47 protein-coding genes (2 of these 47 only partly in view) are annotated in these 57671 nt (G+C 74.0%); 22 read left to right on the top strand and 25 right to left on the bottom strand.

The window, feature by feature from the left end; translation table 11 throughout:
* Positions 1–2714 carry the 3' portion of a hypothetical protein gene (locus tag J2X68_RS03910; protein ID WP_310431002.1) on the top strand. 2485 nt of this gene lie to the left of the window's left edge, so the window shows 2714 of its 5199 coding nt (coding positions 2486–5199); the start codon falls outside the window, past its left edge; it ends in the stop codon at positions 2712–2714.
* Positions 2715–2919: 205 nt separating this feature from the next.
* On the opposite strand, the gene J2X68_RS03905 is transcribed toward J2X68_RS03910, so the two are convergent.
* A complete protein-coding gene (locus J2X68_RS03905) occupies positions 2920–4572 on the bottom strand; it encodes a sigma-70 family RNA polymerase sigma factor (RefSeq protein WP_310431001.1) in 1653 nt (550 codons plus the stop codon).
* Positions 4573–4888: 316 nt separating this feature from the next.
* On the opposite strand from J2X68_RS03905, the gene J2X68_RS03900 reads away from it, so the two are divergent.
* Both J2X68_RS03900 and J2X68_RS03895 read left to right on the top strand, forming a co-directional pair.
* Positions 4889–5329, top strand: a complete 441-nt coding sequence (locus tag J2X68_RS03900) for a hypothetical protein (protein ID WP_310431000.1) — start codon at positions 4889–4891, stop codon at positions 5327–5329.
* A gap of 248 nt (positions 5330–5577) precedes the next feature.
* Positions 5578–6768 (top strand): MFS transporter, encoded by a 1191-nt coding sequence (locus J2X68_RS03895; protein WP_310430999.1) that lies wholly within the window; start codon positions 5578–5580, stop codon positions 6766–6768.
* Between the two features lie 457 nt (positions 6769–7225).
* On the opposite strand, the gene J2X68_RS03890 is transcribed toward J2X68_RS03895, so the two are convergent.
* Together J2X68_RS03890 and J2X68_RS03885 are read right to left on the bottom strand one after the other, a co-directional pair.
* The gene (locus J2X68_RS03890; protein WP_310431355.1) at positions 7226–8848 is read right to left on the bottom strand and encodes an MFS transporter; all 1623 of its coding nucleotides are present in this window, start codon (positions 8846–8848) and stop codon (positions 7226–7228) included.
* Between the two features lie 161 nt (positions 8849–9009).
* Entirely contained in the window at positions 9010–9429 is a 420-nt protein-coding gene (locus J2X68_RS03885; protein ID WP_310430998.1) for a hypothetical protein, read from the bottom strand.
* 607 nt (positions 9430–10036) lie between these two features.
* Here J2X68_RS03885 and J2X68_RS03880 point away from each other — a divergent pair.
* Both J2X68_RS03880 and J2X68_RS03875 read left to right on the top strand, forming a co-directional pair.
* On the top strand, positions 10037–11515 hold the full coding sequence (locus tag J2X68_RS03880) for a glutamate-cysteine ligase family protein (protein WP_310430997.1): 1479 nt from the start codon (positions 10037–10039) through the stop codon (positions 11513–11515).
* A 95-nt stretch (positions 11516–11610) separates the two neighbouring features.
* Positions 11611–12108, top strand: a complete 498-nt coding sequence (locus tag J2X68_RS03875; RefSeq protein ID WP_310430996.1) for a peptidylprolyl isomerase — start codon at positions 11611–11613, stop codon at positions 12106–12108.
* A gap of 409 nt (positions 12109–12517) precedes the next feature.
* On the opposite strand, the gene J2X68_RS03870 is transcribed toward J2X68_RS03875, so the two are convergent.
* Positions 12518–13249 (bottom strand): flavodoxin family protein, encoded by a 732-nt coding sequence (locus tag J2X68_RS03870; RefSeq protein ID WP_310430995.1) that lies wholly within the window; start codon positions 13247–13249, stop codon positions 12518–12520.
* Positions 13250–13394: 145 nt separating this feature from the next.
* Here J2X68_RS03870 and J2X68_RS03865 point away from each other — a divergent pair, with 145 nt between their 5' ends.
* Positions 13395–14396, top strand: a complete 1002-nt coding sequence (locus J2X68_RS03865; protein WP_310430994.1) for an NAD-dependent epimerase/dehydratase family protein — start codon at positions 13395–13397, stop codon at positions 14394–14396.
* 10 nt (positions 14397–14406) lie between these two features.
* On the opposite strand, the gene J2X68_RS03860 is transcribed toward J2X68_RS03865, so the two are convergent.
* Together J2X68_RS03860 and J2X68_RS03855 are read right to left on the bottom strand one after the other, a co-directional pair.
* Positions 14407–15516, bottom strand: coding sequence for a HAMP domain-containing sensor histidine kinase (locus tag J2X68_RS03860; RefSeq protein ID WP_310430993.1), 1110 nt, complete (start codon positions 15514–15516; stop codon positions 14407–14409).
* Positions 15517–15518: 2 nt separating this feature from the next.
* The gene (locus J2X68_RS03855) at positions 15519–16256 is read right to left on the bottom strand and encodes a response regulator transcription factor (RefSeq protein ID WP_310430992.1); all 738 of its coding nucleotides are present in this window, start codon (positions 16254–16256) and stop codon (positions 15519–15521) included.
* Between the two features lie 144 nt (positions 16257–16400).
* On the opposite strand from J2X68_RS03855, the gene J2X68_RS03850 reads away from it, so the two are divergent.
* From J2X68_RS03850 to J2X68_RS03840, 3 genes are read left to right on the top strand one after another with little or no spacing between them, the layout of a single operon-like run.
* Positions 16401–17123 (top strand): glycosyltransferase family 2 protein, encoded by a 723-nt coding sequence (locus J2X68_RS03850; protein ID WP_310431354.1) that lies wholly within the window; start codon positions 16401–16403, stop codon positions 17121–17123.
* Positions 17120–17737: a DUF2064 domain-containing protein gene (locus J2X68_RS03845; RefSeq protein ID WP_310430991.1), complete on the top strand. Its 618-nt coding sequence runs from the start codon at positions 17120–17122 to the stop codon at positions 17735–17737. The genes J2X68_RS03850 and J2X68_RS03845 overlap by 4 nt, the downstream gene beginning before the upstream one ends.
* Positions 17734–18543: a methyltransferase domain-containing protein gene (locus tag J2X68_RS03840; protein ID WP_310430990.1), complete on the top strand. Its 810-nt coding sequence runs from the start codon at positions 17734–17736 to the stop codon at positions 18541–18543. Before J2X68_RS03845 ends, J2X68_RS03840 begins: the two co-directional genes overlap by 4 nt.
* Positions 18544–18862: 319 nt before the next feature.
* Here the strand turns inward: J2X68_RS03840 and J2X68_RS03835 are convergent, their stop codons facing one another.
* Entirely contained in the window at positions 18863–20176 is a 1314-nt protein-coding gene (locus J2X68_RS03835; RefSeq protein WP_399039221.1) for a molybdopterin-dependent oxidoreductase, read from the bottom strand.
* Positions 20177–20241: 65 nt separating this feature from the next.
* On the opposite strand from J2X68_RS03835, the gene J2X68_RS03830 reads away from it, so the two are divergent.
* From J2X68_RS03830 to J2X68_RS03815, 4 genes are all read left to right on the top strand, one after another.
* Complete coding sequence (locus J2X68_RS03830; RefSeq protein WP_399039220.1) at positions 20242–21669, top strand: hypothetical protein; 1428 nt, start codon at positions 20242–20244, stop codon at positions 21667–21669.
* 314 nt (positions 21670–21983) lie between these two features.
* Positions 21984–22556 carry a hypothetical protein gene (locus tag J2X68_RS03825; RefSeq protein WP_310430988.1) on the top strand — a complete coding sequence of 191 codons (573 nt, stop codon included), beginning with the start codon at positions 21984–21986 and terminating at the stop codon, positions 22554–22556.
* Positions 22557–22729: 173 nt separating this feature from the next.
* Entirely contained in the window at positions 22730–24661 is a 1932-nt protein-coding gene (locus tag J2X68_RS03820; protein ID WP_310430987.1) for a cellulase family glycosylhydrolase, read from the top strand.
* Between the two features lie 191 nt (positions 24662–24852).
* Positions 24853–25632: a polysaccharide deacetylase family protein gene (locus tag J2X68_RS03815; protein WP_310430986.1), complete on the top strand. Its 780-nt coding sequence runs from the start codon at positions 24853–24855 to the stop codon at positions 25630–25632.
* 6 nt (positions 25633–25638) lie between these two features.
* On the opposite strand, the gene J2X68_RS03810 is transcribed toward J2X68_RS03815, so the two are convergent.
* Positions 25639–26679 carry a YihY/virulence factor BrkB family protein gene (locus J2X68_RS03810; RefSeq protein ID WP_310430985.1) on the bottom strand — a complete coding sequence of 347 codons (1041 nt, stop codon included), beginning with the start codon at positions 26677–26679 and terminating at the stop codon, positions 25639–25641.
* A gap of 230 nt (positions 26680–26909) precedes the next feature.
* Between J2X68_RS03810 and J2X68_RS03805 the strand changes: the two genes are divergently transcribed.
* Entirely contained in the window at positions 26910–28022 is a 1113-nt protein-coding gene (locus J2X68_RS03805; RefSeq protein ID WP_310430984.1) for a tetratricopeptide repeat protein, read from the top strand.
* Between the two features lie 28 nt (positions 28023–28050).
* Here J2X68_RS03805 and J2X68_RS03800 read toward each other — a convergent pair whose 3' ends face one another.
* The 3 genes from J2X68_RS03800 to J2X68_RS03790 form a co-directional block, all read right to left on the bottom strand.
* Positions 28051–31716 (bottom strand): CHAT domain-containing protein, encoded by a 3666-nt coding sequence (locus J2X68_RS03800; RefSeq protein ID WP_310430983.1) that lies wholly within the window; start codon positions 31714–31716, stop codon positions 28051–28053.
* Positions 31717–31789: 73 nt separating this feature from the next.
* Positions 31790–32737: a hypothetical protein gene (locus tag J2X68_RS03795; RefSeq protein WP_310430982.1), complete on the bottom strand. Its 948-nt coding sequence runs from the start codon at positions 32735–32737 to the stop codon at positions 31790–31792.
* A 7-nt stretch (positions 32738–32744) separates the two neighbouring features.
* Complete coding sequence (locus J2X68_RS03790) at positions 32745–33137, bottom strand: hypothetical protein (RefSeq protein ID WP_310430981.1); 393 nt, start codon at positions 33135–33137, stop codon at positions 32745–32747.
* 247 nt (positions 33138–33384) lie between these two features.
* Between J2X68_RS03790 and J2X68_RS03785 the strand changes: the two genes are divergently transcribed.
* Both J2X68_RS03785 and J2X68_RS03780 read left to right on the top strand, forming a co-directional pair.
* Complete coding sequence (locus J2X68_RS03785; protein ID WP_310430980.1) at positions 33385–33900, top strand: hypothetical protein; 516 nt, start codon at positions 33385–33387, stop codon at positions 33898–33900.
* Between the two features lies 1 nt (position 33901).
* A complete protein-coding gene (locus tag J2X68_RS03780) occupies positions 33902–37186 on the top strand; it encodes a CHAT domain-containing protein (RefSeq protein ID WP_310430979.1) in 3285 nt (1094 codons plus the stop codon).
* A gap of 9 nt (positions 37187–37195) precedes the next feature.
* Here J2X68_RS03780 and J2X68_RS03775 read toward each other — a convergent pair whose 3' ends face one another.
* Entirely contained in the window at positions 37196–38140 is a 945-nt protein-coding gene (locus J2X68_RS03775) for a hypothetical protein (protein ID WP_310430978.1), read from the bottom strand.
* On the bottom strand, positions 38137–38532 hold the full coding sequence (locus J2X68_RS03770; protein WP_310430977.1) for a hypothetical protein: 396 nt from the start codon (positions 38530–38532) through the stop codon (positions 38137–38139). Before J2X68_RS03770 ends, J2X68_RS03775 begins: the two co-directional genes overlap by 4 nt.
* 151 nt (positions 38533–38683) lie before the next feature.
* Here J2X68_RS03770 and J2X68_RS03765 point away from each other — a divergent pair, with 151 nt between their 5' ends.
* Positions 38684–39259: a hypothetical protein gene (locus tag J2X68_RS03765; protein WP_310430976.1), complete on the top strand. Its 576-nt coding sequence runs from the start codon at positions 38684–38686 to the stop codon at positions 39257–39259.
* A 107-nt stretch (positions 39260–39366) separates the two neighbouring features.
* On the opposite strand, the gene J2X68_RS03760 is transcribed toward J2X68_RS03765, so the two are convergent.
* The 6 genes from J2X68_RS03760 to J2X68_RS03735 all read right to left on the bottom strand — a co-directional run bounded on the left by J2X68_RS03760 (position 39367) and on the right by J2X68_RS03735 (position 47813).
* Positions 39367–42399: a glycosyl hydrolase gene (locus J2X68_RS03760; protein WP_310430975.1), complete on the bottom strand. Its 3033-nt coding sequence runs from the start codon at positions 42397–42399 to the stop codon at positions 39367–39369.
* 353 nt (positions 42400–42752) lie between these two features.
* Entirely contained in the window at positions 42753–43199 is a 447-nt protein-coding gene (locus tag J2X68_RS03755) for a hypothetical protein (protein ID WP_310431352.1), read from the bottom strand.
* 41 nt (positions 43200–43240) lie between these two features.
* Positions 43241–44101: a DUF1932 domain-containing protein gene (locus J2X68_RS03750; RefSeq protein ID WP_310430974.1), complete on the bottom strand. Its 861-nt coding sequence runs from the start codon at positions 44099–44101 to the stop codon at positions 43241–43243.
* 164 nt (positions 44102–44265) lie between these two features.
* Entirely contained in the window at positions 44266–45819 is a 1554-nt protein-coding gene (locus J2X68_RS03745; protein WP_399039214.1) for an MFS transporter, read from the bottom strand.
* A 325-nt stretch (positions 45820–46144) separates the two neighbouring features.
* Complete coding sequence (locus J2X68_RS03740) at positions 46145–47116, bottom strand: helix-turn-helix domain-containing protein (RefSeq protein ID WP_310430973.1); 972 nt, start codon at positions 47114–47116, stop codon at positions 46145–46147.
* Between the two features lie 49 nt (positions 47117–47165).
* A complete protein-coding gene (locus J2X68_RS03735; RefSeq protein WP_310430972.1) occupies positions 47166–47813 on the bottom strand; it encodes a hypothetical protein in 648 nt (215 codons plus the stop codon).
* Between the two features lie 339 nt (positions 47814–48152).
* Here J2X68_RS03735 and J2X68_RS03730 point away from each other — a divergent pair, with 339 nt between their 5' ends.
* On the top strand, positions 48153–49478 hold the full coding sequence (locus J2X68_RS03730; RefSeq protein ID WP_310430971.1) for a lipase family protein: 1326 nt from the start codon (positions 48153–48155) through the stop codon (positions 49476–49478).
* Positions 49479–49603: 125 nt separating this feature from the next.
* Here the strand turns inward: J2X68_RS03730 and J2X68_RS03725 are convergent, their stop codons facing one another.
* Positions 49604–50047, bottom strand: coding sequence for an ATP-binding protein (locus tag J2X68_RS03725; RefSeq protein ID WP_310430970.1), 444 nt, complete (start codon positions 50045–50047; stop codon positions 49604–49606).
* Positions 50048–50409: 362 nt separating this feature from the next.
* On the opposite strand from J2X68_RS03725, the gene J2X68_RS03720 reads away from it, so the two are divergent.
* The 3 genes from J2X68_RS03720 to J2X68_RS03710 all read left to right on the top strand — a co-directional run bounded on the left by J2X68_RS03720 (position 50410) and on the right by J2X68_RS03710 (position 53019).
* On the top strand, positions 50410–51057 hold the full coding sequence (locus tag J2X68_RS03720) for a sigma-70 family RNA polymerase sigma factor (protein ID WP_310430969.1): 648 nt from the start codon (positions 50410–50412) through the stop codon (positions 51055–51057).
* Positions 51054–51674, top strand: coding sequence for a hypothetical protein (locus J2X68_RS03715; RefSeq protein ID WP_310430968.1), 621 nt, complete (start codon positions 51054–51056; stop codon positions 51672–51674). The genes J2X68_RS03720 and J2X68_RS03715 overlap by 4 nt, the downstream gene beginning before the upstream one ends.
* 100 nt (positions 51675–51774) lie before the next feature.
* Positions 51775–53019 carry an acyltransferase gene (locus J2X68_RS03710; RefSeq protein ID WP_310430967.1) on the top strand — a complete coding sequence of 415 codons (1245 nt, stop codon included), beginning with the start codon at positions 51775–51777 and terminating at the stop codon, positions 53017–53019.
* Here J2X68_RS03710 and J2X68_RS03705 read toward each other — a convergent pair.
* From J2X68_RS03705 to J2X68_RS03695, 3 genes are all read right to left on the bottom strand, one after another.
* Positions 53004–53858: a chitosanase gene (locus J2X68_RS03705; RefSeq protein ID WP_310430966.1), complete on the bottom strand. Its 855-nt coding sequence runs from the start codon at positions 53856–53858 to the stop codon at positions 53004–53006. The genes J2X68_RS03710 and J2X68_RS03705 overlap by 16 nt on opposite strands.
* A gap of 190 nt (positions 53859–54048) precedes the next feature.
* Positions 54049–54399, bottom strand: a complete 351-nt coding sequence (locus J2X68_RS03700) for a hypothetical protein (RefSeq protein ID WP_310430965.1) — start codon at positions 54397–54399, stop codon at positions 54049–54051.
* A gap of 60 nt (positions 54400–54459) precedes the next feature.
* Positions 54460–54732: a hypothetical protein gene (locus J2X68_RS03695; RefSeq protein WP_310430964.1), complete on the bottom strand. Its 273-nt coding sequence runs from the start codon at positions 54730–54732 to the stop codon at positions 54460–54462.
* A gap of 154 nt (positions 54733–54886) precedes the next feature.
* Here J2X68_RS03695 and J2X68_RS03690 point away from each other — a divergent pair, with 154 nt between their 5' ends.
* Positions 54887–55585, top strand: coding sequence for a hypothetical protein (locus tag J2X68_RS03690; RefSeq protein WP_310430963.1), 699 nt, complete (start codon positions 54887–54889; stop codon positions 55583–55585).
* Between the two features lie 42 nt (positions 55586–55627).
* Here J2X68_RS03690 and J2X68_RS03685 read toward each other — a convergent pair whose 3' ends face one another.
* Both J2X68_RS03685 and J2X68_RS03680 read right to left on the bottom strand, forming a co-directional pair.
* Positions 55628–56911, bottom strand: coding sequence for a cation:proton antiporter (locus J2X68_RS03685; protein ID WP_310430962.1), 1284 nt, complete (start codon positions 56909–56911; stop codon positions 55628–55630).
* A gap of 326 nt (positions 56912–57237) precedes the next feature.
* Positions 57238–57671, bottom strand: the 3' end of a protein-coding gene (locus tag J2X68_RS03680; RefSeq protein ID WP_310430961.1) for a M4 family metallopeptidase. Its footprint extends 1837 nt past the window's final position; 434 of the gene's 2271 nt are visible here — the last part of the coding sequence; the start codon falls outside the window, past its right edge; it ends in the stop codon at positions 57238–57240.

Raw genomic sequence — 57671 nt, 5'->3', positions numbered from 1 at the left:
CGGGCCGGGACGCGCCCGCGGCCGAGCGGGTGGGGACGCTGCCCCTGGACGCTCAGGACGTGCGGCTGCTCACCCCGACCGCGTTCACCGTCGACGGCGACGCCAAGAGGCAGCTGGACGAGGCGTCCGCCGCCCGCGGGGCCGCCCGCCCTGACGCGCGGACCGAGTTCGCGGCGTCGGGCATCGGTGATCTGGCCGGTCTGGCCTCGCGCCAGCTGGGCGGCAGGCGGGGAGTGCGGGACTGGACGCTCGTGGAGACCGTGGGCGACGGGCAGCCGGTGCGGGACCTGGCCTTCGAGCTGCTGGCCCGGGCCGCCGCCCGCAACAAGGAGGCGCGGGAGGACCGGGCGCTGGAGACGGAGGGCCTCGCGCCCCGGATCGCGATCGAGGACCGGTTCAGTCCGCAGGCGGTGACGGCGGCGCTGCGGCAGGCCGTCTCGTCCGGCTGGGTGGTGCAGAACCTGCGGCACGCGCGGCGGCTGGCCGGGCTGACCGGCGCGGTCGGCACCCGGTTCGCGCTGACCGGCGGGCGGGTCGTCCACCAGGCCACGGGGGCGGGCACCGAGACGTTCGTCCTGGGCGGGCATCAGGTCACGGGGCAGGAGGGCACGAGTCAGCACGTCTCGGTGCAGGGCGGTCTGACGGGCGCGGAGAACGGCGCCGAATGGCGGCTCGCCGAAGGGGTCGCGGCCGGACGCAACCTGGGCAGCGGGGACACGACGGCGTCCACGCTGGTCGGCACCGTCGAGCGCAACGCGCACACCTCCCGCAAGAGCCCGCTCTACCTGGTGCAGTGCGATCTGGTGGTGCGCATGGTCGCCGAGGTCGCGGTGACGGGCGGGGGCCCGTACGTCGCGCGCGGGGGCCGTACGGTTCCGGGGGCGGTCGCGGTGTGGCTGACCGAGCGCCAGTTGCGGGCGGCGGGGCTGAAGGTGCCGGGCGAACAGGGGCGTGAGGACGCGGCCTCGGGTTCGGGCCCGGCGCGGACCGGGACGTCCGGGAAGGCAGAGGCCCCCGCCGGGAAGTCCGGGAGGTCCGGGACCTCGGACACGTCCTCGCGGCCCGCCGGGACGGCACGGGACGGCACGGAGGCGGAGAGCGCGGCGGCGACGGCAGCGGTCTCCGGCGGTGCTCCGAAGAGCGCGCCCCTGGTGCCCCCGGCCCCGGTCCCCGACCTGGCCGAGTCGCTTCCGCTCGGCTTCGGCATGATCGAGGACCTGCCCGACTTCGTGCCGCTGCTGGAGGCGGTCCGGGGGCGTCTCGGCGCCTCCCTCGCGGACGAGCTGCTGCCGCGTACCCGTCTGACGGACCGCAACGACAACGTGCAGCGGCTGCTGCGGGTGCTCGACCGGGACGGTTCGGCGGGCCTGCTGTCGAGCGCGATGGACGGCGGCGTGGGGGTCGAGCTGCTCGACGGGCGCAAACGGCCCTACCGGGCGCTGTTCCGCATCCGCAGGACCGGGCGCGGCAGCTATGTCGAGACCGCGTCCGACGGTCGCGACATGGAGTTCATCACCTCCGCCGCGGCCCAGCGGGCCACCGCGCACGACGAGAGCGACAGCCGGGGCGTCGAGGCGGTCGTGGCCGGATCGGGGAAGCCCGACGGGGGCGCGGGCCAGTTGAAGAGCCTCGGCGCGGCCGCGGGACTCGGCGTCGGCGCGAGCGACTCGCGCCGTTCGGTCGGTGTCGGACGGGCCCAGCTGGGCGTGAAGACCGTCGCCGAGGCGGCGTCCGCCCCGTCGGCGCGGATGAACGTGCCGATCGAGGCGACCCTGGAGATCTTCTCCGGCAACCGCCGGGTGGCCCTCGCGCCGTTGAAGGGACTGAGCCTGACCCACCGGGTGCTCGCCGCGGATCTGCGGGCGCTGTCGCGACTGGCCCCGGTACCGCCCCAGCAGGCCGGCGTACACGCGGTGGCCGCCGAGGACGCGGGCGCCGACCGGCTCGGCCCCTGGCGTGACTCCGGGGTCCGGCTGCCGATGGAGGCGCAGGTCAACGGGTTCCGGGGGACGCCGAGAGTGCGGCAGGCGGTCGACGACGCGGTCCGGCGGGCGGGCGGTGGCGCGCGGTTCCGCACCGGCGGCGAGGCCGCGTTTCACCTGCTGCGCGAGGCCGTCTCGACGGAGTGGCTGATCGCGGCGCTGCCGCTGCTGACCGCCGCGGGCGTCGACCTTCCGCCGGTGCACGCGACCGGCGCGTCGGGCCAGGACCTGCGCGCCTCGCTGCACGCCCGGCTGCGCGGCGGCCGGGTGCTGGGCGTGGGTGACAAGATGACCTTCGAGACGGTCGCGCAGAGCGGCCTGGACGCACCGCGCCCGGCGGGTGCGGACGGCCAGCAGGCCGCCGAGCACGGCCGGTCGGCGCGCGGGCTGCTCGGCGCGGGGGTGCTGAACGCGGACGAGTTCCGGATGAACCAGCTCCTCGGCACCGTGGACGGCTCCGGCAGCGCGACCGCGACCGCAGCCAACGCCGCCGGGTCGATACCGCTGCACAAGCCCAAGTCCGAGTCGGTGCTGGTGCAGTTCACCCTCGACGTGCGGGCGGTGGCGGAGGTGAGCGACCGGGTGCGTGCGGGCCGCCGCGGGACGGCCGTGCAGGAGGTCACCCTGCCGGAGCCGGTGGTCGTGCGGATGCCCGCGACCGCGGTGCGGCGCATGCTGGCCGACGCGACGAACGCCGGGCGGCTGCGGGACCCGGAGGGCCACCTGGCCTGATCCGCCGTTCGCGGCGGCGCGACCTGCCCCGGGCGGGGGCGCCGGCCTGCCGGGGCGGGGGCGCCGGCGGCGCGCACGGCGAGCCGGGCGGCGCCTTTCGCGGCGGGCCCGGACATCGCTGTCCGGGTCTCCGCGCCGGCCGCTCACCGGCCCGCTCGCTCCGGCACCCCCATGAAAGCCGGGTCGCTCCGGGCCGGTGCGCGGGTCAGAGCTTGGCGCCGAAGTTCTGCGTCCACCACGGGCCGCCGGAGCCGTCGTGGATCCCGATGCCGATGTTCTTGAAGGAGCAGTTCAGGATGTTGGCGCGATGGCCTTCGCTGTTCATCCAGGACGTCATCACGGACGAGGCCGTCTGCTGCCCCTTGGCTATGTTCTCGCCGTACGTGGACCAGCGGTACCCGGCGGCCGTGATGCGCCGGCCCGGGTCGGCTCCGTCGGGGTTGGTGTGGTCGAAGAAATCGCGGGCCGCCATGTCGTCGGAGTGACCCTGTGCCGCGTCGCGCAGCAGGCTGTCCTCCGTGAGGGGGCCGCAGCCGGCCGTCGCCCGCTCCTTGTTGACCAGAGCGATCACCTGGGTCGCGAGATCGGACGAACCCTCGTCCACGGACGGCGTCGCCGAGGCGGTGCGCTTCGGCGCGGACGACTTGGCAGGGGCGGCCGCGACCGCGGTCCGGCCGGCGCGGGGAGTCGGCGAGGCGCTCGCGCGCGGCGACTTCGACGCGGACGCCTTCGGCGACGCGGACGGGGACGCGGACGGGGAGCCGCTGCGGGCGCCGTCCGGCGTGGGGCGGTCCGAGGCGAATGCGTCGTTCGCGGCCTGGACGGCGGTGCTCTCCCCCGTTCCGCCGTCCGGCTGGGTGCCGAAGTAGTAGAGGCCTCCGCCGGCCACGCAGGCGGCCACGACCGCGCCGCCGACCGCCCGTCGGCGGGTACGCCGCTTGCGGCGGGCGTCGACGCGGGAGGTGGTGCGGTCCTTCGCGGCACGGCGGGTCACCGCCGGGACCGCCCCGCCCAGGTCCGCGCTCCCGGCGAGCGGGGCCGCCGAGCCGACGACGGCGAGGGTGTCGGTGGCGGAGTTCGTCCTCGCCAGGAGCGCGGACGACGCGGCGACCAGGGCGAGGCCGGCCAGCAGACCCTCGGCGGGCATCAGACCGCTCCACAGGCCCGAGCAGCGTGCGCAGCCGCGGGCGTGCCGGGCGACGCGCTTGCGCCACAGCGCCGAGGGCCGGCCGTCCCAGCCCCCGAGCGCGCCGCGCAGTTCCGGGCACTGCGGCCGCGAGTCCAGCGCGCGCACCACGACCCGGGCCGCCTCCAGCTGCGCCTTCATCCGCTGTACGCGGACCGCTGTGTGCTCCGGCGTCAGATCCATGGCCGCGGCGATCTCGGCCCGGGTCAGTTCACCGGCGCACTCCAGCCACCACAGGGAGAGCAGTCCGCGGTCGTCCGGCTCCAGCCAGCGCGTGGCCCGCGCGGTCTCCTGCCGCTGGCCGGACAGCTGGAGCTGCACAATGGTCAGATCGACGAAGTCGGCCCCCGGGTCGGCGACCTCGTCGGCCTCCTCCATGGCGCCCTGCACGGGCTGCTGCCGGTTCCAGTGCGCCCGGACCTGGTTCATCGCGATGGCCACCAGCCAGGACCGGAAGCTCGCGGGGTCCCGCAGCGAGCCCAGCGAGTCGAGGGCGCGCAACATGGTGTCCTGCACGACGTCGTCGACGTCCACCGAACCGTTCAACGCCCGGCCCACGATGTTGTAGACGAGCGGCAGGTACGCGCCGACGAGCGCGTCCTGGGCCGCCTGGTCGCCCGATCGGGCGGCGGTGACGAGCGCCACCGCCTCCACCGTGTGCCGTGTACTCATGGAGACTTCCCTGTCCTAGACGCCGAACGATGCTGTCCGTCCTATGGGTGATCTCTGCGGAAGCAACGGATAACAGTTCCTCGGAAATTCGTGCGAGGAGAGATTCACCGGTTCGGGGCCACTGGTGCAAGGGGACCCGTCACATCCCGCGCCGGGCGCCTGCCCCGGTGTCGCGTTCCGGGGCTGCCCGACGGGTCGTCGCCCTCTGCCGTCGCAGGGGTGTCGCCCTCATGGCCAGGGGGAATACGGTGACCCGGCCGGCCCGCCGTGTCCCACGCCCCCGGCGACCGACGTCCGCACGGCACAAGGAATCCCTATGACGCGTATGCCCGTTACGGCCAGATACGCCCGCGTGTCGCTCGTCGGCCTGGGCCTGTCCGGCGTCGCGTGTTCGGCACGACTGGCCGTGGCCGCGGCCGACTTCGAGTCCGGCGCGCTCGGCGGGCCGGTCGTCGGCCTGCTGCTGCTCGCGGCGACCGCGTGCGCGGTGCTCGCCGTGGCGTCGCTGGTCGTCGCGGCCCGGTTCACCGGGGGTGGCGGAGCGGTGCGCGCGAGCGCTGTCGGCCTCGGCTGGGTGTTCGTCGTGAGCGGCTCGATCGCGGCCCTGGCCCATCATCCGGCCTGGAGTGCGGATGCCGCCCTGGGGGCGCTGCTGGTGGCCCTCGCCGACGGCACGACGACCAGGGAGTGGTTCGACCGGGCGCGGCTCCCGGCGCGTGAACCCGCCGAGGCCGCGAAGCCCGGGCCGTCGCGTTGAGTCACCGCGCGACCAACGGCGTCGAGGTCGCGGCCGGATCCGTGGACCGTGGCGCCGAGGGGGTGACCGCCTCGGCGTCCGGCGCTGCCGCGGCACCGGGCTCGCGATGGGCCGGATCCGCGGCGGACCGGAGCCACGCACGGGCTCGGGAGGGACGCGGGGAGGGCGGTCCTGACGGCGTGGCTCCTCGCCCGAGGTCGGACACGTCGGGTCTCGGCGGGGCCCCGGACGGGGTTACTGTCGCCGACATGGACCGTGATCACCGAGGATGGCTCCCCTGTCTGCTCGGCGGAGCCGTCTTCGCCGTGTGCATGGCCGGCACCACGCTGCCGACCCCCCTCTACGGCCTCTACCAGGACAAGTTCGGCTTCTCCGAGCTGACGGTCACCGTCGTGTACGCGGTGTACGCCTTCGGAGTCATCGGCGTGCTCCTGCTGGCGGGCAACGCCTCGGACACCGTGGGCAGACGTCCGGTGCTGATGGCGGGTCTGGGATGCGCGGCGGCGAGCGCCGGGTGTTTCCTGGCCGCCACCGGCCTGGGCTGGCTGTACGCGGGACGGCTGCTGTCGGGTCTGTCCGCCGGTCTGTTCACCGGGGCCGCCACGGCGTACGTGATGGACCTCGCGCCGCCCGGCGGCGCCTCCAGGGCCACGTTCGTCGCGACGGCCGCCAACATGGGCGGGCTGGGCTGCGGTCCGCTGCTCGCCGGGGTGCTCGCGCAGTACGCCGACGGGCCGCTGTATCTGCCGTTCGCCGTCCATCTCGCCCTGGTGGCCTGTTCGGTCGCCGTCGTGGCCTGGCTCCCGGAGACCGTGCGGCACCGGTCGGCGCTGAGCACCGTACGGCCGCAGCGGCCCGGTCTGCCCCCTGAGGTGCGGTCGGTGTTCGGGCCCGCGGCGATCGCCTCGTTCGTCGGGTTCGCACTGTTCGGCGTGTTCACCTCGGTCAGCCCGGCGTTCCTCGCCGAGTCGCTCGACGTGAGCAACCACGCCGTCAGCGGTCTCGTCGTCGCGCTGGCCTTCTTCGCCTCGACCGCCGGGCAGCTGCTCGTCGGCAGGGTCGGGGTCGGGCGGTCGCTGCCGTGGGGCTGCGCGGCGCTCCTGGCCGGGCTGGCACTGCTCGCCGGCGCGTTGCGGTGGGATCTGCTGCCGCTGGTGGTGCTGAGCGCCCTCGTCGGCGGGACCGGGCAGGGGCTGGCGTTCCGCGGGGCGCTCTCGGCGGTGGCCGGGGCGTCTCCCGAGGACCGGCGCGCGGCCGTCATCTCGACGCTCTTCGTGGTGGCCTACACGGGCATCTCGCTGCCGGTGATCGGCGTGGGCGTGCTGGTGGGCCCCCTCGGCCTGGAGGGGGCCGGGCTGGTGTTCATCGCGTGCATGGCCGTCCTCGTCTCGGCGGCGGGCGCCTATCTGCTGCGCCGCCCGGTACCGGTGAGGACGTGACGCACCGCACCGCGACGGCGGGGACGCGGACGCCCGGTTCCTCGGACGCGGAGTGTCGCGCCCCGGGCACGTCATCGGCGGCGCGGGGCCGCGGCGGCACGCCACACGCCCGGCCGACGCCACACGCTTGGCCGCAGCCGTACGGGTGGGCTCGGCCCCGGGGCGAAGCGACAGGGGGCCGGTGCGCGTTGTGCAGAACCCATCCGTCATCACCGGAAAGGCCCCTCGATGCGACGTACCGCCCTCCTCGCCGTCTGCGCCCTGCTCAGCGCCGCGGCCACGGGATTCTTCACCACCAGCGCCGTCCGCAGCCGCTGAGCCCCGGAAGCCGGGGAAGCCTTCCGGCTTCCCCGGCTTCCGGCCGTAGACCGTCCCCCCGTCGTTCGCCCCCGTCCCGGGGGCCCTTCGCCCGGCGCCATTCGCCCTGCGCTTCTCGCCCTGCGCCTTTCGTCGTTCGTCAGGCAGGCCGGCCAGGGGCGGGCGCGCGGTCGTCCGAGGGTGCGTCGGGTCGTTCCGTGCCGCTCGTGCCGCCCGGATGGCGGAGGGCGCACAGGTATCCGACGCCCAGGGCGATCGCCATCCCGTAGAACACCCACTGGTTGGCCTCGGCGAAGTCCATCCGGATCGCGGACATCGAGTCCTGCACCGTCCGCGCGACCGGGCCGCTCCCGCTGAGCTGCCGGTCGTCGGCATTGCCGGTGATCGCCTCGGCGACGTCCCTCGCCGCGCCCTCCGCGGTCCCTGACGGCACGCCACGCGATTCGAGCGTGTCGGTGACGTTCTCGGTCATGCGGTGGGTCAGCAGGGTGCCGAAGAGCGCCAGGCCGACGCTCGCCGCGTAGTTGCGGATCGTCTGCGTGATGCCGGTGACCTCACCGTAGGAGGCGTCGATCGACCGGTTCACGGCGTCGGTCGAGGCAGGCGCGAGGATGAAGCCGATGCCGGCCCCCGCGAGAGCCGCGTAGGGCCACTGGTCGTGCATGGACAGATCGGTCAGTTTTCCGGCCCACAGCGCGAAGCCCACCGCTCCGACCACACAACCGATCTTCATGGTCGGCCGCGCGCCCCGCTTGTCCAGGATCCGCCCGCCCCACTGCGAGGCCAGCGCGAACCCCACGAAGAAGTACAGCAGGTACATGGCCGCCTGGTTGGGCGAGGCGCTCAGGGACACCTGCGCGTAGACGGAGGCGAAGAAGAACAGCGGGACGAACGCGAGCATGGCGAAGAACAGCACGAGTCCGTCCACCGTGAAGGCACGGTCCCGGAACACCGCGAGGTTGATCAACGGGTGGGCCGTGCGCAGTTCGAAGCGGCAGAACAGCCACAGCACCGCCAGACCGCCCACGATGCAGACCCAGGTGAGCACGCTGTCCCAGCCCCACGCCGACGCCTGCTGGAAGCCCAGCACGCTCGCGCCCATGCCGACCGCGATCAGCACGGCGCCCCGCACGTCCAGGGGTTCGTCACGGCGGCGATCGGAGACATGGGCGAGCGCGGTCAGGATCAACGCGACGACGGCCACGGGCACGTTGACCCAGAAGATCGCCCGCCAGGTCCAGTCGGTGAGCCAGCCGCCGAGCAGCGGCCCGATGGCGGTCAGCGCGCCGGTGACACCGAAGAACAGGGCCAGGGCGCGACCGCGTCGGTCCACCGGGAAGACGGCCACGACCACCGCGAGCGCCGCGGGGAAGAGCAGGGCCGCGCCGAGCCCCTGCGTCGCCCGGAAGACGATGAGCCACGGCAGCGCGAAGTCGCCGCTGGGCACGCAGCCGCACAGGACCGACGAGATGACGAACACCAGGGTGCCCGCCACGACGACGCGCCGGGGACCGAGCAGGTCCGCCAGACGTCCGCCGAGGGCGAAGAACGCGGCCAGCGCCAGCAGGTAGGCGTTGACGACCCACTGCATACCGGAGGCGGACAGGCCCAGTTCGCGGACGATGTCCGGTGCGGCGATCGACACGATGGTCTGGTCGATGAACGTCATCGCCACCGCGAACATCATGGCCGCGAGCGCCACCGACTGCGACGGCCCCTTCGGGCCCCCGCGCGCGCTCCCCGCCTGCTGTTTGGTGTACATGCCAGTCACGCCCTCAGTCTGAACCCGGTCTCCTGACGACGCATCCGGTGCGGCTCGGCGGCGGGCGGGCCCCTCATCGCGTGGGACCGGGGCCCGCCGGGAGGCCCCGGAACGCCGCCCGACCGCTCGGGGCGGCCGGGTTCCGGGTTCCGGGTTCCGGGTCAGGATTCCGGCTGAGTGACGGTCAGCGACCACCGGACGCCGTCCGCCGAAGCGTCCACGCCGACGGTGAAGGAGCCCGGCCGCACGACGCCCGCGGCCATGGTCGCCGAGCCCACCCCGGCGCTTCCCGCCGGGCAGTCGACCGAGAACGCGGCGACCTCGGTCTCCTGCGACCGCATCGTCACGCGTACGTCGCCACCGCCCTCGCACGCCACCGTGAGGACGGTCGGCAGGCCCTCCCAGGCGCCGCCCGACGCGACGCCGCCGTCCCCCGCCCACTCCTCCACCCACACCAGGCCGTCCGGCCCGGGATGGGCCAGCAGAGGGTCCCCCGTCGCGGCGGCGGGCACGGTGGCGGCACCCGTGAGCGCCCCGGCGGCGAGCGCCGTCACGGCCAGGCCTCTTCTCATGCGGCTCATGTTCACTCCTCCGTGATGTGTCATGAACCCCACACTCTGCCGGGATGATCGTCCCACGCCCTGAGTACGCGTACTCAGGGCGGTCACGTTGGCCGGATCCCGGCCCCGCCCCGGCTCACGCGCCGTCGGGACGCCCGAGGAACCGGCCGGGTGGAGGCTGACGAACATGGCGCGCAAGGGTGCACGACCGGCTGTCCCCGCCGCGGGGCACGACGTGGCACAGGTCCTCGACGAGCTCTGCGTCACGCCGCCCACCGACTTCACCGCCCCCGCGAGCCGTACCGGTCCCCCGTGCCCGAGCGGGCCCGTGCGCACGAGTCCGCGGCGCAGGAGCGGCTGCGGCAGGGGCGCGAAGGGCTCCGGAGCGCCGAGCGGGAGCGCGAGGAGGCCGGGGAACGGCTCCGGGACGCCGCCCAGGCGGGCCGAGCGGGCGGCCCGGGACGCCGCGCGGGACGTGGCCCGGCTGTCGGAACCGGTCACCTGGCGGCCCGGGGCCCGGTCGCCGGGCGGGGCCCGCCCCGGGCCGCGCTTCCCGCCTGGTGAGGCGCGTCGGGTGGTGCGACGCTGGAGGCGAGGGCGTCCGACACAGGGCAAGCCGGGAGGGCCCATGGGACGTGATGTCCCGGCGCTGGTCTTCACCCGCGAGGACCGCCGCCGATACCGGACCAAGATGCAGGAGTGCCTCGACGTGTTCGCGCAGATGCTGCGCGAGTCACGGTTCGAGGCCGAGCGGCCCCGGGTCGGTCTCGAGATCGAACTGAACCTGGTCGACGACGAGGCCGAACCGGCGATGCGCAACAGCGACGTGCTCGACGCGATCGCGGATCCCGCCTGGTCCACCGAGCTCGGCCGCTTCAACCTGGAGATCAACGTGCCGCCGCGCCGCCTGACCCAGGGTGGTCCGGACGCCTGGGAGGCCGAGATCCGTGCCGCGCTCAATCACGCGGACGAGCGTGCCCGGTCGGTCGGCACGCATCTGATCATGATCGGTATCCTCCCGACGCTGCGGCAGGAGGACGTCGGCGAGTCGGCGCTGTCGGAGAACGCCCGCTACCGGCTGCTCAACGACCAGGTGTTCGCCGCGCGGGGCGAGGATCTGCACATCGAGATGGACGGTGTCGACCGGCTGCGCACGTACGCGGACACGATCACCCCGGAGGCCGCGTGCACCAGCACGCAGTTCCATCTCCAGGTCTCCCCCGACGAGTTCGCCGCCTACTGGAACGCGGCGCAGGCGATCACCGGCGTCCAGGTGGCGCTGGCGGCCAACTCGCCGTTCCTGTTCGGGAAGGAGTTGTGGCACGAGACGCGTATCCCGCTGTTCGAGCAGGCCACCGACACCCGCCCGCAGGAGATCAAGGTGCAGGGAGTGCGTCCCCGGGTGTGGTTCGGGGAGCGGTGGATCACGAGCGTCTTCGACCTCTTCGAGGAGAACCTGCGCTACTTCCCCGCTCTGCTGCCGCTGTGCGACGAGCAGGATCCGCGCGACACGCTGGCCGGCGGGGACGTCCCGGAACTGGGCGAGCTGACCCTGCACAACGGCACCATCTACCGCTGGAACCGTCCGGTCTACGCCGTCGCCAACGACCAGCCCCACGTGCGGGTGGAGAACCGCTGTCTGCCGGCCGGTCCGACCGTCGCCGACACCCTCGCCAACGGCGCCTTCTACTACGGCCTCACCCGGGCCCTGGTGGAGGACGAGCGGCCGGTGTGGTCCCGGATGTCGTTCCGGGCCGCCGAGGACAATCTGCACACGGCCGCGCGGGACGGCATCGACGCCCGGCTGTACTGGCCCGGCATGGGCGAGGCGCCGGTGGCCGAGCTCGTCCTGCGGCGCCTGCTGCCGCTGGCCCACCGGGGACTGGAACTGTCCGGGATGGACGCGGCCTGGCGGGAGCCACTGCTCGGAATCATCGAACAGCGGTGCGTCACCGGCCGCAACGGCGCCGTCTGGCAGAAGGAGATGTTCCACCGCCTCACCGCCTCCGCACAGGCCGGCCGGCACGAGGCGCTGCGGCGGATGACCCAGCTCTACATCGACTACATGCACCTCAACGCCCCCGCCCACACCTGGCCGGTCGACTGAGCGGCGGCACCCGACCGACCGCCCGATCGGTCGGTGTGAGGGTCGACACGACCCCTCGATTCGGCAGCACTCGCGAGACCGTGCAGGATAGAACCATGACGTTCAAGATCTACTTCGACATCACCATCAACGACGAGCCCGCCGGGCGGATCAACTTCAACCTGTTCGAAGACGTCGTCCCCAAGACGGCCGAGAACTTCCGCGCGCTGGCCACCGGCGAGAAGGGCTTCGGTTTCGCCGGCTCCTCCTTCCACCGGGTCATCCCCGACTTCATGCTCCAGGGTGGCGACTTCACCCGCGGCAACGGCACGGGCGGCAAGAGCATCTACGGCGAGAAGTTCGCCGACGAGAACTTCACGCTGAAGCACGACCGGCCCGGCCTGCTCTCCATGGCCAACGCCGGCCCCAACAGCAACGGCTCGCAGTTCTTCATCACGACGGTCGTCACCGACTGGCTCGACGGCAAGCACGTCGTGTTCGGCGAGGTCGCCGACGAGGCCAGCATGGCCCTCGTCAAGAAGATCGAGTCCTACGGCTCGCGCAGCGGTTCGACCTCGGCGAAGATCACCATCGCGGAGTCCGGCCAGCTCTGACCAGGCCTCGCACGCCCGACGGCCGGGGGGCGACCCCCGGCCGTCGGCGCCCCGGGTCCCGGGGGCCCGCCGCCTGGGCCCCGGGGGCCCGGGCCCCCCCCGGGGGGCCCCCCGGCCCGGTTGGGGGGCCCCCCCCGGCCCCCCCCATGCCGGGGGCCGGCCCCGGGCAAAAAACCCACGGGGGGCCCCCCCCCCCCCGCCCCCCCCCCCCCCCCCCCGGGGGGGGGGGGGGCCCCCCCCCCCCCCGCGCCGCCCCGGGTCCCGGCGCCCGGCCTCATGGACGCCGGGCGCCGGGACCCTCCGCGGTGTCCCCGCGGGCCGTGATGCGTGACCGCCGCGGGCCCGCACATTGCCGGTTCCCTGCAGTGTTCCGTGGGGTCCGCCTGCCGGTGGGATCCCGTGGCGGACGTCAGCGGTAATCGGGGTTGGGCGCGTCGGAGCGGCAGCCCGCGTCCCACTCCGCGCGCCGGTTGCCGTGGGCGGGGACGCCGCCGTTGCGCTTGAGCAGGGCCGCGAGGTGCATCAGGTTCCACGTCATGAAGGCCGTGTTGCGGTTGGTGAAGTCGTTCTCCGGGCCGCCCGAGCCGGGATCCAGATACGAAGGCCCGGGACCCGCCGGTCCGATCCAGCCGGCGTCCGCCTGGGGCGGGATCGTGTAGCCGAGGTGCTGGAGGCTGTAGAGGATGTTCATCGCGCAGTGCTTCACGCCGTCCTCGTTGCCGGTGATCAGACAGCCGCCCACCCGCCCGTAGAACGCGTACTGGCCCTGCGGGTTGAGCAGGCCGGAGCAGCTGTAGAGGCGCTCGACGACCCGCTTCGTCACGGAGCTGTTGTCGCCGAGCCAGATCGGTCCGGCCAGCACCAGGATGTCGGCGGCCATCACCCGCTCGTACAGGGCCGGCCAGGCGTCGGCGGCGAAGCCGTGTCCGGTCATGTCCGGGTAGAGGCCGGGGGCGATGTCGTGGTCGACGGCCCTGATCTCGTCGGTGCTGACCCCGTGCGCGTCCATGACGGCCCGGCTCTTGTCGACCAGCCCCTGGGTGTGGCTGAGCTGCGGGGACGGTTTGAGGGTGCAGTTGACGAACAGGGCGCTGAGGTCGGCGAAGCGGTACGTCTCGTCGGAGGAGGGCGAGGCTGCCATGAGGGTCTCCCTTGCTGAAGGCGTGGGAAGCGTCTCGCGGCGGGTCCGTCGCGCCCCGGTCCGACGCGCGGGGTGCGTCTTACGGAGTGATGACATGCCGGGCGGGTCACGAGGCCCGGCCCGGCCGCGGCCCTAGCGTGGCGGTATGCGTGTACTGGTCACCGGCGGTGCCGGGTTCATCGGGTCCCATGTCGTCGACGCCCTGCGGGCGCGCGGGCACGAAGCGCTCGTGTACGACGTCCGGCGCGACGCCGCCGACGACGTGCGTGACCCCGTGGCGGTCGCCCGTGCCCTCGACGGCGTCGACGCCGTCTGCCACCAGGCCGCGATGGTCGGGCTCGGCGACGGCGTCGCCGACGCGGCGGAATACGTGTCGCGCAACGACCTGGGGACGGCCGTCCTGCTCGCCGCCATGGCCGCGGCGGGCGTCGGGCGGCTCGTGCTCGCCGGGTCGATGGTGGTGTACGGGGAGGGGCGCTACGAGTGCCGGGAACACGGGGTGGTGCGACCGCGGCCGCGGGCCGTCGCCGATCTGGACGCGGGACGGTTCGAGCCGCCGTGCCCGGCGTGCGGCAGGGCCCTCGCCCCCGGGCTGGTCGCCGAGGACGCCCCCGCCGACCCGCGCAACGTGTACGCCACGACCAAGCTGGCCCAGGAGCATCTGGCCGCCGCCTGGGCCAGGTCGACGGGCGGGACGGCCGTGTCGCTGCGCTACCACAACGTGTACGGGCCCGGGATGCCCCGTGACACGCCGTACGCCGGGGTCGCCTCCTTCTTCCGCTCCGCGCTGGCCCGGGGCGAGGCCCCGCGCGTCTTCGAGGACGGGCGGCAGCGGCGGGACTTCGTCCACGTGCGGGACGTGGCCGCCGCCAACCTGGCCGCGCTGGACGCCCGCCCGCCGCAGGGCGCGCTCACGGCGTACAACACCGGCAGCGGGGAGCCGCACACGGTGGGCGAGATGGCGCGGACCCTGGCCGCCGCGTACGGCGGCCCCCCGCCGGTCGTCACCGGCGAGTACCGGCTGGGCGACGTCCGGCACATCACGGCGGACTCCGCGCGGCTGCGGGCCGAGCTGGGCTGGAAGCCCCGGGTCGGGTTCCAGGAGGGGATGCGGGAGTTCGCGCGGGCCGGGCTGCGCGGGGAGTGACCCGCCGGGCTCAGGGGGCCGTCGGGAGGGTCACCTCGAAGCGGCAGCCGCCCGGGATGTTGCGCACCGTGGCCCAGCCCCGGTGGGCCTCCACGATGCCCCGCACGATGGCGAGGCCCAGCCCCGCGCCGGCCGGCGGCGTCCGGGCGTGCGTGCCGCGCCAGCCGGTGTCGAAGACGCGCGGCAGATCCTCCTCGGGGATGCCGCCGCAGCCGTCGGTGACGGAGAGGACGACCCCGGCGGGCGAGCGTTCGGCGGCGACGGCGACCGTGCCGTCGGCGGGCGTGCGCCGGATGGCGTTGACGAGGAGATTGCCCAGCACCCGGCTCATCTCCTTGCCGTCCACCTCGACCGGAACGGGCTCGACACGGCCGCCGACGAGCCGTACGCCGTGTTCGCGGGCGAGCGGGTCGGCGCCGGCGAGGGCGTCGCCCACCAGGTCGTACACGGACACGCGGGAGGTGGAGAGGGCGAGCGCCCCGGCGTGGATGCGGGAGAGCTCGAACAGGTCGCCCACCATGTCGTTGAGCCGTTCCACCTCGGTGCGGATCTGGCGCAGATAGCGGTCGGGGTCGGCCGCGACGCCGTCCTCCAGCGCCTCCGACATCGCGCGCAGTCCGGCCAGCGGCGTGCGCAGGTCGTGCGAGATCCAGGCGACGAGTTCTCGTCTGGACGTCTCCAGGGCGCGTTCGCGGTCGCGGGACTCGGCGAGCTTCCCGCTGGTCGCCGCCAGCTCCCGGCTCAGCGCGTCCAACTCGGCGGTGGTCGGCCCGGCCGGGGCGGTGAAGGCGCCGCCGTCGCCGAACGAGCGGGCGGCACGGGTGAGTTCACGACTGCGGGCGACCACCCAGCGGCCGAGGAGGAGCGCGGTGGCCAGCGAGACCACGGCGGCCATGGCCACCACCGTCGTCACGACGCTCAGGTCGTGCCCGGACAGGAACATCGCCTGCGCCACGGCCAGCGTCCCCGCCAGCATCGCGGTCACGGCGACGACCGCCACCACGGTGAGCGACGCGGTGAACGAGCGGCGGCGCAGCAGCCACAGCGCGCCCGCGCCGAGCAGCCCCGCCAGCAGGGCGCCGAGGAAGGCGAACAGGGCGATGAGCAGGGTGTCGCGCACGGTCACTCCCCCTCCGGGCCGGAGTCGGCTTCGGGTGCGAAGCGGTAGCCCACGCCCCACACCGTCCGGATCAGCCGCGGCCGCGCCGGGTCGTCCTCGACCTTGCCGCGCAGCCGGCGCACATGGACGGTCACGGTGGACAGGTCGCCGAACTCCCAGCCCCACACCTCGTGCATCAGGTCCTCCCGTCCGAAGGCCCGCCCGGGATGCCGCAGGAAGAACGCGAGCAGGTCGAACTCGCGCAGGGTGAGGGCGAGTTCGACGCCGTCCTTGGTGGCGCGGCGGGCGCCGGGATCGAGGGACAGGCCGGCCGCGCCCAGGACCCGCGCGCCCGTGGCGGGCCGGCTGCGGCGCAGCACCGACTCGACCCGCAGCACGAGTTCGCGGGGGCTGAAGGGCTTGGTGACGTAGTCGTCGGCGCCGACCTCCAGGCCGAGGATGCGGTCGTCCTCGTCGCCGCGCGCGGTCAGCATGATGACCGGCACGGGCCCGTGCCCGCGCATCCGGCGGCACACCTCGAGACCGTCCATGCCGGGCAGCATCAGGTCCAGCACCACCAGGTCGGGCCAGTGCTCCGCGGCCCGGGTGAGCGCGGTCGGGCCGTCGTCGGCCCGGTCGACGACATAGCCGGCCCGGTCCAGGTATCCGGCGACGACCTCCGAGACCGTGGGGTCGTCGTCGACGACCAGGACCCGGGCCGATCCGGGCGGAGGGGGCGGGGACTCGTGCGGCTGCTGCATGCGCCCAGCCTCGCACCGCGCCCCGGTCCGTGCCGCGCCCCGGGCCCCACGGCGGCCGGACGTCCGCGTTTCGTAAGGAGCCAAAGGCCGTTTTGTCCGGTTCGCGTTCGTAGGGTGAGGACCGTGACCACGGACGCAGAAGCAATGGACGCAGAAGCAGCAGAAGCAGCGACAAGGGCAGCGGCAGAGGCAGAGGCGGAAATCGTGCTCCCCTGTCTCGACGAGGCCGAGGCTCTCCCCTGGGTGCTCGCCCGCGTGCCGAGAGGCTGGCGGGCCATCGTCGTCGACAACGGCTCGACCGACGGCTCGGCGGAGATCGCCCGCGCGCTCGGCGCGCGAGTCGTCCACGAGCCCCGCCGGGGTTTCGGCGCCGCCTGCCACGCGGGACTCACCGCGGCGACCGCCGAGATCGTCTGCTTCTGCGACTGCGACGCCTCCCTCGACCCGGCGCTCCTCGCGCCGTTCGTCCACGAGGTCCGCGCCGGCACGGCCGATCTGGTGCTCGGCCGCCGGCGGCCGGCGGGCCGGGGCGCGTGGCCCGCGCACGCCCGGGCCGGCAATCTCGCGCTCGCCCGGCTGCTGCGCCGCCGCACCGGGCTGCGCCTGCACGACCTCGGCCCGCTGCGGGCCGCCCGCCGTGCGCCGCTGCTCGCGCTCGGGCTCACCGACCGGCGCAGCGGCTACCCGCTGGAGATGGTGGTGCGCGCCGCCGACGCGGGCTGGCGGATCACCGAGCACGACGTCCCCTATCTGCCGCGCACGGGCGTCTCGAAGGTGACGGGCACCTGGCGCGGCACCTGGCAGGCGGTCCGGGACATGAGCCGCGTCCTCGACGGCGCTCCGGCGCGCGAAGGGGCCGCCCGGTGACCACACTGCTCGTCATCGCCAAGGAACCGCTGCCGGGCCGGGTGAAGACCCGGCTCACCCCGCCGTTCACCCCGCGGGAGGCGGCCGCGCTGGCGGCCGCGGCGCTGTCCGACACGCTGCGGGTGGTGGCCGCCACGCCCGCCTCCCGACGGGTCCTGGTGCTGGACGGGGCCCCCGGGCCCTGGCTGCCGCCCGGCTTCGACGTCGTACCGCAGTGCGCGGGCGGACTCGACGCACGGCTCGCGGACGCCTTCGCCCGGTGCGACGGCCCGGCCCTTCTCATCGGGATGGACACTCCGCAGGTGACGCCGGAGCTGCTGACCGCCGACTTCGAGGGCTGCGACGCGTACTTCGGCCCGGCGCGGGACGGCGGCTTCTGGGCGCTGGGGCTCGCCGAGCCGGATCCCGCTCTGCTGCGGGGCGTGCCCATGTCGACGCCCACGACGGGGGCCGCGCAGCGGGCGCGGCTCGTCGGCGCGGGGCTGCGGGTGCGCGACCTGCCGTGTCTGCGGGACGTGGACACCGCACCGGACGCGACGGCCGTCGCCGCGCTGGCCCCGCACAGCCGGTTCGCCGCCTGTCTCGCCGGGCTCACGGCGGCGGTCGGCCGGTGAACACCGCGTACGAGCTCACCGGCCACGGCCCCGCCGACGGCGGCGCGGCCGGGGTCGCGGGGGCCGCCGGCGCCTGGGCGGCCGCCGACCCGTACAGCGCGGCCCTGCGCACCGGCCGGGGCCCGCTCTTCCTGCGCCGCGCCGACGGCTGGCTGCTGCCGCTGGAGGTGGAGCGGTGGTGCGCCCGCGCCGACCCGGCCGACCTCGCGATCCTGGACCGGTGCGAGGGAGCCGTGCTGGACGTGGGTTGCGGGCCAGGCCGCCTGGTGGCCGAACTCGCCGCCCGCGGACGCACCGTGCTGGGCATCGACGTCAGCGAGGCGGCCGTGGCGCACACGCTGGAGCTGGGCGGTCAGGCGCTGCGGCGGTCGGTCTTCGACCCGTTGCCGGGCGAGGGGCGCTGGGCGACCGTGCTGCTCATCGACGGCAATGTCGGCATCGGCGGCGACCCGCTCGCGCTGCTGCGCCGGGCGGCCGCCCTGCTCGTCCCGGGCGGCCTGCTGATCGCCGAGACCGTGCCGGTGGACGTGGACGAGCGGGCCGAGGTCGAGGTCGTCGGCCTGCCGGAGGCGCGCGGCACCGGCCGGGCCTTCCCCTGGGCGCGGCTCGGCACCCCGGCCCTGCTGCGGTACGCGGCCCGCGAGGGGTGGCGGACGGCCGGTCAGTGGACGGCCGGCGGCCGCTGCTTCGTCGCCCTGCGCAGTCGCAGCGCAAGGAGCAGCGCCGAGCCGCCGAAGAGCACCGCGGTGATCAGCAGCCAGTGGGCGAGGAACCCGTCCGCCGAGCGACCGGTGGCCGACCGGTAGCGGACCTCCACCCGCCCGCTGATCAGCGGGAACCACACGAGCAGCAGCAGTCCGCAGAGCGAGGCCGGGACCCGGACGTACATCGCCCACCGTCGGTGCCCTGTGGCGCCGAGCCCCTGTACGACGGCCCGGTCGGCCGCCGCGTACAGGGGCAGCAGCACGAGGTCGTGCAGCACCGCCGCCCCCACCCACCACAGCGCCACGCCGAACCAGTTGTCGGCGAGGAGACGCACACCCGCGTAGGCGGCGAGCGCGAACGAGCAGGCGAGCACAAGGATCTGGAACGGACTGCCGATCACCGGCCGTCGTCGCACGGGCGTCATCGCGTCTCCCCGAAGGTCATCCGGGCCACCCACTTGGTGTTGAGCACGCCGGGCGCGGCGGGCACGATGACCCGCGCCGGGCAGCCGTGGTCGGGGCTCAGGGGCTCGCCGTTGACGTACAGGGCGAGCAGGGAGCGCGGGTCCGCGACCTGGTTGGCGCGCAGAGCGGCGTGGCGGAAGGCGCCGTGCCGCTGGAGGGACTCGACGAACACGTCCGGCGGGTCGTCGTGGCCGACGAGCGCGGCCAGGTCCCGCAGCCGTACGCCCCGCCACCACTGGTCCGAGGTGGACCAGCCCTCGACGCAGGCGATGGGCAACGCGGAACTGTGCAGCGGGAGTTCACGCAGCCGGTCGAGACTGAGGCGGAGGGTGCCGGTGCGGCCCGTGAGGACGAGGCGCCAGGTGTCCTCGTCCGTGTCCGCCGCGACGACCCCGGCGTACGCGGCCGTCTTGTTGATCTGGAAGCCGTTCGGGCCGCTGCCCGGGTCGGCGCCGCCGTGCGGAGCGAGCAGGGCCGTGCGCCGCAGCAGTCCGTCGAAGCTCTGGCCGGCCGTCGTGGCGAACAGCAGCAGCGAGCCGCCCCCGACGAACCACAGCGCACCGCGCCGGGAGACGGTCGGGGGATCCGGGCGCGGGGAGACCGGCTCCCGCGCGGCCGCGGTCGCCCGCGACGGCGGCGGCTCCCCCTCCTCCCGCAGGCGGCGCAGATTGCGTACGGCCGCCGGGGCCTTCAGGACGGCGTGGGCGACGAACGCGGCGAAGAAGACCCACGCGCCGTAGAAGTGCAGGGGGTAGAAGGATCCGGGGAAGACGTAGTCGAGCTGCACATTGAGGACGCCGGTCGTGAACTCGAACAGTCCGCCGCCGACCAGCAGCAGCAGGGAGAGCCGCTCGAGCGCGTGGGCGAGCGAGCGGACCGGCGGCAGCGCGAACAGCTTCGGCGCCACCGACCACAGTTTGGCCAGCAGGACGGGGATCAGGGTGATGCCGAGGGTGACGTGGACGCCCTGGTCGACCCGGTACAGCCAGCGCGGTCCGGTCGGCCAGGCGAAGAGGTAGAAGCCGAGGATCCCCTTGTCGGGGGTCTTGTCGTTCACCGGGGAGAGGTCCGGGTTGTAGGCGGCGTACGAGAGCAGACCCGTCACGAACAGCACCGTGATGCCGACGAGCAGCACCAGACCGAGCACCGAGGTGAACCAGGGGCCGCGCAGCGGGCTGCGCCAGAAGCCGGGAGAGGTGGGGAGCCGTGAGTCGTCTCGCATGCCCCGACCGTAGGCCGCCGCACCCCCCGGAAAGGGTGCGCGACCCATGACGAAACGCTGACGTCCGGCCCGGACGGCGGCCCGCGGCCCGCCGCTCGGCCTAGCGTGCCGCTGTGACCCGCACCCTGCGCTCCGCCGAGCCGCGCGCCCCGCGCTCCGCCGGCAGCACCCGAGACCCCCGCCGTGACGTCCGCCGCGATCTGTACGCGGCGGGCGCCGCCGTCCTGCTCGTGACGGCGGCCGTGCTGATCGGCCGCCACATCCAGCACACCCATCACACCCTCCGGGTCGACTGGCCACCCTTGCTGGGCAGTTGGGGCCCGCACACGGGACCGGGCACACCGGCTGCCGTCGTGCTGGCGGTCGCGACCGCGGGGTACGGTCCCGCGCTGGCCGCCCGTCTGCCCTGGCGGGCCCTGCTCGCGGCGGCCTGGGGCACGGCCACGGCCTGGATCCTCTCCCTCGCCCTGATCGACGGCTGGCAGCGGGGCGTCGCCGGCCGGCTCACCACCCGCCACGAATACCTCCAGGTCGTCGGCCGTTTCCACGACATCCCGGCGGCCCTGCGCGACTTCACCCACCACATCCTGCTGGAGTCCCCCGACAACTGGCCCGCGCATGTCGCCGGTCACCCCCCGGCGGCCACCCTGACCTTCGTCCTCCTCGACCGGATCGGGCTGCGGGGCGGCGGCTGGGCCGGCGCCTGGTGCGTCGTCGTCGGCGCGACCGCCTGCGTGGCCGTGCTGGTGGCGGTGCGGGCGCTGGCCGACGAGGGGCTCGCACGGCGGGCCGCCCCCTTCCTGGTGCTGGCCCCGGCCGCGGTGTGGATGGGGACGTCGGCCGACGCCTACTTCACGGCGGTGGCCGCGTGGTCGGTGGCGCTCCTGGCCCTGGCGGTCACGGGACGACGGGCCAGGGGCGCGGCGCTGGGCTCGGGCCTGCTCTTCGGCCTGACCTGCTACCTCTCCTACGGCCTCACACTGTTCGCGCTCATCGGCGCGGCGGTGCTGCTGCTCGGCCGGGCGCGCGTCCGGGAGCGTCCCGGGCTGCTCGTGCTGCTGCTCGCCGGGGCGGCCGTGGCGCCGACGGCGTTCACGCTCGCGGGATTCGACTGGTGGGAGGCGTACCGGCTGCTGGTCACGCGCTACCACCAGGGCGCGGGCGGCGTCCGCCCGTACGGATACTGGGTGTGGGCCGACCTGGCCTGCGCGGTCCTGATCACGGGCCTGGCGACGGCGGCCGGTCTACGGCGGACGGCCGGGACGCTCCGCCGCCACGGCGGCGCGCGCCCCGCGCGACCGGACGACCCGCCCCGCTCCGGTGCGGACGGCCGCCTCGCCCTGCTCGTGGCCGCCGCCCTGCTGGCCCTGCTCGTCGCCGACCTGTCCGGCATGAGCAAGGCCGAGACGGAACGCATCTGGCTCCCCTTCGCTCTGTGGCTGCTCCCGGCCTGCGCGTTCCTCATCCGTCCGGGTCGCTGGCTGGCCGCCCAGGCGGTCCTGGCCCTGCTGCTCAACCACCTGTTGCTGACCGGTTGGTGAGCCGGGGCGCGACGGCGCGACCCTCGCGCACGACGGCAACCGCCCGCGGCACGCGGGCTGCCCGGCAGCCTCCTCCCGTACGGCGTCGGCGTCGACGATGACCACGCCGCGCACCACGACGACGATCCGGGGCACGGGACGCCCCGCCGCCGCGCCGGCGTGGTGACCGCCCGGACGATGGCTCCTCCGGGGGGGTGCGGCCACTCCCCCGGAGGGGCCGGTCCGCTCGCTCCGTATCGATACGGAAAACAGCACAACCTTCGGGGCAATCGGGTTGTCTCAGGTGATGTCCGACACAACCTTTGGGGGACACCATGGTGCGAAGCAGAACCGTCTGGGCAACCGCCGCCCTCCTCGCCGCCACCCTGGGCGTGGCCGCGGTCCCGGCCACCGCCGCCCCGGCCGCGGCCACCCGGGCCGCCACCGCCTGCCCGACCGGCTGGGGCAGCCTCGGCAAGTCGTTCGTCGCCGGTACGGCGACGCCGCTGACGAACGTCAGGACCGGCCGCCACGACTGCTACGACCGGTTCGTCGTCGACGTCCCGGGCGCGGGCGCCGCCGAACTCGGCTTCTCCGTCGCGTACGTCGACCGGCTCTACCAGGACGGCTCGGGCCGCCCCATCGCGGTCGGCGGCGGCGCCATCCTGGAGGTGCGGGTCGACGCGCCCTCCTACGACCCCGAGACCGGCACACCCACCTATCCGGGACGGGTGGCCCAGCCGCTGCCGGGCGTGAACCTCGCGGGCTACAGCACCTTCCGGGACACCCGGTACGCCGGGAGCTTCGAAGGAGTGACGCAGTTCGGTCTCGGCGTGCGCGCCCGCCTGCCCTTCCGGGTGCTGCGCCTGGCCGACCACCTCGTGGTGGACGTCGCGCACACCTGGTGACACCGGACGTCCCGGACGACACCCGGCGCCCGGCCTCGCGGGCCGGCGCCGGGCGCGGCGCGGGTATGCCCGTCGTGCCCGTGTGTTCCCCCGGCACCCGGGACATCTCCGCCGGGATTTCGTAGGCTGTCGGTCGCCGCCCGCCACCCCCACCGCGCCCCGCAGAGGACCGGATGCAGACTCCCAGACTTGTCAAGTACCTGACAGTATCGGCCGCGATGCTCGCGTTGCTGGCCCCGTCGCCGGCCGCGGCGGCCGCGACCCCGGCCGCCGCCGGGGACGCCGTCGCCGCCGTGTCCCCGGCCGAGGACGCTCCCCCGGCGGCGGAGGACTGGCAGCCGCCCCTGTCCACCAGGGGCCGCTACATCGTCGACGCGCGGGGGAAGCGATTCCGGCTGAAGTCGGCCAACTGGGACGGCGCCCAGGGCTCGTGGTCGGGCAGCGGCAACAAGGCCGATCCCGCCTCACACCACGCCGGGCAGAACTCCTCCGGCATACCCCTGGGCCTGGACCGCGCCCCGCTGCCCGCGCTGCTCGCCGACTTCCACCGGCTCGGCGTCAACAGCATCCGGCTGCCGTTCTCCAACGAGATGATCCGCACGACGGCCCCGGTACCGGACAGCGCGGTCGCGGCCAACCCGCACCTGCGCGGCAGCACACCCCTGCAGGTCTTCGACGCCGTCGTGGCCGCCCTCACCGGGGACGGGTTCGCCGTCATCCTCAACAACCACACCAACACCACCCGCTGGTGCTGCGGCGTGGACGGCAACGAGCGCTGGAACAGCGGGCAGTCCACCGCGCAGTGGGCGGACGACTGGGTCTTCATGACCCGCCGCTACGCCTCCGACGCGCGCGTCGTGGGCGCGGACCTCTACAACGAGGTGCGCCGTGACGTGCTGGACGACCCCAACTGGGGCCTCGGCGACGACCACGACTGGTACGCGGCGGCCCGGACCGCCGCGGACCGCATCCTCACGGAGGCCGACCCCGACCTGCTCATCGTCGTCGAAGGCATCAACTGGACCGGGCTGCCCGTGGACGGGCTGCCGCACGAGCGCCCCACCCTCGCGCCCGTCCGCACGCTCTCGCACACGCTCCTGGACGCGCACAAGCTCGTCTACTCCGCCCACTTCTACGGTTACACCGGCCCCCGGCACAGCGGCGCCACCGGGATCGGCGAGACCCACGACCCGCGCTACCAGGACCTGACCCGCGACCAGCTGTCCCAGGTCCTCACCGACCAGGCCTTCTTCGTCACCGCGGAGGGACAGCACTACACCGCGCCGGTGTGGATCAGCGAGTTCGGCATCGGCGCCCAGGAGACAGGCGCCGCCGCCCGTGCCTGGTTCGGCAATCTCACCGACTACTTCGCCGACCACGACGCCGACTTCGCCTACTGGCCCCTGGTCGGCTGGGAGGGCCACGACGACTGGGCGCTGCTGCGCTACGACACCGCGGGGCGACGGTACGGCATCCTCGACCAGGCCGACTGGCGCGGTGCCGCCTGGGACCACCTCATGACGTCCGCGACCCGCACCGGGACCGTCCCGCCGGTGCCGGTCCGGCGCATGCTCGCCACCGACCACGGCGACGCGGTGCGGTCCCGGCGGGTGCGGGCCGGCGGGGACTGGGATTCCGGGGCCACCAAGGCCGCCTGCCCCGACGGCCTCCGGCTGATCGGCCTCAGCCACAGCGGCGGCCGGGGGCTGTGCACCGACACGGCCGGCGGCGACCTGCGGGCCGCGGGCGACGCGCAGACGGTCGTCACCGACGAGCGCCACGTGCCCGCGGGCGGCGACTGGGCCGGCGGCTACACCAAACTCCAGTGTCCCGCCGGACAGTTCCTCATCGGCTACAGCCGCCGCGGGGAGCGCGTGTCGGCCGCCCTGTGCGTGCCCGCCCGCACCGCGCTGGGCCGGGCCGGGCGGACCGTCTGGTTCGACCGGTCCGACAACCGGCCCGCCGACGGCGGCGGCGACTTCGCCCAGGGCCACTACAAGGGCCAGTGCGCCGCCGACGAGTACGCCGCGGGCGTCGCCTTCACCACCCGGTTCGGCAGCGCACCGGGCCCCGACGCCCTCCTGTGCGTCCCGCTGACCCCATGAGCCACCACGCCCCCCGACGGGCGGGGCACACCCTTGCGTCGAGGGCGCGGACGGCCGTGCGTCGCGGAACTCCCGCGAAATTGTCCGTGATCCGTAACAGGCGGATCCCGCCGGGGTGTTTCACCGTCCTGACAGCTGCACGGGGTCCACCGAGGGCGGGGATCCACCGACACCACACGGACAGGGCAGACATGGCGCGGCATGGCGGGCGGGGATGGTACGGCCGGGTTATCGCGGCGGCGGTCGGTGTGACGGCGTTGGCCGCCGTCACCTCGGTGTGGACCGCGCAGGCCGGTCCGGTCGACGGAGGCCAGGCCGGATCGGGCGCCTCGGCAAGCCCCTCCGCCGCGGGCTCCGTGGCCGAGCGGGTGTCGGTGGACATCGTCCACGCCTCCGACCGCGGTGCCCGCGGTGTCAACATCACCATCGACGACGGCCCGGACCCCGACTGGACGCCCCAGGTCCTGCAGGTGCTGCGGGAGAACGGTGTGAAGGCGACCTTCTGCATGGTGGGCACCCAGGCACAGGCCCATCCGGACCTGGTCAAGGCCGTGGTGGCGGACGGGCACCGGCTGTGCAACCACACCGTCTCGCACGACACCACCATGGACACCAAGCCCGAGTCCTACCAGTCACAGCAGATCCTGGACGCCGAACGGATGATCACCGAAGCCTCCGGCGGCGTCCGCCCGGTGTACTACCGGGCGCCGGGCGGCGCCTTCACCCCCTACAGCCGTGAGCTCGCCGCCTCGCGCGGGATGCGGCCGCTGGGCTGGAACGTCGACACCAAGGACTTCGAACGGCCCGGCTCCGCGGCCATCGTCGCCACCGTCGAGAGCGAGGTGTCCAACGGTCCGACGATCCTGTTCCACGACGCGGGCGGTGACCGCTCCCAGACGGTGGCCGCCCTGCGCGAGGTCCTGCCGTGGCTGCGGCAGCAGGGGTACTCCTTCGGCTTCCCGGTGCGCTGAGCGCGCTCACTCCGCGCCGTGCTTCTCCTCCTCGCTCCAGGCGCGGGTGTCCCGGGGCCGGACGTACGGTTCCTCGCCCTCGGGCAGCCCGCCGGCCACCGCACGCTGCCGGGCCAGCTCGGCGTCGAACTCCAGGCCGAGCAGGATCGCGATGTTGCTGATCCACAGCCACACCAGGAAGACGATCACTCCGGCGAGCGTGCCGTAGGTCTTGTTGTACGAGCCGAAGTTGGCCACGTAGAAGGCGAAGCCGGCGGAGGCGATCAGCCAGATCAGCAGCGCCAGCACGCTCCCCGGCGTGGTCCACCGCAGTCCGCGCCCCCGGACGTTCGGCGTCGCCCAGTACAGCAGGGCGATCATGATCGTGACGAGGACGACGAGGACGGGCCACTTCGCGACGGACCACACGACCAGCGCCGTGTCCCCGATGCCCAGTGCGGCGCCGGCCTGACGGGCCAGCCCGCCGGTGAACACCACGATCAGCGCGCTGGCGACCGCGAGCACCAGAAGCACCACCGTCACGCCCACGCGCAGCGGCAGCACCTTCCACACCGGCCGCCCCTCGGGCATGTCGTACACCGCGTTGGCGCTGCGGATGAAGGCGGCGACATAGCCGGACGCCGACCACACCGCCAGCACCAGACCCACGATCGCCATGAGCGAGCCGACCCCGCCCCTGCCCTGCAACTGCTCCACCGCATCGCTGATGATGTCGCGGGCCGAACCCGGCGCCACCTTGCGGAGGTTGTCCAGGACCTCGTCGGTCGCCGACTTCCCCGCCAGCCCCAGCAGCGACACCAGCACCAGCAGGGCCGGGAACATCGACAGCACCCCGTAGTACGTCAGTGCCGCGGCCCGGTCCGTGAGTTCGTCGTCCTTGAACTCCCTGAGGGTGCCCTTGAGCACGGCCGCCCAGGAGTGCCTGGGCAACTGCCGCGGACCGTCCGGCGCCTGCCGTTCCACCTGCTCGTCCGGACCGGGCGGCTCCTCCCGACCGGTCACCGACGGTGTCGCGTCGTCCTGGTCGGATTTCGATGTGCGTGCCATGCCAACCCAGTAACCGCAACGGCCTGTTCCATGCGTCGATCGGGACTGCGGCCGGGCCGGGCGGGTTCCGCGGGACGCTCCGGTGTGGCGGGGACTGGCCCTAGGCCGGTGCGGAACCTTGCGCGACGATGGGATCGGATCAGGAATCGCGCCAGGGGGAGGGGCGGTCGGTGAGTGGTGGATGGCGAGGGCGGGGACGCCGGCGGAAGGCGGGCCCGCAGCCCGGCCCGGTGGAGCCGGAGAACGTCGGGAGCGGCGAACTGGCCGAGGGCATCTCCTACCGCGTCACGCGACGGGAGGGAGCCGACGGCATCCCGCACGTGAACATCACCTACACGATGACGCCGGAGGCCAAGGCGCGCCTGACCCTGAGCGCCGCGTACGAGAACGGGGGCGCGACCCACCCCGACACGCTCACCGCGGCGTTCGAGCTGGCCGAGGTGCTCTGGGGACAGGGCTCCGCGGGGGACGCGGTCGCGCTGTACCGCCATGTCCTGACCGGCCGCCGGACCGTCCTCGGCCACGGTCACCCCGACACCCTGCAGGCCACGTCGTCCCTGGCGCGGGCGCTGGAGGACCTGGGCGAGCTGTCGGAGGCGGAGCGGCTGACCCGGACGGTGTGGGCCGAACAGGTCCGCGCGTCCGGCGAGGACGACCCCGACGCCCTGACGAGCCTGGCCCGGGTCGCTCGCATCACCCTGCGGACGAGGCGTCCGGCCGAGGCGGAACGGCTGGTCCGCGAGGTGCTGGCGGTCCGTGAGCGGGTGCTGGGCCCGGGACACCGGTCCACCCTGAGCAGCCGCAACGATCTGGCCGGCACCCTGCGTGCGCAGGCGCGGCTCGAGGACGCCGAGCGCCTGTACCGCGAGGTGGCGGAGGAGGCCGGACGGCTGTTCGGAGCCGAGGACCCGCTGTGTATGGACGCCCGCGGCAACCAGGCCGCCGTCCTGTCCGACCTGGGCCGGTGGTCCGAGGCCGAGCGGCACTACCGGACGGTGGTCGACTTCCGGGCGCGGAGCCAGGGCACGGGCCACGTGGACACGCTGTCGGCCCGGCAGAACCTGGCCTCGGTGCTGCACGGAGCGGGCAGGGCCGCCGAGGCGGAGGCGCTGATGCGCACGGTCGTGGACGGCTACGCCGCGATCTACGGCACCGATCATCCCCGCACCGTCGGCGGCATGCGCAACCTTGCCGCGATGGTGCACCGCCGGGGCGGCCGCGCCGAGGCGGAGGCGCTGTGCCGCCAGGTGGTCGCCGTCTACGAGCGCCGGTTCGGTCCCGGCGACCCCCGCACCGCCGAGGCGCGGGCGAACCTCCGCCTGGTCATGGGGGGCGACGGCTGAGCGGCGCCCGCCCGCGCCGCGGTCGCGGTCAGACCCCCACGTGGATGTGCGAGGCCCAGAGCGACGGGAACCAGGCGTACCGGTGGTGCAGTTCGGCCACCGTGGCGTGCAGGGCGAGTGCCACGCGGTCGTCCTCCGCCCGGGGATCCGTCCCGGCGTACGCCCGCGCTCCCGAAGCCCCGGTGGCCGCCGGGGCCTCTCCGGCGAGCGCCGCGTAGAAGGCGGCGGCCAGCTCCGGCGCCAGTTCGTCCCCGACCGGCCACAGGGTGCCCACCACATGCCGGAATCCGGCCAGTTGGAACGCGCCGGTGATGTGGACGGCCTCGTCCACCAGCTCCTTCCGGGTGGCCGACGTGGCGCACGCGGACAGGTAGGCCAGGTGGGCGCCGTCGAGGCGCAGCCCGGCCACGTCGGCGACGGTGAGCGGCCGGGTCGCGTGGTCGTGGGTCAGGATGCGGCAGGCCGAGGGGTCCTGTGTGTCGGCCACGGCATGGCAGGCGAAGTGCACGGACCGGGTGTGCCGCAGCGCCTCCAGGACGCCGTCCCGGGTCGCCCTCTCGTCGGCGAGGGAGACGGCAGCGCGGCCGTTCGTCAGGTACCGGCCGACGGCGTGCGCCTCGGCGTCCGCGTTCGGCAGGTCCCCCGCCCCCGGGGTGCGGGACATGCTGACGATCAACTGGCCGGAGCCGTCCGCGCCGGTACCCGGCCGCCGGGTGCGCGCGTGGTGGAGCGCGGCCACGGTGGAGGTGTACGAGGAGGCCACCCGTGCCAGCACGCACCGCTCGTCGCCACCGTCTGCCCGGGGGCCGTGGTAGCCGGCCGCGTGCAGGGGCAGGAAGGCCAGCGGCCCCTGGGGGCACCACCACACGCGCGCGGGAGTACCGCCGGGGCCGGGTCGCAGGACCGGGGCGAGCCGTTGCAGGACCGGTCCGGTGATCGTGTCCCACAGCCACTCCAGGGTCCGTGCGACCGTCTCCTGCCGGGCCAGCCGTCCGTCGAGGCCGCCGGAGCCGGGTGAACCGCCGGGGCCTCCCGAACCGTCCGTGCCGTCCGTGCCGTTCGAGCCGTCCGTCGACGCGTCGACCGCGGAGAGGAATCCCGCCACCCTGTGCTGGACCTCCTCGGCGGTGATCCGCAGCGGGACCACGTCGAGTGTCCCGTCGGCCACGATCAGGGCGTCGCAGCGGATACTGATGTTGATCACCACGACCGGCCCGGCCCCGGCACGCCGGATGATCTCCTGCGCGGAAGGCGGACGCAGGAAGTCCGCCATCCCCGGCAGGGACCTTACCTCGCCCACCAGTTCGTCCCAGTCGGCCTCGTGGGTCCGCATCCGCTCGGCGTCGGCCCGCTTCCCCGCCGCCGAGTACGCGTCGGAGCGGTGCGGCACCGGGTCCTCCACGTCACGCAGCCGTACGAACCGCTCGGCCAGCGCCGGCGCGCGCTCCCGCAGCAGCGCCACGTCGGTCTCCCGGGACCGCAGCAGACGGCCGAGGAGCACACCGCGCCCGTGCTCCAGCACCTCCAGGGCCTGCTCGGGCCGGCCGGCCTCCAGGGCGTACGCGGCCGCCTCGGCGGCCAGACCGTGCTCGCGGGCCAGCAGATGCTGCTGGTCCGTGCGGTTCAGCTCGCGGGCGGCCAGCCGCGGCAGGAGCCGCACCGCCTCCGTCAGCCAGTGGCGAGCGGCCTCCCAGTCGTGCCGGGTGCCGCACACCTGCCCGAGCGTGGCGCGGGCGCGCAGCCGGTCGCGGACGGGCACGGCCCGCACCTCGACCGAGGCGCGAGCCACCTCGAAGGCCTCCGCCAGGAGACGTCCGTCGTCCGTCACCAGGAACAGTCCGTGCAGCGCCTCGGCCAGCGCGGTGCGGGCGGAGATCTGTCCGGGATGCCCGGCCGGGTAGCCGTCGACGAGGGTGCGCAGCAACGTGACGCATTCCGTCAGATCGGCTTCGCCGCCCCCGGCGTCGGCGCGGGAGCGCAGCGCCTCGGCCAGCTCCAGCAGGGTGATCCGGCCCGCTCCGGAGGCGCCGTGCCGCAGGGCGAGCACCTGGCGGAGCAGGCCCACCGCCTCGTCGAGGTCGGCGGTGCCCACGCCGACGGCGTCGTGGCGCAGTCGCAGCAGGAGGGCGAGGTTGCCCAGCAGGAAGGGCCGTTGGACGTCTCCGGCCGGACACGCGTCGAGCGCCGCGCGCTGGGTATCGACGGCCTCGTGCAGGTGCGGCCGGTGCCCGGTGTGCTCGTAGCGGGCGAGCTGGGCGCTGCCGAGGGTGGACAGCACGGCGGAGCGGTCCGGCGCGTGCGGCGGCAGGGCGGCCAGAGCCCGGTGCAGGTGATCGGCGCACCGGTCGAGGTCACCGAGGTCGTTGCGGGTTCGGAAGCGCTGGAGCAGGGTCTGGCCGAGGGCGGCGTGCAGCGTCGCGAAGTTGGGGCTGTGGCGCGGGACGTGCAGGACCGCGTCCTGCTGGAGGGCGATGGCCCGGTCCAGGTCGGCCGGGGCGCCGGTGCGGTCGTGACGGCGGGCCAGCTGGGAGGCGAGCTCCGCGGCGGCGGCCCTGGCGTTCTCCGCGGACTCCTCCTGCCCGCCCGCCACGTCGAGGGCGGCGCCGAGCACGCCGATGGCCGACTCGAGGTCGGCCGGATCGTCCGAGAGGCCGTACCGGGTCCCGTGGGCCTTGCCCAGCTCCAGGAGCACCGCGTCGTGGTTGGGGTCCTCGCGGGGGAGCGTCCGGGCGGTCTCCCCCAGGGTCCGGACGGCCCAGTCCGCCCATCTCACCTCGCCGGAGTGCTCGGCGCGCAGCAACGCGAGAGCGGCCGCCTTCAGGGGCATCAGGAGCCGTTCGAAGTCGTCGAGCGGGAAATCCGCCTCGACGACGTGCCGCAGCAGCGCGACCGCCTCGTCGAGTTCGTCCAGCCGGCCGTCGAGCCGGAACCGCTCGGTCAGGACCCCGGCGAGGTTCGCGGCCAGCTGCCACGGTTCCGTGCCGCCGTTCCTGAGCAGCTCGTCGCGGGCCCTGCGCAGGCCGTCCACCGCTTCGTCCAGCGCGGCCCGTTCCCGGGTCACCTCGTACCAGCCGCTGAGGAACGAGGCGAGGTTGATCAGTCTGGGCAGTCGGTCCGGACTCTCCGGCGGGGTGTGGTCCAGCGCCCGCCGTTGTGCCGCCACGGCCTCGCGCAGCCGCTCCGGGCCGCCGTCGAGGCCGTACAGCTCCCCCAACGCCTCCGCGAGTCCGCCGAGCTGGGCGGCCCTTTCGCCGGGCATCGCGGGCGGCAGCGCCACGCAGCGGCGCAGCATGTCGGCGGCCTCCTCCAACGGGGCGAGCTCACCGGTGTGGTGGTGGAGCCGGCGCAGGGCGCGGCCCAGACCGTAGAGGTAGACCTCGCGGTACGGGTGTCCGCCGGGGGCCACGCCGACGGCGTGCCGGTAGCCGTCGATCGCGCGCGCCAGGGTCGGCAGGTCCCGGGTGTGTTCGTAGAGCTGGGCCTCGGCGTGGGCGAGGTTCCTCAGGTGCACGTCCCGGCCGGGAGTGTCGTCGGAGGTGGCGTCGACGACCCGGCGGTGCAGGTCGCGCGCCCGGCGCAGCGCGGTGACGTCCCCCGTGCGGTGGTAGAGCTCCGACTCCCGTAGGGCCTGGCGGTGCAGCGCGTCGATGGACGGCCCTGCCGACCGCCAGAAGCGGGGAACGTCGTTGCCCATGCCCCCACCATAGGGTCGCGGGGCGGTCCCGGGGCAGGGTGCCGCGAGCGTCTGGCGGCACCGGTCCCGGCCGTCAACTCCCGGGCGGGGGCGGCAGGTCGACGGGATGCGCGTACCGGGAGGGAGGCGGCAGACCCTGACGCCAGTGCAGGCACAGCGCCTCGGCCAGGGTCCGCTCCTCCTGGAGGGTGTCCGGCAGCGGCAGGTGGAGAGCCCGCAGCAGGTCGAAGCGGTGCAGTTCGAACCCGGCGCGGACGGCGTCGCCGTAGGTCAGCGCCGCCTGGACGGCCCCGTGGTAGGCGAGCAGTGCGACGGCGGCGGGAGCCAGGGCGAGCAGTACCCACCAGCCGGAGCGCAGCAGCAGCACGGTGCTCACGAGGGCGGTCACGGCGGTGGTGACGCACAGGCGCGCCGCCGCGTCGAGGGAGTCGCGGCCGTCGTCGACGACGGCCCTGGCGCGGTCCGCGAGCACCGGGTACAGCCGCGGCCAGGCGACGGCGGCGTCCCAGCCGTGGTCCCGGCCGGCCGTGTCCCGCAGCGCCGCCAGCACGTTGCCCAGGGCCGTCGGCCGGACGAGGTGGTCCGGGAGCGGATACCGCCGGCGCAGCGCGGCAGCGGCCGCGCCCGCCCGCTGCACCTGCGCGGGCGACGGCTCCCCGGCCGCCCCGGACAGCTCGGCCCGGGCCGCCAGCCGCGCCCTGCGCCTTCGCTGGAGCGCGCGGAGCGCGGAGGCGCCGAGCGGGTCGGGCCATCCGCCCTCCAGCAGTCGCACCATGGCCAGTTGGAAGGGCTGGAACACCACGGCGACCACGGTCGTCCCGACGACGATCCACACCGCCTGCCCGGCGCCGACCGCGGTGGCGGTGCGCCAGGCACGCCGCGGGGAGACATCGGCTCCGGGCGCGCCCGCCCAGACCAGGAGCAGGACGAACAGCGTCGCCGCGTAGGTCGGCAGATAGGCCACCGAGAAGAACCTGGCCGAGCCGTCGAGCGGCTTGGGGACGACGGGCCCGAGGCTCACGCCGGGCTCACCTCAGTTCCATCGGACCGTGGTCGCCCGCCCGGCACGACGGGCGGTACCGGTCGTCGTAGAAGGCGGTGTAGGCACAACTCCCGCACACCGCGCAGCGGAACGCGATCAGACTGAACCGGGTCGACTCGCCGGGAGCCGCGGCGCGCACCTCGTCGCCCGGCCCGCGATCGGGCTGTATCCCGAGGACGGCCCGCAGATAGGTGCCGGAGGTGGCCCCGATCCGCTCGTCGCCCACGAAGAGCAGGAGCCGCTCGGGTCGGTCCCCTGCGGTCAGCAACCGCTCCAGGGCCTCGGCGGCGTCGTTCAGGGCGGTCCCTGCGGGCAGCGACAGCCACGGGACGACGCCTCCGTCCTCGGCCCTGGGATCCACCAACATCGCGTAGCGCATACGCCGTTCAGCCCTCCGCACCCGCCGCGTCCGCCGGCCTGTCCGCCCGTGTGACGCCCAGACTCTACCCACGGACGGGCGGTGGGCGACCGGTGGGCGCCGGTGGCGCTCCCCGGCCCCGCAGCCGCGCCCGCCCAGCGGACGGCGTCCGCGGTCGATCCCGCGGACGTTCTCAGCCGGATGCCCCGCCTGCGTCCCCGCGGTCCGTCATAGTGAACGGAGAAAGCTGCCTGAAGGGGGATATGGCATGGCATTCTTCATCGTCCTCGTGGTGCTGGGCATCGTGGGATTCGGCTTCGTGGCGGTCCGCGCGTCCCGCGAGAACGAGGGCCCGGCCGCACCTCGCCGGCCCGGGACCGAGCCCGAGGGCGCACCGCGTGACATTCCGCCGCTCTTCCCGGACTTCTTCCACGGAGTCCTCTTCGCGGTCGGCAAGGAGGCCACCCCGCACAACCTGCTGGCGCTGACCGAGTACGTCTCCCAGATGATCAGCGCCAACGCCTACGGCTGGTTCCACCGGTTCGGCGACACGGCGGCCGAGGCGCGCTTCAGCCGGCGATTCCGCGGCGGGGGGCCGGAGGGACAGGCGCTCGAGAAGGTCCCGGACGACATGATCGACTTCCTGTGGGCCTGGAATCCCCGGGCGCGCGACGCGCTGCGTGACTGGATCCCCCGCCTCGAGACCGATCTCACCGCGCCCGGAAGCAGATTGTGGCGCTACGGCGACGAGTTGCCGTTCGGGATGTGGGAGAGGGAGGACTGACGTGCGCGGCTCCGCCCTCGACGCCGTGCGGGCACGGCTGGCCGGATTCCGGGCCGGAGACGCCACGGCCGTCCTCGCCCCGGAGGCCGAGCAGGACGCGGCACGTGCCGTGGAGCAGCCCACCCCCGAGTCCGTGGCCGCGGTCGCCTGGCTCTACCAGTACCGCGCAGCGGCGACGGACGATCTCGGCGGCTCCGACGCCCAGTTGGCGTTCCGGCTGTTCTCCAAGATCGCGAACGTGCTGCCCGGCGAGCTGCCCGCGCATGTGGAGGTGATGCTGCGGGTCGCCGCCGCGCCCGAGGGCGAGGCCGCCAGGCTGCAGCACCTGCTGACCGACGCGGAGAACGCCCTGGAGGACCCCGCGACGGCGACGGACCCGGTAGCCCTCGACCGGTGGATCGACGTGCTGCACGCCTTCGGCGCGGCGGCCGCGGAACACGGCAGACAGCACTCCCTCCTCGACCTCCTCGGCAGGTTCCTGCGCCGCCGATTTCCCTGCGACCCGGACGAGATCTGGCGCCTGGAGCAGGCCGCGGACTGTCTGCGGACCGCCGCGGGCGCCGTGCCGCCGCGCGACCTCCTCGCCCACCTGCCCGCCTACAACCTCTGTGTCACCCTCCTCGACCACTTCGAGGCGACCGGCGACACGGGCAAGCTGCGTGAGGCCGCCGAGGCGTCGGACCTGGCGTCGCGCGGCATCAGCCCCGCGCACGCCCACTACCCCCGGATCGTGGCCCAGCGGGCGGACATCCTGTGCACCCGGTCCGGTGTCGATCCCGCCGCGGGATCGCTGAGCGAGGCGGCGGAGCTGTGCCGGGAGGCCCTTCGGCACCTGCGTCCGGACCACCCCGCGGCACCGTTCGTCCACGCGACGGCCGCCCGTGTCCTGGGCGACCAGTACGTGGTGAATCAGGACCTCGCACTGCTCCGGGAGGCTCTGGTTTCGGCGGAGACGGCCCTGACCGGCCTGTCCGACGACGGCGAGCGCCACCTCGCGCACGGGCGGTACGGCCGGCTGCTGATCCTGCTGGGCCGGCGCGCCGGCGACGTCGACGCGCTGGTGCGCGCGGAAGAGGCGCTCACCTTCGCGGCGGAATCGCTGCCGCACGGCCACTCCCTGCGCGCCGTACACCTCAGCGACCTCGCGGACGCGCAGTTCGAGCACCATCTCCTCACCGGGGACGAGGCCCTGCTGCGCGCGGCCCGGGAGAGCGCCCTGACGTCCGTGGAGGTTCTCCGGTCCGGGGACACCGCCAACCCGCCGATGCTCGACACCCTCGCCCGCATTCTGATCCGGTGCTACGAGGTGCAGGGAGACCCCCGCGAACTGGACACCGCCGTGGAGTGGTTCCGCAACGCCGAGGAGCTGTGCCCGCCCGACAGCCGCTCCCGGGCGCTGGCGCTGCTGCACCTGGGCCACGCCCTGATGCTGCGTGCGGCGGTGCTGGGTGACGTGGGGGCCCGGGACGCCGCGTTCGACGAGGCGGAGCAGACGGCCGAGCTGGCCGTCGAGGCCTGTCCGTCCGGTCCCGATCGGTTGACGGCGCTCAACAACGCCGCCGCGGTGGCCCGTCGTCGCAGCGAAGGCGATCCCGCGGTCGTCCGCCGCGCGGGGGGCATGTACCGGGAGATCCTGCGTACGGGGGATCCCGGGAGCGTCCCGGTCCGGCTCGCGACGTTCAATCTGGGATCGACGCTGCTCGACCTGTTCGAGATCGAGCGGGACCCCGCCCTCCTCGACGAGGCGGAGCCTCTCCTGCGCACCGCGGCGGGTGCCGCACCACCCGGGCAACACCACCACGCCACGGCCACCGCGGCGCTCGCCCGCTGCGTCGCCCTGCGCGCCGGAGCCCCCACGGACGAGGCCGTGGAGTTGCTGCGGTCCTCCATCGCGGCGGGCGGGCGGACGACGAGCGCGGACCGGGTCTCCGCGGCCGTCACGCTCGGGCGGCTGTACGCCGACGCGGGACAGTGGCGGCCGGCCCGCGACGCCTTCGCCGAGGCCATCGACCTGCTGGCCGCCCGGCTCGCGGACCGGGAGAGCGCCGTGCGGGAACACGGGGTCGCCTCGTTCTTCGGTCTCGCCTCTCGGGCCGCCGCCTGCGCGTTGGCGGCCGGTGACCCGGTGGCCGCCGTCACCCTGCTGGAACGGGGACGTGGGCTTCTCACCCCCACCGCGGCCGCCCCGTCAGCCGACGCGTGCCTGGACACCGCCGGACGGACCGTCGCGATGCTGAACGTGAGCCGATACCGGTGCGACGCCCTGCTCGTGCGCGACGGGCAGGTCACCGTGCTGCCGCTGCCCGGCGTGACGCACGACGCCGTCAACCGGCAGGCGGGCACGTTCCTGTGGGGCGCGCAGCGCGGAGCCGACCCCCTGTGCCCGCCCGAGGAGCGCTCCAAGGGAACCCGCGTCGCGGTGAACGGCGCACTGCGCTGGCTGTGGCACACCACGGTCCGTCCCGTTCTCGACGCGGTACGGCCCGACGGCTCCCACGAGCTGCCGCGGATCTGGTGGTGCCCGACCGGTATGCTGGCCTTCGTCCCGCTGCACGCGGCCGGGGAGTACGGCTCCCTGTACGGCGGCAGCGGCGGGGAGTGCGCGGCGGACCGCGTCGTCTCGTCCTACACGACGACGCTCCGCGCGCTGCGCCATGCGGCGCACGGGGGACCGGGCGTCCTCGTACCGTCGCCCGGCAGCCCTCTCGTGGTCGCTCCGCAGACCCCGGACCTGCCCGAACTCCCTCAGGCCAGGGAGGAGTCGGACGCACTGCGCCGGCTCTACCCGGGCTGCACCGACCTGATCGGGCCGAAGGCCACGAAGAGCCGCATCCTGGCCGAGCTGCCACGGCATTCCTGGTTCCATTTCGCCGGGCACGGCTCCCAGAACGCCCAGGTCGTCCGCAGCGCGCATCTCGTCCCCCACGATCACGCGCTGCACGGGGGCATCGGAGCGGACACCCTGCGCGCCCTGAACCTCGAGCACGCGGAGCTGGCGTTCCTCTCCGCGTGCAACACCGCCACCGGTCAGCTCACGCTCGCCGACGACCAGGCTCATGTGGCGGGGATGCTCCTGGGCTCGGGGTTTCGCCATGTCGTGGCCGCCCAGTGGACCGTGCGCGACGGGGTGGCCGCCCAGGTCGCCACCGCGTTCCACCGTCGTGTCGCGGCCGCTCCGGCGGGAGGCGTCGCACCCGCCGTCGCGTTGCACCAGGCCGTGCGGGAGGTGCGCCGGACCCATCCGGAACCGCACCTGTGGGCCCCGTTCATGCATTACGGCCCGTGAGGGGAACGGTCAGGGATCGGGAACGTACCGCAGTGCCGGGTCGTCGGATCCGCCGAACACCGCCGCCGTCAGACGTTCCCCGGCGGGGATCTCCGCCGCGGCGTCGGCCGGCAGCGGGTGCCGGAGCGCCCGGTACAGGTCGCCGCGGTGGAGGTCGAACGCCGTGCCGATGAGCAGGCCGAACTCCCGGCACGCGCCGGGCAGCACCCCGCGCCACATCACGTACACGTACGGGAGCGCGAGCAGCGCCCAGGGCGTGCGCGGCACGGCCGGGAGCAGGAGGAGGCCCCACACCCCCGCGGCCACCGCACTGTCCGCACGACGCCTGGCCGCCGCGAGGTCCTGCCGCAGCCCGTCGGGCAGCAGGGTCCACAGGTGCGGCCACAGGACCATCGCGTCGAGGCCGTACTTGTCGAGGGGTTCCGTCTCCGCGGCGCGCAGCACGTTCCCCAGGGACGTGGCCAGCACGCGCTCGGCGCGGGGCGTCCAGCGCAGCCTCTCCTCCAGCCCGCCGAGCCGCACCAGTTCGTCGCGGTCCAGCGGCGGGCCGCCGCCGTCGGCCGCGGTGAGCCCCAGGCGCCGCCGCCGCAGCGGATCCGCCTCCGCCTCGTACGCGGCGGCCCGGCGGATGTGACGCTCCCGCAGCCTGCTGTTCACCGGCTCCGCCCATCGCGGCCAGTACCCTTCGAGCAGTTGCAGCGCGGGCAGGGTCAACTGCTGTATGAGCAGGCCGGATCCGGCCAGCACCACCGAGCCGATCAGGAGCAGGGCCACCTGCTCCCCGGTGTCCAGCCCGCCGAACGCACGGAGCCGGGCGGCGGCCTCCTCCCGGGGGCGGCCGCTGCCGAGCGCCCACAGCACGGACAGCGTCAGCCAGTACACCGAGGCGGCCAGGCCGGTGGCGAACCAGCGCTCGACGAGCTTGCCCGCCGCGGCGCTCCAGAAAGCCGTCACGTGGGAGCCCTGCTGAGCAGACGGTTGCAGGACCCGCAGTAGGGGACCCGCTGCCGGAGATTCCCGCGGACGAAGGTCTCGGGCGCCGCGCAGTCGGGCGTGAGGCAGGTGAACAGGGTGGCCCCGGACACCCCGGAAGAGGGCCCTCGGCCGGGGATCATCGCGTACCCGCTGGGCAGTGCCCGGTACTCGCCCTCCCCGCCCGGCCTCTGCCGCAGCCACGCCGTCAGACGGTCGTCGGAGGCGAGCACCCGGCGCAGCGCCTCGTCCCCCGACGCGGTCAGCGCCTGCCGGATCTCCTGGCCGACGCGGGCGGCGTCCTCCCCCACGAGCCGCGGCAGCGCCGGCAGCAGTTCCCGGGCCAGGGACCGCAGGCCGGTGGTCTCCTCCATGTGTCCCCCAGCACTGGTACGAGCGAGTCCCGAGTGTGGCACGCGGGCACACCGCCGGGCGACGGAAATCACCAAGTCCCGTTCAGAAGCGGGCAATCGCCTTCATACTCTCCCTCATCCGCCCATGCACCCGTGAGGAGCGACCGAGTTCATGGCTTCCCGCAAACCCGGAGACACCGGCACCGACCTGTACGTGAAGCTGTACGGCCGGCCCCAGGCGAGCGCCCCGACGACATCGCCCGCGACCTCACCCTCGTCCCGGAGCACTATCGGTGACGGGGCGTCAGGCGGCAGGCCGGTGTCGTCCTACTGGGCCGACGGGGACCGCGACCCCACGAAGAAGCGGGACATCCCGCACTTCTTCCCGTACTTCTACCACTCCGTGCTCGCCCGCAACGGCAAGCCGGTGCACGGGCGGAACATCCTGGCGCTGATCGAGTACATCGACGCGATGTTGATCTTCCAGGGCAACCTGTGGATCTCCGAGGTCGAGGATCCCCGCACCGGCGAGGTCTTCGCACAGCGCTTCTGCGGCCCGCTGGACGCGTACGAGCGCCTCGAGCACCGGCCCGACGACGTGATCGACTTCCTCTGGGCCTTCCGTGCGACGGTCCGCCCCGGTCTGCGGCAGTTCGTCGACCAGACCTACACCGACCTCACGAGTCCCGGCAGCAGGCTGCTGAGGTACGGGTCCGCACTGCCCTTCGACATCTGGCACCAGGACTGACCCGGCGCGGGCTTCCCGCGGCGGCCGGACTCACCACGGTGCGCCACGGCCGCCGTAGTGGCGGGCCAGGACGTGCCCCGCGAGGCGTCGTCCCGGCCCCCGCTTCCTCAGCCGACCGTCGCCTGTGCGTACGGGACGAGTCGTACGGGTCCCACGAGACCGAAGTCCTGCCGGGCGACGGCGCCGAAGACCGCGGGCTGGGCCACCCTGAGCCGGTTGACGAGAGGGATCGCCACCTCCACCTCGATCACGTTGCGGCCGCGCCGGAGCAGGGGGCCGACGTCCACGACCGGGTGGAGCCGGTCGACGACCGGGGCGCGGGTGCCGTTGACCGTGACGCGGGCCGTGTCGGAGACCTGGCCGAGTTCGAGGTGGGCGCCGTGTGCCGAGGTCCACCCGGCCGGCAGCTCGACGGTCGTCCGGTACCGCCCGATGCCCGCGGAGTCGGCCAGTTCCGGGATCCGCGACCAGGGCAGCAGCGTGTCGAGGGTGAGCGTGCGCTGGACGTGCTCGGTCCGGGTCGGGGCGGATCCGGGGTACCAGTCGTCGACGTCCAGCTGCCAGGGGCCCGGGACGACGGGCGCGGGCACGGACGGGACGGTCGTGGTGACCGTACGACCCGAGGACAGCCGGGTCGTGCGGGTGCCCGCCTCGGTCGAACGGACCGTCAGCGAGCCTTCGTCGAAGAGGACTTCGGAGGCATCGGTGTCGACGACGTGCGGCCTGGCCCCGTTCCGGTCGCCGAAGAGCCCCGGGCGACCCAGTGCGACGATCATCACCTGGCCGGGCTGGAGGGCCACCCGCACGGTGACCTCACCGTCCTCTTCGGTGTACCGGGCGATCCGTGCGGCCTCTCCCGTCCAGGGGTCGAGCAGGTAGGGGATCGTCGTCCCGCCCCGGGTGCGGCGGGTGTGGCGCAGTGTCACCTGGTGGTCGATCGCGGCCACGGCCGGCTTGACCGTCTCCGCGTGCTTGCCGTTGCAGAGGTAGTAGAAGTCGGCGTCCCGGGTGACGCGGTGTGCGTTGAGCAGCGTCGAGGCGGTGGCGTGGCGCACGTCCGGGGTGACGCCGAGCCCGGCGAGGGCGTCGCCCACGGCGGTCTTGTCGGTGATCCGGGTGACGTGGGGCAGGGCGAGCAGCCGGGTCAGGATGTCCCGCAGCAGCTCGTTCTCGCCGTCGTCGGGGACCCCCGGAGTGAGCGGCTGGTCGAAGGCGCCCAGCAGGACGATCGGCAGCCCGGCCCGGGCCAGCTCCAGCAGACGGCGGGCGTCGGCCGTGGCGAGGGTGGGGGTGGACGAGTAGAAGAAGTCCCCCTCGACGAACAGGGCCTTGTACGCCGGTCCGTCCGGTGCGAGCCGGCCGCCCGAGACGGTGGCGTTCGGCAGGTCGAGCAGCGGACCGCTGAGGAACTGGTGGGTCCAGCCCAGCGGGACGCCGGTCGAGGTGAACCAGGACGCGCCGATGCCGGTGGCGGCGTACCCGGTCTGCCGGAAGACGGCCACGTCGGCGCGGGCCGTGCCGGACTGGAGCACGCCGTGCACACGGCCGAGGTAGGCGGCGATGTCCCCGACGTGCTGCCAGGTGGGCTGCCGGGGGCCCCACGACTCGCCGTACCCGGAGGCGCCGTTGTAGGGACTGAAGGCGGCGAAGCCGGGCCAGCTCGCGCCGGGCGCGGTGGCGTAGGAGAAGCCGTGGACGACGGTCTGGTTGACGCCGGCCGCGTAGGCGCCGCCCATGGTGCGCAGGAAGCGGTCCCAGGTGGTGCTGTAGGCGGAGCCGTTGTAGGCGCCCGCCTCGCAGGACAGCACCGTGCGGCCCGCCATGTCCCTGCCGCCCGCGAGACAGCGGAAGTCGTCGAGGTTCTTGAAGCCGAGGGATTCGCCCTCGGGGATGTCGAGGATCGCCGCGGACCCGATCGCGTCGGTCTGCAGTCCGTAGGGCTGGGCGCGCAGGGTCATGCCGAGGGAGTGGGCCCAGTCCCGCAGCGCCCGTACGTGGTGCCGGTTGAAGAGTTCCGAGAAGGTCTCCCAGAAGTCGTGTCTGATCTGCCGGGTCAGCTGGGCCTCGAAGGCGAACACCTGGTTGCTGTCGCTCAGGACGAGCGCGGGCAGATACGGCAGCAGGGGCCGGCCGGTGTGCTCGGCGAAGGCGTCCGGCAGCGACGGGGTCCAGGTCAGGCCGTCCGTCTCCAGCTCCACGGAGTCCTCGAAGAAGGCGCCGCCCGCCGCCTTCAGCAGGCTCCGCAGGGCGGGGGTCAGCACCTGCCGCTCCCAGAAGCGGGTCACGGCCGCGGTGCCCGCCGGGTCGAGGTGGTCGACGACGTAGGCGGCGGGCTCGGAGTGCGGGCCGGACTCGGGCTGCTGACCGCTGCCGCGCGTCCAGTAGGAGATCAGCGTCCACTCACCGGTGCCGGGAGCCGTCCAGGTCAGGGTGCCGTCCTCGGCGACGGTGGAGGTGAGGTCCCGGACGCTGGCGAGGTCGAGCCCGGTCTCCTTGCGTGTGGAGTACGCGGGTTCCACGCGGGCGGCCTGCACGGCGAGGAGCCGCTGCCGGGTCACACCGGCGGCGGGCGCGTGCACCGGCGGCGGCACCGGTCCCGTGAAGGTCGCTCCGGCGCTCAACGAGACCCGGCCGTGGACGAGTTCCTTGGCGGCTGCCTCGTCGTCCGGGGTGACGCCGGGGACCGCGACGGGCCAGCTCGGGCCGAGCGTGAGGTCGATGGTGAGGCCCCGTCTCGCGGCCCGGCGCAGCGCGGCCTCGACGCCGTCGCGCCAGGGGCGGCTGCCCCACCCGTGGTGCGCGGTGTCCAGGACCGACTTGTCCTTGATGCTGTGGTGGACGGCGGCGATCTCCGCGCCGCCGAAGCCCGCGTCCGCGATCTGGTCGACCTCGCGGGCGATCTCGTCGGTGTTCACCAGCCCGTCCGGCCACCACCAGCGGAACTTGGGCCGCACCGCACGGGCGGGAGCGGCGAACCAGTCCGCGCTCGGTCCGGACGTCCCGGCGGCGTACGGCGCCGCCGCGGCCGTCGTCCCGGATCCCAGGGCGGCCACGACCCCGGCCGCGATGCCCGCCGTCGCCCCGGCGGCGAGTACCGCTCGCCGTGACATTCCGCCGCCCTGCTCGGCCGGTTCCCGCATGAGCGCTCCCAGATGATCGTGCGTGGTTTGAATCGTTTCAATACGACTCGACGCGGGAACGCTAAGCCTCGTCTGTGAGCAAGGTCAAGATGTGTGACGGATCAAGTCGCGCAGGAAACGCCGGTCATGGGACCGGAGCGGCCCCACCGCACAGCCGCGATCGCCGTGTTCGTCCGGTGGGGCGGATGCGGTGCGGCAGGGTCCGTCCCGCCGGAGGGAGGACACCCGGGCGGTCGGGCCCGGTACGGCGCGCGCCCCGAACGAATTCCCGGAAGCGAAGATCGGGCCGGACACGACCCGGCCCCCGGCGGGTTCCCGCCGGGGGCCGATCTCCTGACCGCGACCTGAAAGGGTCAGATCCGACCGCCGGTGAGCCGGGTGAGAGGCCCCTGCTGGGGACGGGCGGAGCGACGGCCCACGGCGTAGGACGCCGCGGTCAGCGCGGAGATGCCGGCCCCGACACCGGCCGCGATCAGCTTCCGGTGCGCGATGACGGTCCAGGCCGTCTTCGCGGTCGCGGCGACATGACCCGACGTCGCGACGATCGCCTGCCGGCTCGCCTCGACACCGCGCGAGGCACTCTGCGCGGCGCTCTGCACCGCACCGGTCGTGGCCTCGGCCGAACGCTGGACGCCGTTCTTGGTGGCCGACGCGGCGCCGTCCGTCTTGGTGGCGGCGCTCTTGGCGGCCCGGGCAGCCGGAGCGGTCGCCTTGTCCGCGGTGCGCCGCGCCTTGGACGCGGTCACCCGCTCGGCTGCGGACTGTTCACTCGTCTTCCTGTTCGGTTCACTCATGGACATCGCGTTGCCGCTCACCGCGATGGCAAACCCTTCCGAGCCCGCTACGTGGACGACGAACTCCCCTGAACGAGATCGGCGATCAACCGCTGCCCGGTCACGGCAGGGTCGTCCTTGTGCGCTTCCCACCGACCGAACGTCGCCGCGGCCGCCTCGGCGAAGCCGGACGGCGCCCCCACTCCCCGGCAGGCCTGGGCGATCTCGCTCATCTCCGGCCCCCAGCGCCAGGCCCGCGGCCCGGCGGCGGCCAGGTGTTCCAGCTCGGCCAACGGTGTGCCCGGCAGCATCAGTTGCGCCAGCTCCAGCAGGTCGTCCAGCACTCCGTGGCCGTCGGCCAGCGCACAGGCGTGGGCGGCGACGGCGTACGAGATCTTGTTGTACGCGGCGAAGGACAACTTGAGCGCGGACGCCCGCCCGACCGGCCCCGCCAGGGCGACCGGGGTGAGCGCGGTGCCGTCGAAGAGAGCCCAGACCCGCGCCACGGCCGTGTCGTCACCCGAGAGATAGAGGCGGGTCCGGCCCGGCTCGCGCGGGGGCGGTCCGGTGATCCCTCCGTCCACCACGGTCACGGCGCCGCCCTCGAACACACCGGTGATCTCGGCCATCCGCTCGGGACTCACCGCGTTGGCGTCCACGTACACGCCCCGGAATCCGGCCGCCGCCACCTGTCCCGCGACGTCGAGCGCGGCGGCGGGGGGACAGACGCTCAGCACGACCTCACAGGTCGCGGCCAGTTCCCGGATGCCGGCGGCGGACCGCAACCCGTACGCGCGCGCCCGCTCGCGGCTCGCGGCCGACCGCCCCTGCGGCAGCCACCAGACGGCGGCTCCCGTCGTCACCGCCTGCGCCGCCACGCGTGCGCCCATGGCTCCCGGGTGCAGAATCCCCACGTCTCGATGCTCCATGCCCGGACCCTAACCGGCGGGCGGCCGCTCGAACCACGGGCCACGGAGCGCCGGGAGCCGGCTGCGGCCTGGGAGCCGCAGGCTGCGGATGCCGGCCGGGGAGGAGGCGACGCGCCCGCACGGCCCCTCGTCCGCCCGCAAGGCGGTGCGGGCGGGGGCGCGTCTCAGCCGCCGCCGCTCGGAGTCGCGCCGCCCTTGAGGCGTTCCAGGTCCGAGGGCCGAACCTGGATCACCACGATCGCGATGAGGGCGGCGAGGACCGTGAAGATCGCCGCCATGACGAAGGCGGCCGAGACACCGGCCGTGAGGACCTCGTCGGACCAGGGGGCCGGGAGCTGCCCGGTGCGCCGGAAGTTCAGGCGTTCGGCCGGGGTCGCCTGGGCCAGGAAGTCGGGGACCTGCGTCTCCGCCTCGTTGCGGCTGGCGGTGCCGTACATGGTGACCAGGATGGACAGGCCGAGCGAACCGCCCACCTGCTGGGTGGCGTTGAGGAGCCCGGAGGCCGCACCGGTCTCCCGTGGGGACACGTTGGAGAGGGCCATCAGCGTGAGCGAGACGAACTCCATGCCCATGCCCAGGCTGAAGACCAGCATCGGGCCGAGGACGCTCCCCGCGTACGTGGAGTCGACGTCGGTCAGGGTCAGCCAGGACAGGCCTGCGGCCGCGAGGACCGCGCCGCCCACCATGAAGGGTTTGGGACCGTACGTGGGCAGGAACCGGGAGGCGAGTCCGGCGCCGACCGCGATGACCGCGCTGACCGGCAGGAAGGCGAACCCGGCCGCGAGCGGGCTGAAGCCGAGCACGTTCTGCACGAAGAGCGTGAGGAAGAAGAACATGCCGAAGATGGCGGCGGCGAGGCACAGCATGATGCCGTAGGTGCCCGCCCTGTTGCGGTCGGCGAACATGTGCAGCGGTGTGATCGGCTGCCGGGAGCGCCGCTCGACCAGGATGAACACCGCGAGGACGACGACGGCCGCGACGAACGACGCCACCGTGAGCGGGTCCCGCCACCCCTCCTGCGCGGCTCTGATGAACCCGTAGACGAGGAGCACCATGCCCACGGTGGAGGTCAGCGCCCCGGCGATGTCGAAGTGGCCCGGGTGGCGCTCGGACTCCTTGATGTAGCGGGGCGTGGCGAGGGCGATGAGCAGCCCGATGGGGACGTTGACGAACAGCACCCACCGCCAGTTCAGATACTCGACCAGGATGCCGCCCGCGAGCAGGCCGATCGCGCCGCCGCCCGCCGAGACCGCGGCGAAGACCCCGAACGCCCGGTTGCGCTCGGGTCCTTCCGGGAACGTGGTGCTGACCAGGGAGAGCGCGGTCGGGGACGCGATGGCGCCGCCGACGCCCTGCAGGGCGCGGGCGGCGAGGAGTTGGGCCTCGTTCTGGGCGAGTCCGCCGAGCAGGGAGGCGAGGACGAAGAGCAGCACGCCGAAGATGAACACCCGCCGTCTGCCGAGGATGTCGCCGACCCGGCCGCCGAGCAGCAGCAGGCCGCCGAAGGTGAGGGTGTAGGCGTTGACCACCCAGGCCAGGCTGGTGGTGGAGAAGTCCAGGGAGCGCTGGATGTCCGGCAGCGCGATGTTCACGATGGTGATGTCGAGGACCACCATCAGCTGGCACGAGGCGATCACCAGCAGCGCCATCGCGTTGCCCCCGCCGCCCTGTCGGGCGGCGGTCCGGGGTGCTGAGGTCGGCTGAGGGACGCTGCTCATGACGTGTCGCCCGCTCGGAAGCGGGCCCTGGGGAGAGGTCGGCGGACGGGGATGTCCGCCGTCGGGTCCACCGTTCGACGGTACGCCGACGGCCGGACCGTCACCACTCGATCATCCGCGGGCTCTCCGTGAAGCGGCGCGCACGGGCGGACGGACGGGTCCGTGCCGTGCCAGGACTCCCCCGTCGTCCTGGCACGGCCCGCGTTGCCGCGGCGGTGCGCCGCGGTGATCACCAGGATGCGGGAGGGACGGGCGGTGTGTCGTTGGCGCACGGTCCCCGACTGCTTGGCGGAGCGTCCCCCGGCGGCGCGGCGGGAAGGAGGTCCTACGTCTCGGTCGGCGCCTGTCCGCGCAGTTCACTGGGCGCGAGCCCGTAGGCGGTGCGGAACGCCCGGGTGAACTCGGGGGCCCGGGGGTAGCCCCAGCGGGCCGCGACGGCGCGGATGGGCAGGCCGCGCAGCCGGGGGTCGGCGAGGTCGCGCCGGGCGTTCGCCAGCCGCTGGTCGCGGATGTAGGAGGCGACGGTGAGGCCTTCGGCCTGGAAGAGGCGGTACAGGTGGCTGCGGGAGACGTGGTGCGCGGCAGCGATCGACGCGGGGGTCAGCTCCGGGTCGTCCAGGTGCCGGTGGATGAACGCCTTGACGTGGAGGACGAGGGTGCGTTCGCGGGTCTCCGGCGGGAGGCCGAGGTCGGTGTCCACGGCGTGCGCGAAAAGGGCCGTGACCAGGTCCGCGACGACCGTGCCCAGCCGGGGCGCGTCCGAGGGCTGGTACGAGGAGGTGTCCGCGACCAGTTGGCGCAGGAACTGCGAGAGCAGCGCGCCGATCCCCTCGCGCCCCGACAGGAGGCTCCCCAGGACCTGGTCCGCCCGGCGCCCGGGCACGGCCACCCGCGCCCGCGGCACCTCGACGCCGAGGACGGTGACCGGCTCGGAGCCGGTGAACACCTCCCACGACCGGGAGGAGGAGTTGATGTGGAAGTCGTTCATCCGGTAGGCGGCCTGCTGCCGTCCCCAGTCGGCAGCGCCCTCGCCCTTCACCAGGAGGGACAGATGGTAGGTCTCCGGGTCGGACTGGCGGATGAGCTTCGGTGTGCGCCGGAAGACGAGATGGTCGAAGGTGGCCGGCCAGACGACGACGTCGCCCAGCGCCATCACGCGCTGGGAGCCTCGGTAGTCCGCGTGGCGGTCGCTGCTCAACCGCATGGGCGCGTGGGTGCGGCCCATGCGTTCCGCCCACGCCTCGAACCGGTCGTTCACCGGCAGGTCCGTGGTGCGGAAGACCGACTCGTGCAACACGGGCCCAGTCAACCACACCGCCGGAACAGGCCTGTTGGCGACGGGCGGGTCAGCGCAGGTGGGCGGTGTCGACGGTGACCGAGTCCGTGTCGGAGGCCGTGACGGTGAGGTAGCCGGGATCGCCGTTGCGGTCGAGGTAGCACATCGCGTAGCCGACGGAGACGGCCGTCTTCCGTACCGGGTCCTCGGAGACGGCCTTGCGGCAGCCCTCCGCCGTCGGCACCTCCGACGAACCCCACGAGGCCAGCCTGCCGTTGGTGGACATCAGGAAGCCGCCCTGGAGGTAGAGGGCGTCCGTTCCGGCGTCGGCGACGACGGGCGGTGTGGAGGTGAAGTCGTAGCCGGTGGGGGCCTTCTCGCCGTCCGACTGCTCCATGACGAAGCCGCGCACCAGCGAGGTCGAGGGCGAAGAGGTCGCGTCGGGCAGGGCGGCCGTGACCGCCGCGCCTCCCCCGCCGACGACCACGACGGCGGTGAGACCGGCGATCAACGGGTGGGCGTAGGCCAGGCTGAGCAGCGGTCCGATCACCGGGATGGAGAACTTCATCTGGGTGTTCTTCTGGGTGATCCTGGCGCTGCCGCTCGCGGTCGCCGTCTGCGTCGAGGAGTGGTGGGTGCCGGGCCGGGGTGGCGGGAGCGCGTCGTCACGGGAGTCGCGGGCGCCGAGTTGCGCGCCGCGCGTGCGGTCGGTGTTCATGGCCCGGGACGCTAGCGACAGGGGATCCCGCGGTCTTGTTTTGTCGGAGATTGCCGCCAAGGGGCCATTTGAAGGCCGGCGTTGCGAGGTGACTGATCGGTGGGGGAAGGCTTCGGACTTGCTACTCGTCAGTCATATTACTGAACCGTAACCTACTGACCGCTACCCGAGGTGACCCTTGCCTCGCTACGGTCCTGACAGTTCGTCTAAGAGCGGTACGGGCATCGGTGGACGACCGGGACCCCGTACCGCTCGGTCGTCACGGTCCGCACCCCACCGGGCCGTCCGCCACCCGAGCCGCAGACGAAGGCTCGGCCTCCCCCTCACCGGAGGTCCGCCATGCCCGCCCCCACCCGCCTGCTCGCCGCAGCCGTCACCGCCGCAGCCTGCCTGGGCGTCACCGCCGTACCCGCCGACGCGACCGCGCAGTCGGACGCCGTGGTCTCCCGCGGCGTCACCATTCCCGCCTTCTACAACCCGCCCGCCACCCTTCCGTCGGTCGACGGCGCCCTGATCCGGTCCGAACCGCTCACCCTGGCGTTGAGCCTGCCGGGTCTCGACGGACCGCTGCCCGGCACGGCGACCCGTCTGATGTACAAGTCCACGGACTCGGCCGGCCGTCCCATGGCGGTCACCGGCGCGTACATCGAACCGTCGGCCCGCTGGACGGGCGGCGGACCACGGCCACTGGTCGTCGTGGCCCCCGGCACGATGGGCCAGGGCGACCAGTGCGCCGCCTCCCTCGGCCTGGAGCACCCGCTCGTCGTCAACGGGCGGACGCTGTCGGTCGGTTACGAGGACCTGGCGATCTACCGGCTCCTGGCCCGGGGCATCGCTGTCGTGGTCACGGACTACACCGGGCTCGGCGCGACCGACCGGCTGCACACCTACGTCAACCGGGTCGACGAGGCCCACGCCGTCCTGGACGCCGTCCGCGCCGCCCGTTCCCTCGGCTCCGCGTCGCTGACGGCCGGCTCCCGGGTCGCACTGTACGGCTACAGCCAGGGCGGCGGGGCCACGGCGGCCGCGGCCGAGCTCCAGCCCTCGTACGCGCCCGACGTCACCCTCGCCGGGACCTACAGCGGGGCTCCGCCCGCCGACCTGGTCGCCGTCACCAAGGCCATCGACGGCAGCGATCTGGCCGGTGCGCTGGGCTGGTCGGTCAACGGCTTCCTGGAGTCCGATCCCGCTCTCGTGCCGATCGCCGAAGCGCACCTGAACGCGGCCGGCCACGCCGCGCTCAAGGACCTGTCGACGATGTGCGTCGGCGACGCCCTGCTCTCCTACAACTCGGCAAGCAGCACCGACTGGACCACGGACGGGCGCTCGCTCAGCGACATCGTCCAATCCGAGCCCGCCCTGAAGGCCTTCCTGGCCGACCAGCGCATCGGCACCATCGAGCCGGCGTCGCCGGTCCGGGTGGCGACCGGCACCGCCGACGACCTGGTGCCGCACGCCCAGGCGCGCGCCCTCGCCGTCGCGTGGTGCGCCAAGGGCGCCGACGTCACCTACAAGCCCGTGGTCCTGCCCGGTCTCGGCCGGTCCCTGATCAACCACTTCACCCCGCTGCTCGCCGACCAGGGCGACGCGATCTCCTGGCTGAGCGACCGCCTCAAGGGCAAGCCCGCGACGTCCAACTGCGCCACCCTTCCTCTCCAGCCCTGACACGAGTCACTCGGTGACGGCCGGTACGGCGAGAGCGCCGCGCCGGCCGTCACCGCCTCACGTGTACGGGCCGGGCGCGTGGTCGTGGCGGGCCCGGGGCCCGCCGCGCACGGGCTCGGCCCGGGTCAGTCCGACAGGCCCAGGCGGGCGACGATCCGTTTGCCGACCGGCTCCTGCGCGACGTCGAACTGCTCCGCGACCGCGCGCACGATCTCCAGGCCGTGCTGGCCCACCCGCGTCGGATCCGGCGCCCGGGGCACCGGCAGCGCCGGATCGCTGTCCCAGACGACGATCTCCACCGCGGCTCCGGCGATGCGCAACTGGAGCAGGACCGGACCGGGCGCGTGTCTGAGCGCGTTCGTGACCAGTTCGCTCACCACGAGCTGCGACAGATCCATGGCCCGGGCCGACACGGCGAGGCCGTCCCGGCTCTGCACCCGGCTCAGGAAGTCACCCGTGAGCCGGCGCGCCCGGGCGATGCAACCGTCCTTTCCGTCCAGCGCGACCGTCGTCTCGGCAAGGTTTCCGCCGGGGGCGGAAGAACCCTGGTCGGGCGGGACAGGTTCCATCCGGACCGCCTTCACTACCCCGTTCATACCGGCGCGACTACCCGCGAACCCACCCCCTACGCCACAGCCGCACCACTCACCCGGTCATCGGGCCGCCCGTCGCCCGGAGGCGTCACCCGCAGACCTGTCCCGGTCGCCGTCCGCGCCCGGCCCGGCCCACGCCCGGCGGGCCGCCGCGAACGGCCGACGCCCCGAGGGCGCCGGCGCCGACCGCGAGGACGGCGGCGGACACGGTCGGCGTGCCTGGACGCCGCTCTCCATGGCGGTCCCGCGGCCGGGGCGGGGCGGACTCTGTAACGCTTCTCGCACCGCGATCCAAGAACGGGTGTAGCGCCTTTGACGGACCCGAGGAGGAGACGCCTGTGGACGACGGGGAACGGTTGCCGGGCGGGCCCACCGCGGCCGTGCGTGACCCGCGGCTCTTCGAGGAGTTCTACCGGCGTCACGTGGACCCGGTGATGCGGTTCGTGGCCCGGCGGGTCGACGACCCCCACACCGCGGCCGACCTGACGGCCGAGATCTTCCTCGCCGTCCTGCGCTCGGCGCACTCCTACCGGCCGGACCTGGGCGGCGAGACGGCCTGGCTGTTCGGCATCGCCCGCAACGTGGTGTCGTCGGAGCGCCGCCGAGTCGCCCGGGAGACCGCACGCGATCTGCGCTTCTCCGGGCGGCGGCTGCTCGACGCCGACGACATCGTCCGCATCGAGGACCGACTCGACGCGGAGAGCCCGGGACGGCGGGCCCTGGCCGCGCTGGCGAGGCTTCCCGAGGGCGAGCGGGCCGTCATGGAGCTGATCGCGGTGGACCAGCTCACGGTCACCGAGGCGGCCGCCGCGCTGGGGATCCGCCAGGTCACGGCCCGCGTACGACTGCACCGGGCGCGCAAGACACTGCGGCGGGAGGCCGAGGCCCAGGCCGCGGAGGCGACTCCCCCGGCCGCCCGGACGAGCTCCGCCGGAGCCACGCCGCCGGAAGCGGCGCTGCTGCGCATCGCGAGGGGGGAAGCGTGAGCACGAGGCGGACGTTCGAGGACCGGCTCCTGGACGAGCTCAGGACGGAGATCGAGCTGGGCGAGGCCGGAGCGCTCCGGGCCGGGCCCGCGACCGCGGTCGAACCCGGCGGCGGAAGGACGAGGGCGTCCGCGCGCCGGCTGTTCACCCCGCCGCGGATCGCCGTCGTCGCGGTGGCCTGCGCGGCGGCCTGGTTCGGCGCGGCGGCGCTGCCCGGCTCGTCGGCCACCTCGACGGCGTACGCGGTGGAGCGCCACGGGGACGGCACGGTCACGCTCACCGTGAAGGACCGGACGATCGACGTCACGGCTCAGCGCGAACTCGCGACGAGGGTGCGGCCGTGGGGCATCGAGGTGACCATCGACGTGCTGGCTCCGGGCTACGTCTGCGAGCGCAGCAGGCCCACCTCGCCGTCGGTCCGGGCCGTCGACAGACACGGCGACCGCATTCCCGTCGTCCCGCTCGAGGCCGGCTGGGACGTGACCCTGCGCCGGGGCAACGTACTGGCTTTCGAGAACACGGAAGGCATGTCCCGGCCCCGCGCGGTCGAGTTGTACTCCACCAGGAGTCAGGCCGAGCCCTGCCTCCCGCTGAAGGTCACCCTGCCGACCCGGTGAAGCCCGTCCCCGCCTGACGTACGTCACATCCCGCACGGAGTCCGGTCCACGTATGCAACCCCCGCCCCTGGTCCCGCCACGCCCGGCGAAGTCACCCTCGGTGATCGAGCTCTCACCCGGCGGGATCTCGCCGCCCCGCTCGGGCTGGCTCGACGCGTTGCGCGCCGTCGCGGCTCTCGCCGTGGTGCTCGACCACTCGTCGTACGCCTTCCTGCCGGAGTTCCGTCAGGAGGTGATGCCGCAGTTCACCATCGGGCGCTACGGCGTCTTCCTGTTCTTCCTGGTGAGCGGGTACATCGTGCCCGCTTCACTGGAACGCCGGGGCTGCGTCCGGTCGTTCTGGATCGGCCGGGTGTTCCGCATGTACCCGCTGTGGACGGTTGCCGTCACGGCGGTGCTCGCGCTCGACCTGCTGGGCGTCGCCGAGTTCCGCGCCGGCCTGAGCCGCCAGAGCCCCGGCACGGTCGCCGTCGCCCATGTCACCCTGCTCCAGGAGCTGCTGGGGACGCCCGGTCTCCTTCTCGTCCTGTGGACCCTGTCCTACGAGATGGCCTTCTATCTGCTGGTCGTGGCGCTGTTCACGGTCCGTCGGCACCGTCGGCCGGCGGCGGTCGCCTGCACCCTCGCCGTGCTCGCCGCCGTGAGTGCGGCAGCGGGGGTCGCGCTGCCGGTGTCCGCGCTCTCCCGTGCGGTCGGCACCGGCCCGCTGGTCGCGCTCGTCGCGGTCGCCCTGGCGCTCGCCGTGTGCGGTGCGAGCGCCGGGACCCCCGTGTTGCGGGTGGCCGGCGGCGTGCTGGGCGGGGTTTCCGCGCTCGTCCTGGTCGCCTTCAACGGCACGGTCGCAATGTGGGAGGGGCTGGTGATCCTCGCCGTGATGTTCCTCGGCACCGCGATCCACCGGGCCGAACGCGGTGGAGGCGGCCGCCTGCGTCCGGTCGGCACGGCCGTCCTGGTGCTCGCCTGCGCCGTCGGGAGCGCGTACCGGCACGGCGACGGCGCCCACTTCACCCGGCGCGGCTGGATCCTCGCCTTTCTGGCGGCCGTAGTCACCTTCGGGGTCGCGCGGGCGGCGCGCCACCGGCGCGTACCGCGTGCGCTGACGGCGCTGGGAGCGGTCAGCTACTCGGTCTACCTGGTGCATCCGGTGCTGCTGGAGGTGACCGACGGCACGGTCGGCCGGTGGCGGCACGACGTTCCCGCGCTGGAAGCGGCGTTCCTCGTGGCGCTGCTGCCCCTGTCCGCGCTGACCCATCGGTTCGTCGAGCTACCGGGTCAGGCGTGGGGCCGCAGACTGGCACGCCGCGTCCAGCCGGGATCACGCGCGGGCGGTCAGCCGATGTGGTAGCTGTCGCCGTACACCTTCCAGTCCAGGGGCGGGTCGAGGTCGAGGTTGCCGTTGCGCAGGAAGACGCGCTGGGCGGTGTCGACCCGGCTGGTGTCGCTGTGCGCCTCCTCCTGCTTCATGGCCCAGACCCGGGCGTCGAGGAAGGCCATCAGATACGTCGTCTCGTCGCCCCCCTGGGCCGGCGGCTTCGCCTTCGTCAGCGCCCGCTTGCGGATGCTGCGGAAGCTGGTGGGGTCGGTTCCGTCACCGTGCATGACGATGGCGTCGTAGTAGGCGAACTGGCCGAGGACCCGCAGGCCGTCCGTCACGCCCTGCCGGACGGCGGGGTCGAAGTAGACGCGGTCCCGCTCGTCGTTCTGGGCCTGCTGGAAGGCCGTGTCCTGGGCCGCCTTGCGCCAGTCCTTCGGGTAGTCCGGGTCGAGACCCGAGTGCGAGTCGGTGCCGTCGACCTGGCGCAGGGCGGGCAGGTACCTGGCGAGGACGTTGCCGGGCTTGCGGTCGCTGTAGAGCTCTACGAGATCGAGCATGTCGCCGGTTCCTGAGCAGAATCCGATGATGCCGGCGGTGTAGCCGCGGCCGTCGCCGATGTCCTCGATGTACCGGTACTGGGCCTTCCAGTCGAGCGAGGAGTTCTCCGCGCTCGACACCAGCTTCATGGCGATCTCCTTCTTCGCCGGGTCGTCGAGGCCCTTCGCCGCGGGGGCCGCGGACGCCCGGCGGACGTCCAGGAGCGGCGCGGCCGCGAGGGCTCCGGCGAGGGCGAGGAAGAGGCGACGGGAGGTGGGGGTGGGGGTGGGGGTGGGGGTGGGGCCGTCGACCGGCCGGGATATGTGCACCACGGTGGCTCCAGGTGAGGAGTGGGGGGTGGGGTGATGCTGCACTGCGACTGACAGGAAAGTTTCCTATCAAGTCTCGGCGACAGAAGTAACCCATCGAAGCCATGTTCGTGCGATCGAACAAACAGCCCCACGACAACGCCCTACGGCAGCCGCCTCACGGCAACCGACCCTCCGTCACACGGGCGGCGGGCTAGAGCAGTTGGAGCACCTGTGCCGCCAGGAACCCGAGGAGGCCGACGTGGAAGAGGACCATGCAGATCCACTGCGTGACGGACATGCGCCAGGCCGCCGCCCGGAGGATCTCCCACTCGCTCACCGCGAAGGCGGCCAGCACCAGGGCGAGCACCTCCCACACCACGTGCCACCAACCCGACGGAGTCGCCCCCGTCGTGGCGTCCATGGCGGCCGGGATGCGCGTGACGCGCGCCAGCACGACGAGGCCGATGAGCAGCTTGTGCCAGCCGTGCTTGTACCGGCCGTGACGGGCCGCCGGCTCGGCGGTCGTCAGCGGGGAGGAGGTGGGAGTCGTTCCTGTGGACATTCGCACATTTGATCACCCTCCCGGTTCGGAGGCCATCGTTCCGCCGGACGCCGGGCCGGCTCAGGGCGCGCCGGGCGCGTCACCCAGCCAGTCCAGACGGCGGTCGTCGCCGGAGCGGCGCCCGTACAGGGCGCGGCCGCCCGGACCGTAGCGGCCTATCTCGGTGATCAGCGGTACCTCGCGCAGCTCGTGCCGGGTCCGGTCCGTGACGTCCAGCAGCAGGCCGTCCAACGGGCCGCCCACGAGCTGCGCGTAGGTGCGCTCGGGGCGGGGCCCCGCGTCGTCGTGGTCGGCGCCGTAGACCCGGCCCCGCAAGAACTCAACCTCGTCCATGACCAGCAGCTTGTCATCCACCACTGACAACGGCCCGTTGAGCACTCTTCGGCCAAGGCCATGGCGGAAAACCGGCCTCCGGGCGCGATCTCGGACCCGGCCGGGTATCCACCCTCTACGCATCGTTGTGTAGGGGGTGGGGGGGCCGGCCCTGATGGCACGCAGGCGGGAGCGGGAGCGGAGCGGCGAGTCGGCGCGGGCCCGGCGTCGGCGCACGGTGCGCGAGCTGCGTGCGTCGGGCCGCTACGGACCGAGGCTGCGCGAGGTGCTGCCCGCGCTCGCCGCCTCGGTCCTCGTCGTGGGCGGCGCCCTCGGCGGACTCGCGCTCGTCTACCGCGAGTTCGGCGGTCCGGCCTGCGCGCTGTCGCTCGCGCCGGTGCTGGTGATCGCCGCCGTCCTGCGCCGGTTGTCCCGCGGTCCCGCCCGGCGGCGGGGCGGGTACTACACCGCGCAGGAACTGGCGGAACTGGACATGCCGGAACTGGTGCTCGCCGTGGCCCGGATGCTCCGCCGGGACGGCTGGCGGGTGCTCCCGCCCCCACGGCACGACACTCACCATCTCGCCGCCCGCGACGGCCGCGGACGGCTGCTCGACGTGGCGTTCCGTCCCGTGGCCGAGCCGCTGCCCGACGAGGAGTCGGCCTGTTCCTGCCGGGCGCGGCTGCGGGCGCGGTCCGGGCCCCCGCTGCGACTCGTCGTGCACCGGGGCACCTTCACCCACCGGGACGAGGTGTGGGCCTCGCGCGATCCCCACACGTACCTGATCGACGGTCCTCGTCTGCGCCTGTGGGCGTGCGGGACGCCGTTGGCCCAGCTCGCGGGCGGGCTCGTCCCGTCCTCCCGGCGCGCGTGATCCCCGCTCTCCGCTCGACGCGCCCCGCGGTCGCCCCCCCCCTCAGACGCCTCGCTCCGCCCCGGCGGACGGTCGCACGGGGGCCGTCGGGGCGACCGGCCCCTCGGGTGGGCCGGGTTCGGCGCCGCGGGCGGGCGTGGGACGCGTCGGAACGGTCGGCGTACGGCCCCCGGTCACCAGCCGTACGACGAGGTGCGCGCGCCCCGCGGCCACGGGACCGAGCACGGCCAACACCAGGACGTACCCGGCGATGAAGGGGGCGAGCCGGTCGTCGAGTCCCGCGCTCGCGGCCATGGCGGCGAGGATCAGCGCGAACTCGCCGCGGGCCAGGAGCGTGGCGGCGATGTCCGCGGCGGGCTCGGGACCGTAGCCGTGGAGACGGGCCACGATCAGTCCCGCCGCCACGTTCATGCAGACGGTCAGGGTGGCCGCGAGCACGACCGGGCCGAGGACGGCCGCGAAGTCGCCGGGGTCGATGGCGAGTCCGAACGCGAAGAAGAAGATCGCGGCGAAGGCGTCCCGCAGCGGATGCACCAGTCGGCGGATCCGCGAGGCCGAGGGCGTTCGGGCGAGGATGAGACCGACCATGAACGCGCCGATGGCGTCCGCGACGCCGAGGAGTTCGGACACTCCGGCGACGAGCACGGCGGCGCCCAGGAAGCTGATGACGAGGAGTTCGTCGTCGCGTACATGGATGAGCCGGCCGATCAGCCGCGTCCCGAAGCGGGCGGTGGCGGCCAGGACCAGCAGGAACCCGAACGCCTTGGACACCTGGACCAGCACCTCGGCGACACCGTGCGCGCCGCCGATGACGGGCTGGAGGGCGGCGAGGTACAGGGCGAGGAAGACGTCCTCCACCACGATCACGCCGAGGATCAGCCGGGTCTCCGGACGGCCGAGCCGGCCCAGGTCGATGAGGATCTTGGTGACGATGGCGGAGGAGGAGATGCCCAGGACGCCCGCGAGAACGAGCGCCTCCCGGGTGCCCCAGCCCAGTGCGAGGCCGAACCCGAGTCCGGCGCCGACGTTCAGCAGCAGGTAGCTGCCGCCCGCGAGGGCCAGACGTCTGCCGCCGGTCTTCAGGTCGTCGAGGTGGAACTCGAGGCCCAGGTAGAACAGCAGCAGCACCAGGCCGAGTGCCGACAGCATCTCGAAGTCGTGGGCGTCCTCGACCAGGACGAGGCCCGGGGTGTGCGGGCCGAGCAGCATGCCCGCGAGGGTGAACAAGGGGATGGTCGGCAGGCCGATGCGGTTGCCGAGGCGGGCGAGGAAGGCCGCGGCGAGGAAGGCGCCGCCCATGGCCAGCAGGCTGTCAGCGTGTCCCATGCGTCACCTCCCTTCCGCGGAGGCGGAGTCGGGCTCTTTGCACGGCACGGGAGTGGATGGGCGGTTCTCCTTCACGGGTGCTCACCGGTGGACGGATGCGCCGCGGGCCCTGGTCGGCCCGTCACGGCGCGGCCCGGCGTTCCGGGCCTTCCTCCACGATCGCGGGCCGGTGGGGGGCCGCGCCATCGGGGTCAACACCCATTCCTCCCCTGGGGGATGTCCCCGACGCGCCGCCGCCCGGGTCTGGGGAGACCCGGGCGGCGGTGTCGAGCGGTCCCCGGTCGGACGGCCGACCGGTCAGCGGACGAACTTCCGGAAGGCGCCGGTCAGGGCGTGAGCTGCCAGCGCTGGATGTACCCCACGTCGATCGACGCGCGGTCCTGGACGCGCAGTTTCCAGGTGCCGGTGAGGGGTTGGGCCGACGCGTCGACGGTGAAGGTCTGGTCGACGTTGTCGGCGGAGCCGCCGCTGCGGTTGAGGAGCGAGTAGACGGCGCCGTCCGGGCCGACGAGGTCGACGGTCAGGTCACCGCGGTAGGTGTGCACGATGTTGACGTAGACGGAGGTGGTGGCCGAGGCGTTGCCGTCGCGGCCCGCGATGGTGATCGGGGACTCCACCGCGGCGCCGTTGTCGGGGATGTCGACGCGGGTGGCGGTGGCGTAGATGTACGCGATCCGCCAGGTGAAGGTGTCCGTGACGGACGCGCCGGTGCTGTCGGTGACCGTGACGGCGACGTCGCTGCTGCCGAGGGTCGTCGGCG

It is taken from the genome of Streptomyces sp. 3330 (assembly GCF_031456635.1).
Taxonomy (GTDB): domain Bacteria; phylum Actinomycetota; class Actinomycetes; order Streptomycetales; family Streptomycetaceae; genus Streptomyces.
Note: the sequence above shows the minus strand (reverse complement) of the source record. Positions and strands in the feature narration are given on the sequence as shown.

Bases quoted from the DNA above. Each gene is read 5' to 3' on its own strand.
- J2X68_RS03815 (WP_310430986.1), top strand. From the start codon at position 24,853: ATGGCGCGGCATGGCGGGCGGGGATGGTACGGCCGGGTTATCGCGGCG.
- J2X68_RS03880 (WP_310430997.1), top strand. From the start codon at position 10,037: ATGGGACGTGATGTCCCGGCGCTGGTCTTCACCCGCGAGGACCGCCGC.
- J2X68_RS03890 (WP_310431355.1), bottom strand. From the start codon at position 8,848: ATGTACACCAAACAGCAGGCGGGGAGCGCGCGCGGGGGCCCGAAGGGG.
- J2X68_RS03755 (WP_310431352.1), bottom strand. From the start codon at position 43,199: ATGTCCATGAGTGAACCGAACAGGAAGACGAGTGAACAGTCCGCAGCC.
- J2X68_RS03835 (WP_399039221.1), bottom strand. From the start codon at position 20,176: ATGGGTCGCGCACCCTTTCCGGGGGGTGCGGCGGCCTACGGTCGGGGC.
- J2X68_RS03790 (WP_310430981.1), bottom strand. From the start codon at position 33,137: ATGCGCTACGCGATGTTGGTGGATCCCAGGGCCGAGGACGGAGGCGTC.
- J2X68_RS03685 (WP_310430962.1), bottom strand. From the start codon at position 56,911: ATGGGACACGCTGACAGCCTGCTGGCCATGGGCGGCGCCTTCCTCGCC.
- J2X68_RS03810 (WP_310430985.1), bottom strand. From the start codon at position 26,679: ATGGCACGCACATCGAAATCCGACCAGGACGACGCGACACCGTCGGTG.
- J2X68_RS03825 (WP_310430988.1), top strand. From the start codon at position 21,984: ATGGTGCGAAGCAGAACCGTCTGGGCAACCGCCGCCCTCCTCGCCGCC.
- J2X68_RS03695 (WP_310430964.1), bottom strand. From the start codon at position 54,732: ATGGACGAGGTTGAGTTCTTGCGGGGCCGGGTCTACGGCGCCGACCAC.
- J2X68_RS03905 (WP_310431001.1), bottom strand. From the start codon at position 4,572: ATGAGTACACGGCACACGGTGGAGGCGGTGGCGCTCGTCACCGCCGCC.
- J2X68_RS03875 (WP_310430996.1), top strand. From the start codon at position 11,611: ATGACGTTCAAGATCTACTTCGACATCACCATCAACGACGAGCCCGCC.
- J2X68_RS03885 (WP_310430998.1), bottom strand. From the start codon at position 9,429: ATGAGCCGCATGAGAAGAGGCCTGGCCGTGACGGCGCTCGCCGCCGGG.
- J2X68_RS03745 (WP_399039214.1), bottom strand. From the start codon at position 45,819: ATGAGCAGCGTCCCTCAGCCGACCTCAGCACCCCGGACCGCCGCCCGA.
- J2X68_RS03895 (WP_310430999.1), top strand. From the start codon at position 5,578: ATGGACCGTGATCACCGAGGATGGCTCCCCTGTCTGCTCGGCGGAGCC.
- J2X68_RS03760 (WP_310430975.1), bottom strand. From the start codon at position 42,399: ATGCGGGAACCGGCCGAGCAGGGCGGCGGAATGTCACGGCGAGCGGTA.
- J2X68_RS03850 (WP_310431354.1), top strand. From the start codon at position 16,401: ATGGACGCAGAAGCAGCAGAAGCAGCGACAAGGGCAGCGGCAGAGGCA.
- J2X68_RS03770 (WP_310430977.1), bottom strand. From the start codon at position 38,532: ATGGAGGAGACCACCGGCCTGCGGTCCCTGGCCCGGGAACTGCTGCCG.
- J2X68_RS03765 (WP_310430976.1), top strand. From the start codon at position 38,684: ATGGCTTCCCGCAAACCCGGAGACACCGGCACCGACCTGTACGTGAAG.
- J2X68_RS03700 (WP_310430965.1), bottom strand. From the start codon at position 54,399: ATGTCCACAGGAACGACTCCCACCTCCTCCCCGCTGACGACCGCCGAG.
- J2X68_RS03870 (WP_310430995.1), bottom strand. From the start codon at position 13,249: ATGGCAGCCTCGCCCTCCTCCGACGAGACGTACCGCTTCGCCGACCTC.
- J2X68_RS03750 (WP_310430974.1), bottom strand. From the start codon at position 44,101: ATGGAGCATCGAGACGTGGGGATTCTGCACCCGGGAGCCATGGGCGCA.
- J2X68_RS03855 (WP_310430992.1), bottom strand. From the start codon at position 16,256: ATGCAGCAGCCGCACGAGTCCCCGCCCCCTCCGCCCGGATCGGCCCGG.
- J2X68_RS03800 (WP_310430983.1), bottom strand. From the start codon at position 31,716: ATGGGCAACGACGTTCCCCGCTTCTGGCGGTCGGCAGGGCCGTCCATC.
- J2X68_RS03900 (WP_310431000.1), top strand. From the start codon at position 4,889: ATGACGCGTATGCCCGTTACGGCCAGATACGCCCGCGTGTCGCTCGTC.
- J2X68_RS03730 (WP_310430971.1), top strand. From the start codon at position 48,153: ATGCCCGCCCCCACCCGCCTGCTCGCCGCAGCCGTCACCGCCGCAGCC.
- J2X68_RS03735 (WP_310430972.1), bottom strand. From the start codon at position 47,813: ATGAACACCGACCGCACGCGCGGCGCGCAACTCGGCGCCCGCGACTCC.
- J2X68_RS03785 (WP_310430980.1), top strand. From the start codon at position 33,385: ATGGCATTCTTCATCGTCCTCGTGGTGCTGGGCATCGTGGGATTCGGC.
- J2X68_RS03725 (WP_310430970.1), bottom strand. From the start codon at position 50,047: ATGGAACCTGTCCCGCCCGACCAGGGTTCTTCCGCCCCCGGCGGAAAC.
- J2X68_RS03820 (WP_310430987.1), top strand. From the start codon at position 22,730: ATGCAGACTCCCAGACTTGTCAAGTACCTGACAGTATCGGCCGCGATG.
- J2X68_RS03690 (WP_310430963.1), top strand. From the start codon at position 54,887: ATGGCACGCAGGCGGGAGCGGGAGCGGAGCGGCGAGTCGGCGCGGGCC.
- J2X68_RS03865 (WP_310430994.1), top strand. From the start codon at position 13,395: ATGCGTGTACTGGTCACCGGCGGTGCCGGGTTCATCGGGTCCCATGTC.